This window comes from Streptomyces shaanxiensis (assembly GCF_039537145.1).
In the GTDB taxonomy this organism is placed as follows: Bacteria; Actinomycetota; Actinomycetes; order Streptomycetales; family Streptomycetaceae; genus Streptomyces; species Streptomyces shaanxiensis.
The window spans coordinates 129,181-186,851 of sequence record NZ_BAAAZY010000001.1 but is presented as its reverse complement, the minus strand read 5'-3'; the positions used below and the strand labels follow the sequence as shown (position 1 = coordinate 186,851).

The following is a 57,671-nucleotide window of genomic DNA, read 5'->3' as shown; positions in this document are numbered from 1 at the left end:
CAAGACCCAGGCGGACGCCGGGAATCTGAGCCTGGACAACTTCCGCAACGGCGTTCTGGCGAACGGTCAGGTCGACGGCAAGCAGATCGGCATACCCGTCGGCGCCAACACCATGGCGCTCGTCATCGACCTCAAGGCCTTCGAGAAGGCGGGCGTGGAGGCGAAATTCGGCTGGACCTGGGACGAGTACTTCGACGCGCTCCAGACGATCCAGGACAAGCTGAAGATCGCCGGTGACACCGGCTACTGCAGCATCATGTACCTCTACGACCTGTACCTGCGTCAGAACGGCAAGGCCTTCTTCACCGACTCCGATCTCGGTTTCACCGAGGACGATCTGACGCAGTGGTGGGAGGACGGCTACAAGCGCGTGAGATCCGGGCTCATCGCCGACCCGAAGAAGATCGAGCAGGTCAAGCCCAAGTCCGGTCTCTCGGCGGGCCTCGCCGCGTCCGAGTTCACCTGGGACAACTTCTCCATCCGCTACGAGGGCGAGGGCGAGTCGGATTACGGGCTCGCGCCGATCCCCACCATGGACGGCAAGAACACCGGGCAGTACCTCGGCTCGCTGATGCTCAGTGCCTTCTCCGGGACCAAGCACCCCAAGGAAGTCGCCCAGTTCATCGACTTCATGGTCCACGACCCCGAGGTCGGCAAGATCATGGGCTACGACCGCGGCATCCTCGCCACCACCGAGCAGTACGACGCGTTCAAGCCCACCGACGCCAACAACAAGGGCGTCGCGGCCTACGAGGACGAGGTGGCCAAGGCCGAGGTGCTCGGGAAGATCACCCCGCACCCGTCCGGCGCCGATGTCATCGAGGCCGCGTTCCTGCGCCTCGGCGGCGAGGTCACCCAGGGCAAGACCAAGCCGGCCGACGCCGCCAAGGCCCTGTTCAGCGAGGCCAAGGCCGCGTTCGCGGGCTGAGGGGACGTACCACCATGACGCTCGTCAAGGAAGCGCCCGTGCGCCCGGCCGGGAAGCGGTCCGCCGCTCCCGTCGCCGGGCGGCGCGGGCGGCGCCGCGAGAACCTCGCCGGCTATCTCTTCATGTCGCCGTGGATCGCGGGGTTCCTGCTGCTCACGGCGGGGCCGATGATCGCCTCGCTGTACTACGCGTTCACCAGCTACAACCTGTTCACGCCGCCCCAGTGGGTGGGCACGGACAACTTCACGACGATGTTCCAGGACCCGCGCTGGCAGAAGTCGGTCGATGTCACGCTGAAGTACGTCGTCGTGGCCACACCGCTGAAGCTGCTGCTCGCGCTCGGCGTCGCGCTGCTGCTCGCGCAGAAGCGGCGCGGACAGGGCCTGTACCGGGCCGCGTTCTACATGCCCTCGCTGATCGGCGCCAGCGTCTCCGTCGGCTTCGTGTGGCGGGCGCTGTTCTCGGACGACGCGATCGTGGACCGTACGCAGAAGATCTTCGGCCTCGACGTGGGCGGCTGGATCGGCAACCCGGACTACGTCATCTACGCCCTGGTGGCCCTGAGCATCTGGCAGTTCGGCGCGCCCATGGTCATCTTCCTGGCCGGCCTCAAGCAGGTCCCGCAGGAGCTGTACGAGGCCGCCGAGGTGGACGGGGCTGGACCGCTCAGGCGGTTCTGGAACATCACGCTGCCGATGATCTCCCCGGTGCTCTTCTTCAACGTGCTGCTGGAGTCCATCCACGCGTTCCAGGTGTTCGGCTCCGCCTACGTCGTCTCCGACACCCGATGCGGGCCCGCCGACGCCACGCTCGTCTACACCTGTTACCTCTACCAGAAGGGCTTCAAGGAGGCCCAGATGGGCTTCGCCTCCGCGATGGCCTGGACGCTGGTGGTCGCGGTGGCGCTCGTCACGGCGGTCCTGTTCTGGTCGCAGAAGAAGTGGGTGCACTACGAGGAGGCCGCCAAGTGACCAGTGCCACCAGCCCTGCCCTGCACACCGCGAACGAGCGGCGGCGCGTCGGCTCGATCGCCTGGCACGTGGGCGCGCTCGCCGTCCTGGCAGTCGTCCTCTATCCCGTGATCTGGGTGGTCGGCGCCTCGTTCAAGCCGAGCAAGGACATCATCGCCAGCCTCGACCTGCTGCCCACCAAGCCGGTCTGGGCGAACTTCTCCGGCCTCGCCGACGGCATCTCCGGCATCTCCATCAGCAGCTTCTTCTGGAACTCGCTGATGTACGCGGGCCTCGCCGTGGTCGGTGTCGTGCTGTCCAGCTCGCTGACCGCGTACGCCTTCGCCAAGATCCGGTTCGCCGGGCGGAACCTGCTCTTCACGCTGATGATCGGCACGCTGCTGCTGCCGTACCACGTCCTGCTCATCCCGCAGTACGTGCTCTTCCGCAACCTGGAGCTCACCGACACCCTGGTGCCGCTCGTCGCCGGAAAGTTCCTGGCCACGGAAGCCTTCTTCGTGTTCCTGATGGTGCAGTTCATGCGGGGACTGCCGCGCGAGCTGGACGAGGCCGCCAAGCTCGACGGCTGCGGGCACCTGCGCACCTACTGGTCGATCGTGCTGCCGCTGAGCCGGCCCGCGCTCATCACCAGCGCGATCTTCACCTTCATCAACGCCTGGAACGACTTCATGGGGCCGTTGATCTATCTCAACACCCCCGAGAAGTACACCGTCTCGCTCGGCCTGATGATGTTCCGCGACCAGGAGGGCATCTCCAACTACGGAAGCATGATCGCGATGTCGCTGGTGGCACTGGTGCCGGTCATCGCCTTCTTCATGGCCTTCCAGCGCTATCTCATCGACGGTATGGCGACCTCCGGACTGAAGGGCTGAGGCGGTCACCATGGCGCAAGCACGCGTGAAGGCCCGCGCTCCGCGCAAGGAGTCCCGGCGCAAGGAGTCCCTGTTCGGCGAGCGCTTCGCGGTCTTCGCCGAGTGCCTGCTCACCGGCGTGTGGATCGCCGTGGCCTGCCTCGGGGTCGTCACCTACCCGGCCGCCTTCGCCGCCGGCGCACGGCACCTTCGTCGGCGTACGACCCACGAGGGCGGTGGCTGGCGGGAGTTCGTCGCGGACTTCCGTACGGCTGTGCGCGGCGGGTGGGTCGTCGGGCTGGCCGGCTGGGCGGTGGCCGTCGCGGTCTGGGTGGACGTCCTGGCCGCGCGGGCCGGGCTGCCCGGCGGGCCGCTCGTCGGGGCCGTCGGCGTCTTCGCGCTGATCGGGGCCGCCGTGGCCCTGCTGCGGGCGGCCGCCGTCTGGACGCCGGGCGCGGCCTGGCGGGCGTTGCTCGCGGACGCCGGGCGGCGGACCGTGCTCGATCCCGCCGGGACCTTCCTGATCGTCTGCGGGCTGGCTGTCGTGGCCGTGTCCGCCTGGTTCGTCCCGCCGCTGGCGGTCCCCGTCCTGGGCGCCGTCGCGGCGGCGGCCGTCGCCGTGGAGGCGCGCTACCGGCACCGCTGACGGGCGGTGCCCCCGTACCAGGTCGGCGCCCCGGACGTCGTACCTCTCTCTGTCATGCCCCTGACTCCCTGCATTCCGCACGGAAAGGAAAGGCCATGTCCCCCATCCCCCGTAGGTCCATCCTCAAGGCGGCCGCCGTCGCCGGAGCCGCCGCGCAGTTCAGCTGGGCGCTAGGAGCCAAGGACGCGCAGGCCGCGCCAAGAGCCGCCGAAACCGATGCCGACCCCGTGACCCTCGACTGGCTGGAGGACGGCGGTCTCGGTGCCGCGCCCGGTTCCACCGTGGGTGTGCCGTGGCCGAAGGGCGCGTACCAGGAGGACCAGACCTTCGCGCTCACGGACGCCGACGGCAAGGCCGTGCCGGTGCAGTCCTGGCCGCTCGCGTACTGGCCGGACGGCTCCCTCAAGTGGACGGCGCACGCGGTCAGTTCGGGCAACGGCAAGCTCACCCTCACCGCCGGGGAGGCCGCCGCCCCGGCCGAGAAGGTCACCGTCGACCAGAGCGGCCGAGCGATCACCGTCTCGACCGGCGTCATCACGGCGAAGATCGGCAAGTCGGGCGCGACGCTCATCAAGTCGGTCACCCGCGGCTCCACCGAGATCGCCAAGAACGGCCGGCTCGTGCTCATCCGCCAGCCGGAGATCGAGGACGAGGACCAGGGCGCGGTCAGGACCGAGCGCTTCGAGGGAGCCATCTCCGAGGTCACCGTCGAGCAGGAAGGGCCGGTCCGTGCAGTAGTCCGTATCGACGGCAAGCATCGCAAGGGCAACAGGAGCTGGCTTCCGTTCTCGATCCGCCTCTACTTCTACGCCGGCGCCGACTCCTTCCGCATGGTGCACACCATCACGTACGACGGCACCCAGGAGCCGGGCAAGGCGAGCGGCGACTTCATCCGCGGCATCGGCGTGCGCTTCACCGTGCCGATGCGCGACGAGTCGTACGACCGCCACATCCGCATCGGCGGCGAGGGCACCGGCATGCTCCGTGAGGCCGTCAAGGGCATCACCGGACTGCGCCGCGACCCGGGGGCGGCCGTACAGGCGGCGCAGTTCGCGGGGGAGAAGCTGCCCGACCCGTCCACGTGGGACCAGCGGGTGACGTCCCGGCTGCAGTACATCCCCGAGTGGGGCGACTACACGCTCTCCCAGCTCTCGGCCGACGGCTTCACGCTGCGCAAGCGCACCAAGAAGGGCCACGGCTGGATCGGCGCCGGCGGTGGAAAGCGCGCCTCCGGGTTCGGTTACGTCGGTGGCGTCAGCGGCGGCCTCTCCTTCGGGCTGCGGGACTTCTGGGAGAAGTTCCCCGCCCAGCTCGACATCCGCGACGCCCACACCGACGAGGCCGAGGTCACCATGTGGCTCTGGTCGCCGGAGGCGCAGCCCATGGACCTGCGCTTCTATCACGACGGCATGGGCCAGGACACCTACCCCGAGCAGCTCGAAGGCCTCAACATCACCTACGAGGACTACGAGCCGGAGTTCGGCACGCCGTACGGCATCGCCCGCACCTCCGAACTCCTCTTCTGGGCCAACGAGTCCACGCCCTCGGCGCAGGCCCTGGCTCAACAGGTGGAGGCCGTACGGGTGCTGCCGCAGCTCGCCGCCCCGCCCAAGCAGCTCATCAAGGCCCAGGTCTTCGGCCCGGGGCTCTACTCCGAGCCGGACCGCTCCACGCCCGCCAAGGCGAAGATCGAGGACCACCTCGACTTCCTCTTCACCTACTACAAGGACCAGGTGGAGATGCGCCGTTGGTACGGCTTCTGGGACTACGGCGACATCATGCACACCTATGACACCGTCCGGCACCAGTGGCGGTACGACATCGGCGGTTACGCCTGGGACAACTCCGAGCTCTCGCCGGACCTGTGGCTGTGGTTCGCGTACCTGCGCAGCGGCCGCGCGGACATCTTCCGGTTCGCCGAGGCGATGACCCGGCACACGGGCGAGGTCGACGTCTATCACCTGGGGAAGTGGGCCGGGCTCGGCACCCGGCACGGCGTCCAGCACTACGCCGACAGCGCCAAGCAGCAACGCATCGCCAACACCACCTACCGCCGCTACTACTACTTCCTCACCGCCGACGAACGCGTCGGCGACCTCATGCACGCCAACGTCGACTCCGACGAGACATTCCTCGTTCTCGACCCGATCCGCAAGATCCGCACCGAGCCGTACACGCCCGACCGGCACGCGCTGTCGATCGGCTTCGGCACGGACTGGAGCGGGCTCGTCTCGGCGTGGCTGACGGAGTGGGAGCGCAAGGGGCCCAAGTGGGAGAAGGCACGCGCGCGCGTGCTGTCCACGATGGAGACGATCGCCGCCCAGCCCAACGGCTTCGTGCAGGGCAGTGGGCTCTACGACCTCGACACGGGCAAGTTCGCCATCGCCGACAAGCCGGTGGTCGGTGTCTCGCACCTCTCGGCCGTCTTCGGCCTCAACGAGCTGTGCGCCGAACTCATCGACCTCGTCGACATGCCGAAGTTCAACGAGGCGTACTTCGACTACTGCCGCTACTTCAACGCCACGAAGGCCGAGCAGGCGGCGCGCTACGGCTCCAACTTCGGCTCGCTGCTGCTCTTCCAGGGCCACTCGCGCCTCGACGCGTACGCCGCCGTCCAGACCGGTGACGCGAAGCTCGCCACACGCGCGTGGGAGAAGTTCTACAACTCCGACGGCTACAAGGAGTCCGCGCCCTGGAAGACGGAGGAGCTGAGCGGGCCGGCTTCGCTGGTGCCGGGCAGCGAAGCGGCTTGGGTGTCTACGAATGACACCTCGCTGTACGGGCTTGCCGCGATCGAGAACCTTGCGTTGCTGGGGGATCGAATGCCATAGGGATAGGCTCGTGGGGAACTGCGGGACCGTCGTGGCTGGTCGCGCCCCGCGGCGGAGCCGCACATCGATACAGCCCCGCACCCCTTACGGGGCGCTTCAGTGCATGTTCCCCAGGAAGTCCCGCATCTTTCGGGCGTCTCTCAGGCGTTGTTCGTAGGTTGCCCCGAGCGCGAGCAGCAGCAGGCCGGCGAGGGCCGGCGGCACCCAGCGGGGGAGCGCGTCGGTCACCTGCGCGATGTACGGGGCGAGTTCGTGCAGGGCGTCCAGGGCGAGCACCGTGCCGCCGAGCAGCAGGGGCGCCTGGAGGTGGTGCCCGGCGCCCAGCAGGGTGACCGACAGGGCGGCGAGGCCCAGCAGCAGCGGGCGTGTCCAGTCCGGGTCGCCCCAGGCCGTGAGGAGGCTCGGCACGAGGGTGGCGGCGAGTCCGGGGCCGTACGCCGTCCAGGAGGAGGCCTCGGGATCGCGGCGCCTGGCCAGGGCGCCGACGAGCAGGGCCGGGACGGTGACCGGCAGCGTGTACGCCTCGGGCGTCGAGATGTCCCAGGCCGCCAAGCGTACCCAGGTGGCCAGGACGAAGAGCGCGGCGGAGGCGTACGCGACAGGGCGGCGGTCGGGGCGGATCGCCGTACCGGCGGTGATCACACCGCAGAGCGCCAGGACCAGGGCGATCACCGGCAGGTCGGCCGAGACCGCGGCCAGTCCGACCGCGAGCAGTGCCGCGATCGCGCCCGCCACCTCGACCGGGACCGTCGCCCGAGCGTCACCGAGCCGTGCCGCGAGCAGGGCCGCCGCGACCGGGACCGCCAGGACCAGCAGGGCGGTGTACTGGGGCTGCCAGTCGGCCGCGGCACCTGTCGCGCAGGCGAGCATGGCGGCGTACGCGAGTGAGGCCGGCGCCGTGACCGGGGCGAGGTGCGGTTTCCAGGAGGCCGCCGCGAAGAGTGCCGTCAGCGTGGAGAGCACGGCGAGGGTCGCGGGCTCGGTGGTCAGGGAGAGGAAGGCGAGGCTGAGGGAGGTGAGGAGGGCGAGGACCATGGCGGTCGGGCCGGGAGCCGGGAATCCGACAGCGGTGGGTACCGCCGTGGCGGTTGCCGAGGGCTCCTCCGTCGCCGCCCGCGGGCGCTCGGACGGGCGGATCCACGCGGCTGCCGCCAGGGGTCCCGCGGTCGTGATCCCGAACGCCACCAGGCCTGCAGCGTAGGGGACTTCGAGCACCACCGGAAGAACCAGCGCCGTCGCCCACGCCAGCACCAGCACACCGGTCAGGGCCCGAGGCCGCCAGACCGTGTCGCGCACCGCGAGGAGCAGCACGACGGCGACGGCCGCCAGGACTACGGGCACCGCCTGGGCGTCGGGCGGCCACGGCGCATCCGCCGCCACCGCTTCACGCAGGTCGCCGGGCGCCCCGGACCACACCTGCTCCGCCCACGCGACCGGGCCCAGCAGCGCGATCGCGACCGAGGGCAACGTCCACAACAGGGCAAGCCCCTGTACGGCGGCGGAGGCCCGGGCGAGCCCGAGCCGTACCGTCTCCGGCTGCCGGTCCACCCGTACCGCCGCGAGCAGCGCGACCCCGCACGCCAGATACGCCAGAACCGTCCAGGCGTCCGGCAGCACGGACCGGGCCGTGCCGCCGAGCGCGGCGACCGTGAGGAGGCCGGCGGCGACGGTGAGGCCGACCGCCTGCTTCCCGGCGGCCTCCCGCCGGGCCGCCGTCAGGGCGACGCCCGCGGCGAAGAGGAGGAGCGCCGCCGCACGGGCGGCGGCGCTCGGGCCGGTGGCCGTCCAGGACAGCCAGCCGGCGGCCCACACACCCCAGGCGCCCAAGCCGTACGCACCGACCGCGGCGGTGATCCGTACGGACCTCGTGGGCACCCGGAGCGCCACACCCGTGTCGAACCCGGCCGTCACGAGCACGGCGGCCGTGAGCCCGTACAGGCCCGCGTCGGCCGCCACCGCCCACAGGGCGAGGGGGAGTTGGGCGGCGGCCAGTGCGGCGGGCAGGGGCAGACGCAGCCCGGGGGTACGCGGCAACAGGCCGTACGCCGTCCACAGGGCAGCCAGTACCGCCGAAGCGGCCGCGACATAGCCGGTGGCGTCCACATCGAGCGACGTGACCTGGCGCACCGCGTACGCGTCGAGCACGGTCAGCGCGAGCCCGATCCCCGCCACCGACTCGGCCGTCGACCGCAGCCCGCGCTTCAGCAGCGGCACCGGCGCGGCGAGCACCGTCACCGTGACCCCGCCGAGCACCAGGGCACGCCCGACGATCCCCAGGTGTCCCCAGCTGACCAGCGTGAACGCCATCGCGGCGATGGTGAGCAGGACAGCGCCGAGCACCAGCAGGACGTTCTGGACCCGGGGTGCCGAGGCCTCGGGGCGGGGCGGTGCGCCCGGCGCCGGGGCCGGCCGGGCAGCCGCTTGCAGCGCGGTGACCAGCCAGGCTCGGCGATGCAGCAACTGGGCGCGGCGGGCGTCCAGTTGGCGCAGCTCAAGGTCGAGGAGCCGCAACTCCTCGGCCGGTGGCGGAAAGTGCGTCATGCCTGGAGTGTGGGCCGCGTCACGTCGTACGGCATGAGTGCGCGTACTCAGAACGTACTCAGGTACCGCTCAAACCCGCCGATCGGGGGCAGACTCGGCCCATGGACTGGAGCCACTACCGCTTCCGCAGCCTGTGGGCACTGCCCGCGCCTCCCGCCGCCGTCTACGACCTGCTGGAACAGGCCGAGGACTACCCCCGCTGGTGGCCGCAGGTGCGCAAGGTGACCAAACTCAGTGACACCACCGGCGTGATCACGATCCGCTCCGTCCTGCCGTACGACATGGTCTTCACCGCACGCGAGGTGCGCCGGGACCGGGAAGGCGGGGTCCTGGAGATCGCCATGTCCGGTGACATCGACGGCTGGGCGCGTTGGACGCTCACTCCGCACGGCGGCGGCAGTCTGGCCCGCTACGACCAGGTCGTCGACGTGAACAAGCCGCTGCTGCGGCGGTTCGCCGTGCCGGGGCGGCCGGTCTTCCGGGCCAACCACTGGCTGATGATGCGCGCCGGGCGGCGCGGACTGATGGCGTACTTGGCCGGCGGTCAGCAAAGCGGCCATCAAGCGGATTGAAGGACGGCCATCAGCGGTTTGAAGGAAACGCGCGGGGACCTGTATTGTTCAGTCCGTTCCCGGGCGATTAGCTCAGTGGGAGAGCGCTTCGTTCACACCGAAGAGGTCACTGGTTCGAACCCAGTATCGCCCACCGGGAAAGGCCGGTCCGCAGTAGCGGACCGGTCTTTTTGTGTCGTGGCGGACCCTGTTCCTTCATGCCGCCGCCGGCAGGTCCGGACGCAGGGGCCACGCCGGGTCCACCGCCTCCTCGCTGCCGCTGCGGGCGAACCACGCCTGCAGGCCGCGGGCCTGTGCCGCGTGCCACACCGCCTGCAGGGTGTGGAGTTCGGCGGCCGACAGTCGCTCCAGGCGAGCGGCGAAACGGCGCCCCACCGCCCGGACGACCTCCAGCGAGGCCAGTGCGTCCGCCCCCGCGTCATGCGCGCCGTCCAGCGTGACGCCGTAGTGCGCGCACAGGTCGGTCAGGGTGCGGCGACCTTTGCGGTAGCGGTCCAGATGCTTGTCGAGGACGCGTGGGTCGAGCACCAGCATGGGTGTCGTCTCGAACCAGTGGTCCAGCGACGACGCCCTATGGCGGCGCAACTCGCGGTCCAGCAGCGTCAGATCGAACGGCGCGTTCATCACCACTATCGGCCGGCCCACCGCCGCCTGTGCGGCCAGCTCCTCGACTATCTCCTGCATCACCGGCGCAGGCCAGCGGCCGTTGCGCTGAAGATGTTCCTCCGTCAGTCCGTGCACCGCCGTCGCCGCCTCCGGCACCGGCACACCCGGGTTCACCAGCCACCGCGTCGCCCGCGGCCGGCTGCCCGGAGCGTCCTGGACGACGACGGCCGCCGAAACGATCCGGTCGGTCTCGACGTCCACGCCTGTCGTCTCCGTGTCGAATGCCGCCAGCGGGCCCTCATACCAGCACGCCATATCCACACAACCCCTCGTTCACCCACGGCAGCTGACGTACCGTCTTCTGCCCGTTTGGTGATACCCGGGCCGTTTGCGCCGTACGCCGGAAGGACACAACAGGAGTGCGGGTCTTTGCAGTTCAGCGGCCCGGTACGGGGATTCACCTGGCGTGGAAGGCTGTTCGTCATGGCGATAGCGCAGCCCGAGCGGGGCGGGCTGCTGCCCGAACGCACGGGCCCCCATCGCGGTTCACTCGCCACTACCGCCTGCATGGAGACACTGCAGGTGGGCTATCTGCACGCCGTCGCGGCGGCGTCCGGATGCTCGCTGTCCCAACCCTTTCCGGACAACGGCATCGACTGGCACGTCAGCCACAGCGCGCCCGGCCACACGGTCGACGACGAGGTCACCATCAAGGTCCAGCTCAAGGCGACGTACCAGCTCGCGCCGAACCCTCCCGGCCGCTTCTTCTCGTTCACGCTCGACAACGACCACCTGGCGAAGCTCGCCCGCACCCCGGTCTCGGTGCACAAGATCCTGGTCGTGATGATCGTTCCGCGCTCCCAGGAGCAGTGGCTGCGGGCCGGCCACGACCGGCTCGATCTGCGGCACTGCTGCTACTGGGTCAACCTGGCCGGACACCCGATCACCGGGCGGCGCCGCACCACCGTGCGGATACCGACCTCACGCATCTTCGACGACCGGGCGCTCTGCGAGATCATGACGCGGGTCGGGACGGGAGGAAAACCGTGACGCATCGCCCCCTGGAGGAGCCGGTACGTCCCGTGCGGCCGCACCCGGTCGACGCGTCCTGGGACCGTCCCCCCGAGCCCGGCGAGGTCGACCCCGCCGTGCTCAGCGCCCTGCTGCTCCGGCACGGCTGGCAGCGGCGCGGGGGAGCGGCGGGGCGCTACGGCCGCTGGACCCCGCCGGGGCCGGGCGGCGGCGGCACGAGTCTGCTCGTCCCCGAGTCGCGTGCCTTCCCCGACAGCGACGACCTGCTCGGCGAGGCGCTCGTCGCCCTGTCCCGCAGCGGTATGCCCTCCGCGCGCGAGGTGCTGGTCGGGCTCGCCGTGCCCAGCGACGAGGTCCGATGGTGGCGGGACGCCCCGAGCGGGCCGGTCGGGGCCGCGCCCTGGACCGTCGAGGAGGAACTGCGCACCGCCGCCCGCCAGATGCTCCTCGCCGCGGCGCTCGCCACGCGCGCGCGTGCCGGCTACTACGGCGCCCGGCACCGTCGCTCGGCCGCCGCGATGCTGGAGAGCGTGCTCGTCGGCGCCGCGTCGGGCGGCCGCGGCCTCACCGCCTTCGTGCCCGTCGGCACCGGGCGCCCGCTCGCCGTACGCCTCCACCAGGCGCTGTACGCCGCCCGCGAGGCCATCGACTACCAGCGGGCCACCGGCGGCATGGACGCCTTCGACGGCGCCGTCGAGGCGGGCGTCAGCCGCGAGCTCACCGAGGCCCTGATCGCCCTCGTGCGCGGTACGGAGGGCGCGCGCATCGCCGTCGAGTGGGCGCCCGCCGCCGGGGTGCCCGGGGACTGCGCGGCCGGCGTCGAGCCCGTCGAGTTCTCGCCGGGCGACCTGCCCGTGCTGCGCGAGGCCGGGGCCCGCTATTCGCGCGAGGAGCCGTCCGTGCCGGTCAGGATCACGGGCGCCGTCGTACGGATGCGCAGGTCGGGGCCGCGCGGGGAGGGCACCGTACGGCTACGCGTGATCGCGGGTGCCGAGGTGCCGTACGTCCGGCTGACGCTGGACGAGGAGGCGTACCGCATAGCCGGTCACGCCCACCTCGTCGGGCTGCCGGTGCGGGTGCACGGGCGCCTGGAGAGCCGGGGCGGCTTCCGCAAGCTCAGCGGGGCCTCCGGCGTCGTACCGGTACAGGTGGACGAGGCCGAGCGGGACCGGCTGATGAAGTCGCTCCAGGAGGACCTGGACTTTTTTGAGGAGGCTTGCGGCGGGGAGGACGGCGGGGACTGAAGGGCCGGTAGGAGGGACGGGCGAGGGACTCGGTGGCCTGAGCCGCCGGGGCGGCGAGAGCCAGGCGAGGCAGGATTGCAGGGCGAGGCCTTGCAGCTGGTGTGCCGAATATCTGGCTCGGTCGCCTACGGGGCGCCACATGCCGGTGTCGAGAGCACGACCGTGCTCGACCCTTCGGGCCTCCGCGCGCTCGTGCTCTCGACACCGGCGCGCCCCTCCGGCTCCCTCGCGGCCGGTGTCGTGGGGGCAGTGGCTGTTGGTGGGCCCTTGCTCGGCGTTGGTGTGGGCCGGCGGGCCCGGGGGAGCTCTGTGCAGGGGCAGTGGGCGGGGCGTCCTCGGTGACCGTTTCGCGGTCAGCCGTCCGGGGTCGGTACGATCGCGTAATGCGCGCGCTCCTGGTATGGCGCCGCGATCCACCTTCAGTCAGGAGAGACCGGTGTCAGACGTCCGTGTGATCATCCAACGCGATTCCGAGCGGGAAGAGCGCGTGGTGACGACGGGCACTACGGCCGCCGACCTCTTCGCCGGCGAGCGCTCGATCATCGCCGCGCGCGTGGGCGGCGAGCTCAGGGATCTGTCGTACGTGCTCGCAGAGGGCGAGGAGGTCGAGGGGGTCGAGATCTCCTCCGAGGACGGTCTCAACATCCTGCGCCACTCGACCGCGCACGTGATGGCGCAGGCCGTGCAGGAGCTCTTCCCCGAGGCCAAGCTGGGCATCGGCCCGCCGGTCAAGGACGGCTTCTACTACGACTTCGACGTCGAGAAGCCGTTCACGCCCGAGGATCTCAAAGCCATCGAGAAGAAGATGCAGGAGATCCAGAAGCGGGGGCAGAAGTTCGCCCGCCGTGTCGTCACCGACGAGGCCGCCCGCGAGGAGCTCGCCGCCGAGCCCTACAAGCTGGAGCTGATCGGCCTCAAGGGCTCCGCGTCCAGCGACGACGGCGCGGACGTCGAGGTCGGCGTCGGCGAGCTGACGATCTACGACAACCTGGACGCCAAGACCGGCGACCTGTGCTGGAAGGACCTCTGCCGCGGTCCCCACCTGCCGTCGACCCGCGCGATCCCGGCGTTCAAGCTGATGCGCAACGCGGCCGCCTACTGGCGCGGCAGCGAGAAGAACCCGATGCTCCAGCGCATCTACGGCACCGCCTGGCCGTCGAAGGACGAGCTCAAGGGCTACCTCGACTTCCTCGCCGAGGCCGAGAAGCGCGACCACCGCAAGCTGGGCAACGAGCTCGACCTGTTCTCCATCCCGGAGCAGATCGGCTCCGGCCTCGCGGTCTTCCACCCCAAGGGCGGCATCGTCCGCCGCGTGATGGAGGACTACTCGCGCCGCCGCCACGAGGAAGAGGGCTACGAGTTCGTCTACACCCCGCACGCGACGAAGGGGAAGCTCTTCGAGACGTCCGGGCACCTGGACTGGTACGCCGAGGGCATGTACCCGCCCATGCAGCTCGACGAGGGCGTGGACTACTACCTCAAGCCCATGAACTGCCCGATGCACAACCTGATCTTCGACGCGCGCGGGCGTTCCTACCGTGAACTGCCGCTGCGCCTCTTCGAGTTCGGGACCGTGTACCGGTACGAGAAGTCCGGCGTCGTGCACGGCCTCACGCGTGCGCGTGGCTTCACCCAGGACGACGCGCACATCTACTGCACGCGCGAGCAGATGTCGGAGGAGCTCGACAAGACGCTCACCTTCGTCCTCGGCCTGCTGCGCGACTACGGCCTGACCGACTTCTACCTGGAGCTGTCCACCAAGGACCCGGAGAAGTTCGTCGGCTCCGACGAGGTCTGGGAGGAGGCGACCGAGACGCTGCGCCAGGTCGCCGAGAAGCAGGGCCTGCCCCTGGTTCCGGACCCGGGTGGCGCCGCCTTCTACGGCCCGAAGATCTCCGTCCAGACCAAGGACGCCATCGGCCGCACCTGGCAGATGTCGACCATCCAGCTCGACTTCAACCTGCCGGAGCGCTTCGACCTGGAGTACACCTCCGCGGACGGCTCCAAGCAGCGTCCGGTCATGATCCACCGCGCGCTGTTCGGCTCCATCGAGCGGTTCTTCGCGGTGCTCCTGGAGCACTACGCGGGCGCCTTCCCGGCGTGGCTGGCCCCGGTCCAGGCGATCGGCATCCCGATCGGCGACGGGCACGTGGACTACCTGGAGAAGTTCGCCGCGGCCGCCAAGAAGAAGGGCCTGCGGGTCGAGGTCGACTCGTCTTCGGACCGTATGCAGAAGAAGATCCGCAACGCCCAGAAGCAGAAGGTGCCCTTCATGGTCATCGCGGGCGACGAGGACATGGCCAACAACGCCGTCTCCTTCCGCTACCGCGACGGCTCGCAGGAGAACGGCATCGCGTTCGACGAGGCCATCGCGAAGATCGCGAAGGTGGTCGAGGAGCGGACGCAGGTCTGAGCCGACGGCGCGTGCCTGTCGAAGGCCCTCGAGGAGCTCAGCTTCCCGGGGGCCCTTCGTCGTCCTCCACGGAGAACACCTGCAGCAGCCACGAGGCGAAGGTGCCGGTCACGGCGCCGAGCAGGCCCAGCCCCACGGCCATGATCCCGACGGCGACCACCCGCCCGCGCTCGGTGACGGGGGTGATGTCGCCGTATCCGACCGTGGCGAGGGTCGAGCAGGTGAACCACACGGCGTCCCCGAAGGTCCGCATGTTCGCGCCCGGCGCCCCGCGTTCCTGCTGGAAGACGGCGAGGGCACCGGTGAAGCCGAGCAGCAGGCTGGCCATCCCGGCGTAGACGATCACACGCGCGTGCAGGCTGAGGCGGGGCCGCCCGTGTCGGTGCTGGACGGCCTCGTACATCTTCACGATCCGCAGGGGCCGCAGCAGCGGCAGCACCAGCACCACGGTGTCCAGCGGATGCCGCCGTACGAAGCCCAGCCGCTGCCCGCTGAGCCGCCAGCACACGGCGTAGTCGACGCCGAACAAGGTCCAGGCGGTGAACGTCAGCGCGAGGCAGAGATCGAGCGCGGGCTCCGGCAGATGATCATGGCCCAGCACGCGCACCGCGTACGAAACGAGAAAGATCAACGACGCCAAGACGAGCGGAACCTCGGTGTGCTCCTGCCAGCGGGCCAAACGACTGTCATCGTCCACCGGCCCAGCTTGGCCCGGGCCGACCGGGTGCGAGCCCCGGCGACACGCCACGAACGGACGAAGCCATATGCTGCACGCATGACGAGTGAGCCGGAGCAGCAGTGGGGAGTGGGGATCCAGGACGCGTTCCAGCGCCTGTGGACGCCCCATCGGATGGCGTACATCCAGGGTGAGAACAAGCCGACCGGCCCCGGAGCCGACGACGGCTGCCCCTTCTGCTCGATCCCGGCCAAGTCCGACGAGGACGGGCTGATCGTCAAGCGCGGTGAGCAGGTGTACGCGGTTCTCAACCTCTACCCGTACAACGGCGGCCACCTCATGGTCGTGCCCTACCGCCACGTCGCCGACTACACCGACCTCACCGAGCCGGAGACCGTCGAGCTCGCCGCCCTGACCAAGCAGGCGATGACGGCCCTGCGCACTGCCTCCGGCGCCCACGGCTTCAACATCGGCATGAACCAGGGCACGGTCGCCGGCGCCGGCATCGCGGCCCACCTCCACCAGCACATCGTCCCGCGCTGGGGCGGCGACACGAACTTCATGCCCGTCGTGGGGCATACGCGGGTGCTGCCGCAGCTGCTGGCGGACACGCGGAAGATGCTGGCGGAGGTCTGGCCGACGGTCTGATCAACCAGCCCGTCCGGCGTTTGAGGACGAGGCCGTTCAGGCCGAGGGGGGGCTGGGGGCACAGCCCCCAGGGGCGATCACCCAGACCCACCACGCTGCTCAACCGCCGGAGGCCTACGCGTCCGCCGGAGGCCTACGCGTCGTAGACGTCTGCCTTCCGGGGCGACGGATCCTGCACCGCCGTACTCAGGAACGCCGACCGCGTACCGAACTTCTCGGTGTCCACGCCGTTCTCCTCCAGCACCTTGATCGCCGAGGCATGCACCACCCGCAGTACCGGCGTGGCCGCCCGCAACGCGTCGTCGGCCATGAACCGATGCCGCCACGGCTGATCCGCCCACGCATGCCGCAGCCCGAACGGCTCGGGAAGTCCTATCGTCCCGCCGAGCCAGTTGAGCAGCGGCGGATACCAGGAGATCGGGGCGCGGACCGCCAGCCGTACCACCTCGTCGCTGTTGACCAGCGGAAGCTTGACCTTGCGGGTCTCCCACGGCTTCAGCGACTTGGTGACCTCCTTGGTCGGCGCCTCGGGCTTCTCCTGGAAGAGGCCGTTCACCGGACCGAGGGCGTGCCCGGTCACCTCGATGCGCAACGTCTCGTGCAGCACGGTCACCGTGATCAGCATGGTGATGATCAACTGCCCGTCCCAGAGCGTCCACTGGACGCCCAGGTAGTGCCGGTCACCGCTGCCGAACTGCTGCTTGTTGCAGATGTCCTGTATCGCGTGCGACTTGACCTGGTACGCCTCGACGTCCGTGCCCTCCGGCCGGGACACCGCCTTCGCGCCCTCGGCGATCGGCGTGACGACCCAGTGCCGTATCGAAGGCTTGGGAAAACCACCCGTGTTGAGCGGACCGCGCTCCAGCATGCGCAACTGGTCGTGGATCGAGCGGATGACGTCCCAACTGCGGAAGGGGTGGATCTCTCGGGTCGCGTCGGCCGGCACCAGGTCCTCGGCCAGTTGCCAGCTTCCCCAGCGCGTGCCCATGCCGAGTATTCCCTTGGGCCCGGCGTAGAACACGGAGTTGGACTGCTGCTCGGCGCTCAACTTGGCGAGGGACTGGCGCAGTTGCTCGGCCTGCGTCTCGGTGGGGCTGGTCGGCACCGCCTCCGGGACCTTCGCGCCGACGCTGCTGCCGGCCAGCAGACTGTCCCACCGCTCCCGCAGGTCCCTGGCGGTGCGCTCGCAGACCTGCTTGGCCCAGAACCAGCCGACCACGGGCATGAGGACCGAGGCTCGCGCGTACCAGGCCCAGAAGCCGGTGAACGGCATGCGGAGCAGGAAGATCACGGCGAGCGCGCCCACCGCGACGAGCAGCGCCGAGGCGAGCGCCCCGCCCCGCTTCTCGTCCCGTTTGACGATGGTGGTGCGCAGTTGGAAGACCAGCAGCCACACCAGCAGGCCGGGCAGGAACAGCACGCCGCAGATCACCATGATGGCGCTGAGCATCCGGTCGCGGGCCTTGCGGATGTTGTTGGCGGCCAGGCAGTGCTCGACGACGACCTGCGGTTCGGTGCCGAAGGACTGGATCAAGGGCTTGCGGCCGCTGCCGAGCATGCGGTCGACCACGGCCCGTGAGAAGGCCTCACCCAGGTTGGGGCGGAAGAGCTTCGCCCAGCTGCGGCCCGCCTTGACGTCGGTCTTGTGCCATTCGTTGTCGGCCTTCTTGATGTCCTCGTACGGATTGTCCCGGTACGCCGCCGAGGCCAGCGCGTACGTCGCCGTCTGCCCCTCGCCGGCCGTGCGAGGCACCTGCGGACCGAAGATGTCCGCGTAACCGCTCTCAACGGTCATTCCCGCCCCCGATCGCCGCACTGTCGCTTCTGCGGCCTTTCCCGACTTCCGTACTGCGCACACCTGTTGATCAGTGATCAGCGTATCCCCAGCCACCGACAATCGTCGGCGGACGGCCCAAAGCCGCCCGCCGACGCGGAGGGGGAGCGTTCCGCAAAAGCTGTTCGTCGGCGTCGGAAAACGCCACTTTGTTGCGCCCGGCGCCAACTACGAGGCGTCGCGCGTCTCTTCACGAATCCTTTCCGCGACCTGCGGCGGCATCGGCTCGTGCCGCGCGTAGGAACGGCTGAAGCGTGCGGTGCCGTGCGACAGCGACCTGAGATCGACGGCGTACCGGCCGATCTCGATCTCGGGCACCTCGGCCTTGATGAGTGTGCGGCCACCGCTGGTCTGCTCGGTGCCGAGGACGCGGCCGCGCCGCCCGGACAGGTCGCTCATCACGGCGCCGACGTAGTCGTCACCGACGAGGACGGCCACCTCGGCCACCGGCTCCAGCAGATGGATCTTCACGTCGGCCGCCGCCTCCCGCAGCGCGAGCGCGCCGGCCGTCTGGAACGCGGCGTCGGAGGAGTCCACGGAGTGCGCCTTGCCGTCGAGCAGGGTGACCCGGATGTCGACGAGGGGGTAGCCGGCCGCGACTCCCTTGGCCGCCTGGGCCCGTACGCCCTTCTCCACCGACGGGATGAACTGCCGGGGCACCGCGCCGCCGACGACCTTGTCGACGAACTCGATGCCCGAGCCGCCCGGCAGCGGCTCCACCTCGATCTCGCAGATGGCGTACTGCCCGTGCCCACCGGACTGCTTCACATGCCGGCCGCGGCCCGCCGACCTGCTCGCGAACGTCTCCCGTAGGGAGACCCTGTGCGGCACGACGTCGACCTGCACGCCGTAGCGGCTGCGGAGCCGTTCGAGGGCGACGTCCGCGTGCGCCTCGCCCAGGGCCCACAGCACCACCTGGTGGGTGGCCTGGTTCTGTTCGAGCCGCATGGTCGGGTCCTCGGCGACCAGCCGGGACAGGCCCTGCGACAGCTTGTCCTCGTCCGCCTTGCTGTGCGCCTGGATGGCGAGCGGCAACAGCGGGTCCGGCATCTGCCAGGGCTCCATCAGGAGCGGGTCGTCCTTGGCCGACAGCGTGTCGCCGGTCTCCGCACGGCTCAGCTTCGCCACGCACGCGAGGTCACCGGCGATGCAGTGGCTGAGTGTGCGCTGCTGTTTGCCGAAGGGCGCGGACAGGGCGCCGATCCGCTCGTCGACGTCGTGGTCCTCGTGGCCGCGGTCCTCCAGCCCGTGGCCGGAGACGTGCACCGTCTCGTCGGGGCGCAGGGTGCCGGAGAAGACGCGCACCATCGACACCCGGCCGACGTAGGGGTCGGACGCCGTCTTGACGACCTCCGCGACCAGCGGCCCGTCCGGATCGCACAGCTTCAGCTCGCGCGGCTTTCCGTCCACGGTGGTGACCCGGGGCGCCTCGCGTTCCAGCGGAGTCGGGAAGCCCCGCGTGATCAGCTCCAGCACCTCGACCGTGCCGAGGCCCTGCCGGCCGCCGTCGAACGCGGGAGCGGCGGCCAGGACGGGGAAGAACGTGCCGCGCGCGACGGCCCGCTCCAGGTCCTCGATCAGCGTCTTGACGTCGACCTGCTCGCCGCCCAGATACCGGTCCATGAGGGTCTCGTCCTCGCTCTCCGCGATGATCCCCTCGATCAGCCGGTTGCGGGCCTCCTCGAGCTCCGGCAGCTGGTCCTCGCCCGGCTCGGACTCCTTGCGCTCACCGGAGGCGTAGTCGAACAGCTTCTGCGACAGCAGCCCGGTCAGACCGGTCACGGGCGCGTGCCCGTCCGGGCCCTGCGGGCCGTGCAGCGGCAGATACAGCGGGAGCACGGCATCGGGGTCGTCCCCGCCGAAGGCCTCCGCACAGATCCGCGTCATCTCCTCGTAGTCGGCCCGGGCGGCCTCCAGGTGCGTGACGACGATCGCGCGCGGCATGCCGACGGCCGCGCACTCCTCCCACACCATGCGGGTCGAGCCGTCCACGCCGTCCGAGGCGGAGACGACGAAAAGGGCCGCGTCCGCCGCTCGCAGACCGGCCCTGAGTTCCCCGACGAAGTCGGCGTATCCGGGGGTGTCCAGAAGGTTGACCTTGATGCCGTCCCATTCGACCGGCACCAGGGAGAGCTGCACCGAGCGTTGCTGCCGGTGCTCGATCTCGTCGTAGTCGGAGACGGTGCCGCCGTCCTCCACACGGCCCGCCCGGTTCACTGCCCCCGCGGTGAGCGCGAGAGCTTCCACCAGAGTCGTCTTGCCCGATCCGGAGTGGCCGACCAGCACCACATTCCGTACGGACGCGGGGTGGTCGGCCGCTGTAGCCCTGCCGGCGGCTCCGGGGTGTGCGTTCGCCTTGTCGCCCATGATCCTGCCTCCCGTGCACGGTGAGGTCACTGTGGGCGCGGACATGCGGATCCGCGTGCGATGGCGGCTCCGGTGACGCCCGCGGTCCTTCGAGCTTTCCACTCCCGTCACGGTGCGTCCATACGGCAGACGTGATCGCGCCGTCCGACCGTGGTGGACCGAGCCGCCCGAGCCCTGTACGAGTGCCCGGCGGTCGCACTCACGCGCGCGTGGCTACGATGGGCCAGCCGGTGGCCAGCAGGGGCCGCACGGCGCCACACCGACCCTCGGGAAGGCCATGCTGAACAAGTACGCGCGTGCATTCTTCACGCGTGTCCTCACACCGTTCGCCGCGTTTCTGATCCGGCGGGGCGTCAGCCCCGACACGGTCACGCTCATCGGTACCGCCGGTGTGGTCGCGGGCGCGCTGGTCTTCTACCCCATGGGCGAGTTCTTCTGGGGCACGGTCGTGATCACGCTGTTCGTGTTCTCCGACCTCGTCGACGGAAACATGGCCCGCCAGCTCGGCCGCTCCAGCCGCTGGGGCGCCTTCCTGGACTCCACGCTCGACCGGGTCGCCGACGGCGCGATCTTCGGTGGATTCATCCTCTGGTACGCGGGCGGGGGCGACGACCTCGTCCTGTGCGCCGTCTCGATCTTCTGCCTGGCCAGCGGCCAGGTGGTGTCGTACACCAAGGCCCGTGGCGAATCGATCGGCCTGCCGGTCGCGGTCAACGGTCTCGTCGAGCGCGCCGAGCGCCTGGTGATCTCCCTCGTCGCGGCCGGGTTCGCGGGCCTGCACAAGTTCGGGGTACCCGGCATCCAGTACCTGCTGCCCGTCGCCCTGTGGATCGTCGCCGTCGGCAGCCTCGTCACGCTGATCCAGCGGGTCGTCACGGTCCGTCGCGAGTCGGCGGAGGCGGAGGCGGCGGCCGCGCAGGAGAAGGCGCAGAACGCCTCTCAAGGGAGCGAGGCAGCCAAGTGAGTGCCCAGGAGCGGCTCACGGACGCGCTGTACGGCCTCGGCTGGAGCACGGTCAAGAGGCTCCCCGAGCCGGTCGCCGTACGGCTCGGCCGCACCATCGCCGACCTCGCCTGGAAGCAGCGGGGCAAGGGCGTCCAGCGGCTGGAGAGCAACTACGCGCGCGTGGTGCCCGACGCGAGCCCGGAGCGGCTCGCCGAGCTCTCGCGCGCGGGCATGCGCTCGTACCTGCGCTACTGGATGGAGTCCTTCCGGCTGCCCGCTTGGAGCGCCGAGCGCGTCAAGGACGGCTTCGAAGTCAAGGACGTCCATTACCTGACCGACGGCCTGGCCGCCGGCAACGGCGTCGTACTCGCCCTGCCACACCTGGCCAACTGGGATCTCGCGGGCGCGTGGGTCACCACCGAGCTGGAGACGCCGTTCACCACGGTCGCCGAACGCCTCAAGCCCGAGACGCTCTACGACCGCTTCGTCGCCTACCGCGAGGGCCTCGGCATGGAGGTCCTGCCGCACAGCGGCGGCACCGCCTTCGGCACGCTGGCCCGCAGGCTGCGCGACGGCGGCCTGGTCTGCCTGGTCTCCGACCGCGACCTGTCCGCCTCGGGCGTGGAGGTGGACTTCTTCGGCGCCACGGCCCGGATGCCGGCGGGACCTGCGCTGCTGGCCCAGCAGACGGGGGCGCTCCTGCTCCCGGTCACGCTCTGGTACGAAGACTCTCCGGTCATGCAGGGCCGAATCCATCCCCCGATCGAGGTACCCGAGTCAGGTACCCGGGCCGAGAAGACGTCTGTCATGACACAGGCGCTGGCCGATGCCTTCGCCTCGGGGATCGCAGAACATCCGGAGGACTGGCACATGCTCCAGCGCTTGTGGCTCGCCGACCTGGAACCACGACCGGCCGACGGCCCCTCAGGGGAGCGCCCGTGAAGATCGGGATCGTCTGCCCGTACTCCTGGGACGTGCCGGGCGGCGTCCAGTTCCACATCCGCGACCTCGCCGAGTACTTCATCCGGCTCGGCCACGAGGTGTCCGTCCTGGCCCCCGCCGACGACGACACCCCGCTCCCGCCGTACGTGGTCTCGGCGGGCCGTGCCGTTCCGGTCCCGTACAACGGCTCGGTCGCCCGCCTGAACTTCGGCTTCCTCTCGGCGGCCCGGGTACGGCGCTGGCTGCACGACGGCCGGTTCGACGTCATCCACATCCACGAGCCGACGTCGCCGTCCCTCGGCCTGCTGACCTGCTGGGCGGCCCAGGGCCCCATCGTCGCCACCTTCCACACCTCCAACCCGCGCTCGCGGGCGATGATCGCCGCGTACTCGATCCTCCAGGCGGCCCTGGAGAAGATCAGTGCCCGGATCGCGGTGAGCGAGTACGCCCGCCGCACGCTGGTGGAACACCTGGGCGGCGACGCGGTGGTCATCCCCAACGGCGTCGACGTCGACTTCTTCGCCAAGGCCGAGCCCAACCCCGAGTGGCAGGGCGACACGATCGGCTTCATCGGCCGCATCGACGAGCCCCGCAAGGGCCTGCCGGTGCTGATGAGGGCGCTGCCGAAGATCCTCGCCGCGCGCCCGCAGACGAGGCTCCTGGTGGCGGGCCGGGGCGATGAGGAGGAGGCGGTGGAGTCCCTCCCCGCCGAGCTCCGCTCCCGAGTCGAGTTCCTCGGCATGGTCAGCGACGAGGACAAGGCCCGCTTCCTGCGCAGCATCGACCTGTACGTCGCCCCCAACACCGGCGGCGAGAGCTTCGGCATCATCCTGGTCGAGGCGATGTCGGCCGGCGCCCCGGTCCTCGCCTCGGACCTGGACGCCTTCGCCCAGGTCCTCGACCAGGGCGCGGCCGGCGAACTCTTCACCAACGAGGACGCCGACTCGCTGGCCGAGGCCGCGGTACGCCTCCTGGAGGACCCTGCCCGCCGCGAGGAACTGCGGGAGCGGGGCAGCCTGCATGTGCGTCGCTTCGACTGGTCGACGGTCGGCGCGGACATCCTGTCGGTGTACGAGACGGTGACGGCGGGCGCGGCCGCGGTGGCGGCGGATGAACGGGCGGCCGGGGGCGGAGTGAGCGGTTTGCGGGCGAGGCTGGGGCTGGCGCGGGACTGACGGGAGCCGGGGGCTCTCGGTGCCGGTCAGCGAAATATCGGCCCGTCCGGCGTTTGAGGACGACGCCCCTTCAGGGCCTAAGCGGGGATCTGAGCGGGGATCTGGGGGCGGCAGGCCCCGGCGACGGCTACGACAACGCCTGAACGAACACCGGCGCCCCGAACGAAACCCGGCTGACCCGGCGGAGCTAGTCTGCCGCCCGTGACCGCAACTCTCATCTGGATCCTCGTAGCCCTCGTCGCCATCGGCCTCTACCTGAGCTGGACCGCAGGCCGCCTCGACCGGCTGCACGCCAGGATCGACGCGGCACGCGCCGCGCTCGACGCACAGCTGCTGCGCCGCGCCTCCGTGGCCCAGGAGCTGGCCACCTCCGGGGTCCTGGATCCGGCAGCGTCGATCGTGCTGTACGAGGCCGCCCACGCCGCCCGGCAGGCCGAGGAGGAGCAGCGGGAGGTCGCCGAGAGCGAGCTGAGCCAGGCGCTGCGGGCCGTGTTCGAAGAGGCCCAGCAGGTGGAGGCGGTACGGGAGGCGCCCGGGGGAGAGGAGGCGGCCCGCGAACTGACCGAGGCCGTCCGCCGGGTCCCGATGGCCCGCCGCTTCCACAACGACGCCGTACGCGCCGCCCGCGCCCTGCGCCGCCACCGCAAGGTCCGCTGGTTCCGCCTGGCCGGGCACGCGCCGTTCCCGATGGCGTTCGAGATGGACGACGAGGCGCCCGTGGCACTGGTCGACAGGGCCGCCTGACCAGCGCGTTCACGCCAACGGGCCGGAAAAGGATCCACCGAATCCTCATTGGCCCTTGCAGTGGCCTGGTCCACTCCCGTTTCCTCGGTGCTTGCAGTAACCCCTTTTTCACCGAGCGAGGTCACCCGTGTCCATCTCCGAAAACCAGGCCCCCGAGACCGGCACCGCGCGCGTGAAGCGCGGCATGGCCGAGCAGCTCAAGGGCGGCGTGATCATGGACGTCGTCACGCCGGAGCAGGCGAAGATCGCCGAGGACGCGGGCGCCGTCGCCGTCATGGCCCTGGAGCGGGTCCCCGCCGACATCCGCAAGGACGGCGGCGTGGCCCGGATGTCCGACCCGGACATGATCGAGGGCATCATCGACGCCGTCTCCATCCCGGTCATGGCCAAGTCCCGTATCGGCCACTTCGTCGAGGCCCAGGTCCTGCAGTCCCTCGGCGTCGACTACATCGACGAGTCCGAGGTCCTCACCCCGGCCGACGAGGTCAACCACTCCGACAAGTGGGCCTTCACCACCCCCTTCGTCTGTGGCGCCACCAACCTGGGCGAGGCCCTGCGCCGTATCGCCGAGGGCGCGGCCATGATCCGTTCCAAGGGCGAGGCCGGCACCGGCAACGTCGTCGAGGCCGTCCGTCACCTGCGCCAGATCAAGAACGAGATCGCCCGCCTGCGCGGCTACGACAACAACGAGCTGTACGCCGCCGCCAAGGAGCTGCGCGCCCCGTACGAGCTGGTCAAGGAGGTCTCCGAGCTGGGCAAGCTCCCGGTGGTCCTCTTCTCCGCCGGTGGCGTGGCCACTCCGGCCGACGCCGCGCTCATGCGCCAGCTCGGCGCCGAGGGCGTCTTCGTCGGCTCCGGCATCTTCAAGTCCGGCGACCCGGCCAAGCGCGCCGCCGCCATCGTGAAGGCCACCACCTTCTACGACGACCCGAAGATCATCGCGGACGCGTCCCGCAACCTCGGCGAGGCCATGGTCGGCATCAACTGCGACACCCTCCCCGAGGCCGAGCGCTACGCCAACCGCGGCTGGTAAGGCACTGCAACCATGAGCAACACCCCCGTCATAGGCGTCCTGGCCCTCCAGGGCGACGTACGGGAGCACCTCATCGCCCTGGCCGCGGCCGACGCCGTGGCCAGGCCGGTGCGGCGCCCCGAAGAGCTCGCCGAGGTCGATGGCCTGGTCATCCCCGGCGGCGAGTCCACGACCATCTCCAAGCTGGCCATCCTGTTCGGCGTGATGGAGCCGCTACGCGCGCGCGTGCGGGCCGGTATGCCCGTCTACGGCACCTGCGCCGGCATGATCATGCTCGCCGACAAGATCCTCGACCCGCGTTCGGGGCAGGAGACGATCGGTGGCATCGACATGATCGTGCGCCGCAACGCCTTCGGACGTCAGAACGAGTCCTTCGAGGCGGCGGTCGACATCAACGGCATAGACGGCGATCCTGTGGAGGGGGTCTTCATCCGCGCCCCCTGGGTCGAGTCCGTCGGCGCCGAGGCCGAGGTCCTCGCCGAGCACGGAGGCCACATCGTCGCGGTCCGTCAGGGCAACGCGCTGGCCACGTCGTTCCACCCGGAACTGACCGGCGACCACCGCGTGCACGGCCTGTTCGTCGACATGGTGCGCGCGAACCGGACAGCGGAGTCCTTGTAGGATCTCTGGCGTTCGTTCATAGATGGGTTACGCGAAGGAGACAGGCAGATGTCCGGCCACTCTAAATGGGCCACGACGAAGCACAAGAAGGCCGTGATCGACGCCAAGCGCGGCAAGCTCTTCGCGAAGCTGATCAAGAACATCGAGGTCGCGGCGCGCATGGGCGGCGTCGACCTGGAGGGCAACCCGACGCTCTACGACGCCGTCCAGAAGGCGAAGAAGCAGTCGGTCCCGAACAAGAACATCGACTCCGCGATCAAGCGCGGCGGCGGTCTCGAGGCCGGTGGCGCCGACTACGAGACGATCATGTACGAGGGCTACGGTCCCAACGGCGTCGCGGTGCTCATCGAGTGCCTCACCGACAACCGCAACCGCGCCGCCTCCGACGTCCGCGTCGCCATGACCCGCAACGGCGGCAACATGGCCGACCCGGGCTCGGTGTCGTACATGTTCAGCCGCAAGGGCGTCGTCATCGTCCCCAAGGGCGAGCTGACCGAGGACGACGTCCTGGGTGCCGTCCTGGACGCGGGTGCCGAAGAGGTCAACGACCTCGGCGAGTCCTTCGAGGTCATCAGCGAGGCCACCGACCTGGTCGCGGTCCGCACCGCCCTCCAGGAGGCCGGCATCGACTACGACTCCGCCGACTCCAGCTTCGTGCCGTCCGTCCAGGTCGAGCTCGACGAGGAGGGCGCGAAGAAGATCTTCAAGCTGATCGACGCTCTCGAGGACAGCGACGACGTCCAGAACGTCTTCGCGAACTTCGATGTCAGCGACGAGATCATGGAGAAGGTCGACGCGTAACGCTGTCGCGAGCTGAACGGGCTCAACGGGCCGACGGGACATACCCGTCGGCCCGTCGCTTTGCCGGGCGTTGGTGAGCGGCGTTGTCGGTGGCACCCGATAGCCTGCACAAACTGGGGGTACCGCCCAGCGAAGCTGGGGAGATCGAACGGAGGGGCGCGGCGTGCGCGTACTGGGGGTGGACCCGGGGCTGACCCGATGCGGTGTCGGCGTGGTCGAAGGCGTCGCCGGACGCCCGCTCACCATGCTCGGCGTCGGCGTCGTCCGTACGCCCGCGGACGCCGAGTTGGGCCACCGCCTCGTCGCCATCGAGCAGGGCATCGAGCAGTGGCTGGACGAGCACCGGCCCGAATTCGTCGCCGTGGAGCGGGTGTTCAGCCAGCACAACGTCCGTACGGTGATGGGCACCGCCCAGGCCAGCGCGGTCGCCATGCTCTGCGCCGCCCGCCGCGGCATCCCCGTCGCCCTGCACACGCCCAGCGAGGTGAAGGCCGCCGTCACCGGCTCCGGCCGCGCCGACAAGGCCCAGGTCGGCGCCATGGTCACCCGCCTGCTGCGGCTCAGCGCCCCGCCCAAGCCGGCCGACGCCGCCGACGCCCTCGCGCTCGCCATCTGCCACATCTGGCGCGCCCCCGCGCAGAACCGACTCCAGCAGGCCGTCGCCCTGCACACAGCCAAAGCACCGAAAGGCCGTACGGCATGATCGCCTTCGTCAGCGGCACAGTGGCCGCACTCGCTCCGGACGCCGCGGTCGTCGAGGTGGGCGGGGTCGGCATGGCCGTCCAGTGCACCCCGAACACCCTGTCCACCCTGCGCCTCGGCCGGCCCGCCAAGCTGCACACCTCGCTGGTGGTCCGTGAGGACTCCCTGACGCTGTACGGCTTCGCGGACGACGACGAACGCCAGACCTTCGAACTGCTCCAGACCGCGAGCGGGGTCGGCCCCCGCCTGGCCCAGGCGATGCTGGCGGTGCACTCGCCCGACGCCCTGCGCAGAGCCGTGGCGACCGCCGACGAGAAGTCGCTCACCGCTGTCCCCGGCATCGGCAAGAAGGGCGCCCAGAAGCTGCTCCTGGAGCTGAAGGACCGCCTGGGCGAACCGATCGGCGCGCCCGCCGTCGGCGCCCCGGTCACCCAGGGCTGGCGCGACCAACTGCACGCCGCCCTGATCGGCCTCGGGTACGCGACGCGTGAGGCGGACGAGGCTGTCGCCGCCGTGGCCCCGCAGGCCGAAGCGGCCGAGGGCACACCACAGGTGGGCCAGTTGCTGAAGGCGGCCCTGCAGACCCTCAACAGAGCGCGCTGACCGAGCGGCGCCCCGGAAGGGCCACCAGGCCCCGCTCCCGGGGACGCCTCGATCCTCGTACGACCACCCGACCGCGACCCGCGAGGCACACTCCATGAACTGGGACGACACGACCGACGCGACCGCCGCCGAGCGGCTCGTCGGCCCGTCCGCCGACCGTGAGGACCAGGCCGTCGAGGCCGCGCTGCGCCCGAAGGACCTGGGCGAGTTCATCGGCCAGGAGAAGGTCCGCGAACAGCTCGACCTCGTCCTGCGCGCCGCACGCGCACGTGGCGCCACCGCCGACCATGTGCTGCTCTCCGGCGCCCCCGGCCTCGGCAAGACGACCCTCTCGATGATCATCGCGGCCGAGATGGGCGCCCCCATCCGCATCACCAGCGGCCCCGCCATCCAGCACGCCGGCGATCTCGCCGCGATCCTCTCCTCCCTGCAGGAGGGCGAGGTCCTCTTCCTCGACGAGATCCACCGCATGTCCCGGCCCGCCGAGGAGATGCTGTACATGGCGATGGAGGACTTCCGTGTCGACGTGATCGTCGGCAAGGGGCCGGGCGCCACCGCCATCCCGCTCGAACTGCCCCCGTTCACCCTGGTCGGCGCCACCACGCGCGCGGGCCTGCTGCCGCCCCCGCTGCGCGACCGCTTCGGCTTCACCGCGCACATGGAGTTCTACGAGCCCGCCGAGCTGGAGCGCGTCATCCACCGCTCCGCGAACCTCCTCGACGTCGAGATCGAGGCCGACGGCGCCGCCGAGATCGCCGGCCGCTCGCGCGGCACGCCCCGTATCGCCAACCGCCTGCTGCGCCGCGTCCGCGACTACGCCCAGGTCAAGGCGGACGGGATCATCAACAGGGACATCGCCGAGGCGGCCCTCGCCGTTTACGAGGTCGACGCCCGCGGTCTCGACCGCCTCGACCGCGGCGTCCTGGAGGCCCTGCTGAAGCTGTTCGGCGGCGGACCGGTCGGCCTGTCCACGCTCGCCGTCGCGGTGGGGGAGGAGCGCGAGACCGTCGAGGAGGTCGCCGAACCCTTCCTCGTACGGGAGGGCCTGCTCGCCCGTACTCCGCGCGGCCGAGTCGCCACTCCCGCCGCATGGGCGCATCTCGGCCTCACCCCGCCGCGCTCGTCAGCTGCGGGAAACGGACAACAGGACCTGTTCGGGGCGTGACGACAACGTGACGGCGAGCTCTGTGGCCCGAGGGGGAACCCCGGTGCCATGCTGAGCGTTGTTCCATGCGCGGAGACTCGCTTAGACTCCGCCGATGCCGCCGTTGTCGGCGGCACACATACCCCCAACCATCAGGCCGCTCACCATCGCGGTCGTGTGAAGGAAGTTCCGACCCGTGAGTCTCGTGACCCTCCTCCCGTTCATCGTGCTCATCGGGGCCATGTTCCTGATGACCCGGTCGGCCAAGAAGAAGCAGCAGCAGGCCGCCGACATGCGGAACCAGATGCAGCCCGGATCCGGTGTCCGCACCATCGGGGGCATGTACGCCACGGTCAAGGAGGTCAGCGACGACACCGTCCTCGTTGACGCCGGCCCGGGCGTGGAGCTCCTCTTCGCCAAGAACGCGATCGGTGCCGTCCTCTCCGACGACGAGTACAACCGCATCGTGCACGGCATCGAGCACGACCTGAAGTCCGACGTCGTCCCGGACGACGCCTCCTCCCTCACCGAGACCGACGAGCCGGCCGCTGCCGCCGCCTCCGACGACGAGCCCGTCGACTTCGCCAAGAAGGACGAGAAGGACGAGGCCGAGGAGTCCTCCGACGACGCCGTGGCCGCCGAGGCCAAGGCGGACGAGCCGAAGAAGACCGACGGCGACTCCGAGGCGAAGTAGCCATGTGCCGGGGCGCGCGGGCCATGCCTGCGCGCCCCCGGGCATGCCGATCTCGCACGGGGATCCCTACACCATGTCATGGCCGTCCGTCCGCTGATCCGGAGCGAGGCGGCCCGAGAGGGAGTACGAGAAGGTGGCAGCACCTAAGAAGGGCCGGAACGCGAGCGCCCAGAGCAAGCCGGGGCGCTCGCTGGCCCTCATCCTGATCGCCATCGCGGCGCTCACCGGAGGGATGTTCGCCGCGGGGCACACCACTCCGCGTCTTGGCATCGACCTCGCCGGAGGCACGAGCATCACGCTCCGTGCGGAAGCGGAGCCCGGCCAGGAATCCGCGATCAACAAGACCAACATGAACACCGCCGTCCAGATCATGGAGCGGCGTGTCAACGGTCTGGGCGTCTCCGAGGCCGAGGTACAGACCCAGGGCGATCGCAACATCATCGTCAACATCCCCAAGGGCACGAACTCCAAGCAGGCCCGGGACCAGGTCGGCACCACCGCCAAGCTCTACTTCCGCCCGGTCATCGCCACGGAGGTCTCCGGCGGCGACGCCGCGGCCACCCCCTCGCCGAGCGCCTCCAGCAGCGCGTCGGGCGACTCCACCGACAAGGCGACGGACAAGGCGACCCCCTCCGGCTCGACCAGCCCCTCGGCGACCTCCACCACGCAGGGCCGCGCGGTCACCGACGCACTGAAGGCCGACTCCACGCCGTCCACGAGCGCCTCCTCCAGTGCCTCCCCGGCGGCGAGCAGCAGCCCCACCGGTGACACGGGCAGCGGCGCGCTCGAAGCGCAGTACGCCGCGCTGAACTGCACCAACGAGCAGGCCCGCGCCAAGGCCGGTGACGGCGCCAAGCCCACCGACTCCACCGTCGCCTGCGGTCAGAACTCGCAGGGCCAGTGGCAGAAGTACATCCTCGGCCCCGCCGAGGTCGACGGCACCGACGTCGACGAGGCCAAGGCCGTCTTCAACACGCAGAGCGGCGCCGGCTGGACCGTGACCATGGACTTCACGTCCGACGGCCGCAAGAAGTTCGCCGCCATCACCGGCAAGCTGGCCCAGAAGCAGCAGCCGCAGAACCAGTTCGCCATCGTCCTGGACAACGACGTCGTCTCCGACCCGTTCGTCCGCGAGGCCCTGACCGGCGGCAACGCGGAGATCTCCGGCAACTTCACCCAGGAGTCGGCCGAGAGCCTCGCCAACATGCTGTCGTACGGCGCACTGCCGCTCTCCTTCAGCGAGGACAGCGTCACCACGGTGACCGCCGCGCTCGGCGGTGAGCAGCTCAAGGCCGGTCTGATCGCGGGTGCGATCGGTCTCGCCCTGGTCGTCATCTACCTGCTGGTCTACTACCGCGGTCTGTCGATCATCGCGATCCTCTCGCTGCTGGTCTCCGCGGCCCTGACCTACACGATCATGTCGCTGCTCGGCCCGACCATCGGCTTCGCGCTGAACCTGCCGGCCGTCTGTGGTGCCATCGTCGCCATCGGTATCACCGCGGACTCGTTCATCGTGTACTTCGAACGCGTCCGCGACGAGATCCGCGAGGGCCGCTCCCTGCGCCCCGCCGTCGAGCGGGCCTGGCCGCGCGCCCGGCGCACCATCCTGGTCTCCGACTTCGTCTCGTTCCTCGCCGCCGCCGTGCTGTTCATCGTCACCGTCGGCAAGGTCCAGGGCTTCGCGTTCACGCTCGGCCTGACCACCCTGCTCGACGTGGTCGTCGTGTTCCTGTTCACCAAGCCGCTGCTCACGATCCTGGCCCGCACCAAGTTCTTCGGTGGCGGCCACCCCTGGTCCGGCCTCGATCCGAAGCGACTGGGTGCCAGGCCGCCGCTGCGCCGCACCCGCCGTCCCTCCGCCCCCATCGAGACGAAGGAGGCGTGAGATGTCGAAGCTCGGCAACCTCGGCGCCCGACTGCACCGTGGCGAGGTCGGCTACGACTTCGTCGGCAACCGCAAGATCTGGTACGGCGTCTCCATCCTGATCACCATCACGGCGATCGTCGGCCTGGCGGTGCTCGGCCTGAACAGGGGCATCGAGTTCCAGGGCGGAGCGGTCTTCAACACCCCGAAGACCAACGTCTCGGTGTCCCAGGCCCAGGAGTACGCGGAAGAGGCCTCCGGCCACGACGCGATCGTCCAGAAGCTCGGCAGCGGCGATGACGCCAAGCTGCGCATCCAGGTCGCGGGCATCGACACCGCCCAGGCCGACAAGGTCTCGGCGGAGCTGGCCGAGAAGCTCGGCGTCGCGGAGAAGGACGTCACCGGCGAACTGGTCGGTCCCAGCTGGGGTGAGCAGATCGCCACCAAGGCCTGGCAGGGCCTCGGCATCTTCCTGGTCCTCGTGGTGATCTATCTGGCGATCGCCTTCGAGTGGCGCATGGCGCTCGCCGCGTTCGTCGCCCTGATCCACGACATCACCATCACGGTCGGTATCTACGCCCTCGTCGGCTTCGAGGTCACGCCGGGCACCGTGATCGGTCTGCTGACCATCCTCGGTTACTCGCTCTACGACACGGTCGTCGTCTTCGACAGCCTCAAGGAGCAGACGAAGGACATCACCAAGCAGACCCGCTGGACCTACAGCGACGTCGCCAACCGCTCGATCAACAGCACCCTGGTCCGCTCCATCAACACCACGGTGGTCGCGCTGCTGCCGGTGGCGGGCCTGCTGTTCATCGGTGGCGGCTTCCTCGGCGCCGGCATGCTCAACGACATCTCGCTGTCGCTGTTCGTCGGCCTCGCGGCCGGTGCGTACTCCTCGATCTTCATCGCCACGCCGCTCGTCGCCGACCTCAAGGAGCGCGAGCCGCAGATGAAGGCCCTGAGGAAGCGCGTGCTCGCCAAGCGCGCCCAGTCCGCCACGCAGGGCGAGTCCCAGGACGCCCCGGTCGACGACGAGCAGTTCGTCGACGAGCCGGAGGACGCCGCTCCCGCGGTCGTCGGCCCCCGCAACCAGCCCGCGTCCCGTGGCCGGGGCCGTGGCCGACCCTCCGGGAAGCGCCGATGACCGAGATCAGGGAACTCCTGCTGAGCCGTATCCGCGACGTCGCGGACTACCCGGAGCCGGGCGTGATGTTCAAGGACATCACCCCGCTCCTGGCGGACCCGGCGGCGTTCACGGCGCTCACCGACGCGCTGGCCGAGATCGCCGGGAACGCCGGTGCCACGAAGATCGTCGGTCTGGAGGCCCGGGGCTTCATCCTCGGAGCGCCGGTCGCGGTCCGCGCGGGCGTCGGCTTCATCCCCGTACGCAAGGCGGGCAAGCTCCCCGGGGCGACGCTCAGCCAGGCGTACGACCTGGAGTACGGCTCCGCCGAGATCGAGGTGCACGCCGAGGACCTGACCGGCGGTGACCGCGTCCTGGTCATCGACGACGTCCTGGCTACGGGCGGCACCGCCGAGGCCTCGATCCAGCTGATCCGCCGGGCCGGCGCCGAGGTGGCCGGCCTGGCGGTCCTGATGGAGCTGGGCTTCCTGGGCGGCCGAGCCCGCCTGGAACCGGCTCTGGACGGAGCCCCGCTGGAGTCGCTGCTCACGGTCTGAGCCCGGCAGCCCCACGCGAGGCTTCGACCCCCGCGCAGGGTGTCCCCGCCGCAGCACCCGATGCCGCGCGCCTGCTACGTCAGGTGCGCGGCATCTGTGCGTCAGGGGGGCCGTATCTGTGCGTCAGGGGCGTATCTGCGCCTCAGGGAGCGCCAAGGCGGTGCGTGCACGGTGGCGCTCCGCGCACTCGCGTACCCACCTGCCCGCGTACATGCGCCAGGCGCGCCCCGCCCTCGCACACATGCCTCGAGCGCTCCCCAGAACGCCCCAGTCACCCCACCCACCCAGCTCACCCATCCCGCCTCCCGCATCACACTCTTCCCGCAAAGCGACGGCATCCCGATGGCGCGAAACCGACGGTTCACCGCACACGGTCCGCACATCCCGCAGGCTGTACCGGACGGCCGCAGGCAAGCCTCTGGACAGTCCCCGGAAGCGCTCACGCCGCCCCCAGGACACGGCCAGCACGACACCGTGGAATCCATCCGTAGCCCCTCGTGTTTCACCGGTAGACGTCCCTCACATCGGACTGAAGGCGATCCTCGGGCGCAGGATCGCTACCATGGGGTCTCCGGAGCCTGACCGGGGGACCCGGATCGCGCACGAGGAGCCCTCTTGCCAGACGAGGCCCAGCACCTGACCGCCGCCAAGCCCGAGTCCGCCTCGGCGCCCGCGGCGAAGCCCGCGCCGAACGCGCCGCACGCGAAGAACGACTCGCGCGGGACGGTCGAGCATGCCCAGTCCGCGCCCGTCGACAAGCCGGCCGAGCAGACGCGACCCAAGCCCGCCCCGGCCGAGCGCCCCGTCAACCCGCCCGCGGCCCGCCCGTCCGCCGGCCAGCCGGCCCGCTCCGGATCCTCCAACCGCGTCCGGGCCCGGCTCGCCCGTCTCGGCGTCCAGCGCTCCAACCCGTACAACCCGGTGCTGGAGCCGTTGCTGCGCATAGTCCGCAGCAACGACCCGAAGATCGAGACCGCCACGCTCCGCCAGATCGAGAAGGCCTACCAGGTCGCCGAGCGCTGGCACCGCGGCCAGAAGCGCAAGAGCGGCGACCCGTACATCACCCACCCGCTCGCGGTGACCACGATCCTCGCCGAGCTGGGTATGGATCCGGCCACCCTGATGGCCGGCCTGCTGCACGACACCGTCGAGGACACCGAGTACGGCCTCGACCAGCTCCGTCGCGACTTCGGCGACTCCGTCGCCTTGCTCGTCGACGGCGTCACCAAGCTGGACAAGGTCAAGTTCGGCGAGGCCGCGCAGGCCGAGACCGTGCGCAAGATGGTCGTAGCCATGGCCAAGGACCCGCGTGTCCTGGTCATCAAGCTCGCCGACCGCCTGCACAACATGCGCACCATGCGTTACCTCAAGCGCGAGAAGCAGGAGAAGAAGGCGCGCGAGACCCTCGAGATCTACGCGCCGCTCGCCCATCGCCTCGGCATGAACACCATCAAGTGGGAGCTGGAGGACCTCGCCTTCGCGATCCTCTACCCCAAGATGTACGACGAGATCGTACGGCTGGTGGCCGAGCGGGCACCGAAGCGTGACGAGTATCTGGCCATAGTGACCGACGAGGTCCAGCAGGACCTGCGCGCCGCCCGCATCAAGGCGACCGTCACCGGCCGTCCGAAGCACTACTACAGCGTCTACCAGAAGATGATCGTCCGCGGTCGCGACTTCGCGGAGATCTACGACCTGGTGGGCATCCGCGTCCTTGTGGACACCGTCCGCGACTGCTACGCCGCCCTCGGCACCGTGCACGCGCGATGGAACCCGGTCCCCGGCCGGTTCAAGGACTACATCGCGATGCCCAAGTTCAACATGTACCAGTCGCTGCACACGACGGTCATCGGCCCCAACGGCAAGCCGGTCGAACTCCAGATCCGCACGTTCGACATGCACCGCCGCGCCGAGTACGGCATCGCCGCGCACTGGAAGTACAAGCAGGAGGCCGTCGCCGGTGCCTCCAAGGTCCGCACCGACGTGCCCAAGGCCGGCAAGGACAAGGACGCCATCAATGACATGGCGTGGCTGCGGCAGCTCCTCGACTGGCAGAAGGAGACCGAGGACCCCAGCGAGTTCCTGGAGTCCCTGCGCTTCGACCTCTCCCGCAACGAGGTCTTCGTCTTCACCCCCAAGGGCGACGTCATAGCGCTCCCGGCGGGCGCCACCCCGGTGGACTTCGCGTACGCCGTCCACACCGAGGTCGGCCACCGCACGATAGGCGCGAGGGTCAACGGACGCCTGGTCCCGCTCGAATCCACCCTGGACAACGGCGACCTGGTCGAGGTGTTCACCTCGAAGGCGGCCGGCGCGGGCCCCTCCCGCGACTGGCTCGGCTTCGTGAAGTCGCCGCGCGCCCGCAACAAAATCCGGGCGTGGTTCTCCAAGGAGCGCCGCGACGAGGCGATCGAGCAGGGCAAGGACGCCATCGTCCGCGCGATGCGCAAGCAGAACCTGCCGATCCAGCGCATCCTGACCGGCGACTCGCTGGTCACGCTCGCGCACGAGATGCGGTACCCGGACATCTCCGCGCTGTACGCGGCGATCGGCGAGGGCCATGTCTCCGCCCAGAGCGTCGTACAGAAGCTCGTCTCCGCGCTCGGCGGCGAGGAGGCCGCCACCGAGGAGATCGACGAGGCGGTCCCACCGACCCGCACCCGCGGGCGCAAGCGTCGCTCCAGCGCCGACCCGGGCGTCATCGTCAAGGGCGTCGAGGACGTGTGGGTCAAGCTGGCCCGCTGTTGTACGCCCGTACCCGGCGACCCGATCATCGGCTTCGTCACGCGCGGTAGTGGCGTATCGGTTCACCGCAGCGACTGCGTGAACGTGGAGTCACTGTCCCGTGAGCCCGAGCGCATCCTCGAGGTCGAGTGGGCGCCCACCCAGTCCTCGGTCTTCCTGGTCGCCATCCAGGTCGAGGCCCTGGACCGCTCCCGGCTCCTGTCGGACGTCACCCGCGTCCTGTCCGACCAGCACGTCAACATCCTCTCCGCGGCCGTCCAGACCTCCCGCGACCGCGTCGCCACCTCCCGCTTCACCTTCGAGATGGGCGACCCGAAGCACCTCGGGCACGTCCTGAAGGCGGTCAGGGGCGTGGAGGGCGTCTACGACGTGTACCGGGTGACGTCGGCGCGCAGCCGGTCGTAGAACTCGGCCGTGCGGCCGGTCGTGGCACAGCCGCACGGCATACGAGAAGGGCCCCGTACCTCGCGGTACGGGGCCCTTCTCGCAGTAGGGGTCAGCCGCCGAACTCCTGCAGGCCCTTCAGCGCCTGGTCCAGCAGTGCCTGGCGGCCCTCCAGCTCCTTCTCGAGCTTGTCGGCCCTGGCGTTGTTGCCCTGGGTGCGAGCCTGCTCGATCTGGCCCCTCAGCTTGTCCACGGCGGCCTGGAGCTGACCGGTCAGCCCCTCGGCACGCGCGCGTGCCTCCGGGTTGGTCCGGCGCCACTCGGTCTCCTCGGCCTCCTGGATCGCGCGCTCGACGGCGTGCATCCGGCCCTCGACCTTCGGGCGGGCGTCGCGCGGCACGTGGCCGATGGCCTCCCAGCGCTCGTTGATCGAGCGGAAGGCGGCACGCGTGGCCTTCAGGTCGCCGATCGGCAGGAGCTTCTCGGCCTCCTCGGCCAGCTCCTCCTTCAGCTTCAGGTTCTCGCCCTGCTCGGCGTCCCGCTCGGCGAAGACCGAGCTGCGGGCGGCGAAGAAGATGTCCTGGGCGCCGCGGAAGCGGTTCCACAGGTCGTCCTCGTGCTCGCGCTGGGCGCGGCCGGCCGCCTTCCACTCCGCCATCAGCTCGCGGTAGCGGGCCGCTGTCGGGCCCCAGTCGGTCGAACCGGACAGCGACTCGGCGTCGGCGACCAGCCGCTCCTTGGTCTTGCGGGCCTCCTCGCGCTGCGCGTCCAGCTGCGCGAAGTGCGCCTTGCGGCGCTTGGAGAACGCCGACCGCGCGTGTGAGAAGCGGTGCCACAGCTCGTCGTCCGACTTGCGGTCGAGCCGCGGCAGGCCCTTCCACGTGTCAACCAGGGCCCGCAGCCGCTCACCCGCGGCCCGCCACTGGTCGGACCGGGCCAGCTCCTCCGCCTCGGTGACCAGCGCCTCCTTGGCGTGCCGGGCCTCGTCCGACTGCTTCGCCCGCTGCTGCTTGCGCTCCTCGCGGCGCTTGTCGACGGTCTCGACCAGCTTGTCCAGGCGGGTCCGCAGGGCGTCCAGGTCACCGACCGCGTGGTGGGCGTCGACCTGCTCACGGATGTGATCGATCGCGGTCTGAGCGTCCTTCGCCGACAGGTCGGTGGTCTTGACTCGCTTCTCGAGGAGGCCGATTTCGACGACCAGGCCCTCGTACTTGCGCTCGAAGTAGGCCAACGCCTCCTCAGGGGAGCCGGCCTGCCAGGAACCGACGACCTGCTCGCCGTCGGCCGTACGCACGTACACGGTCCCCGTCTCGTCGACGCGGCCCCACGGGTCGCTGCTCACAGCGCCTCCTCCACATGATGCCTGCGTAGGGCTTGTGTTCCCCCGGGCATCGTCCACAGTTTCGTCACGGCCAACATAGGCGACCGGCGGGTTGCCTGTCCGCATCCCGCGCGACCGAAATTTCGCAGTTGGGGGTCAGGATTTGGTGACTGTCGCCTTGTTGATGACGACCGTCGCATTGGGGGCGGTGTTCCCGGTCGTGGGGTCGGCGGCCTGGGCTCCTGCCTCGGCGATCTTCTTCAGGACCTTCATGCCGGCCTCGGACACAGTGCCGAACGGTGTGTAGTCGGCCGGCAGCTGACTGTCCTGGTAGACGAGGAAGAACTGACTGCCCCCGGTGTTGCGGCCTTCCTTCGTCTGCGCGTTGTACTGGTTGGCCATCGCGACCGTACCGGCCGGGTAGACACCGCCCTTGAGGCTCGTGTCCTTGAGGTTCTCGTCGGGAATCGTGTACCCGGGGCCGCCCATGCCGGTGCCCTGCGGGTCACCGCACTGCAGCACGTAGATGCCGCTGGGGACGAGCCGGTGGCACTTGCTGTGGTCGAAGTAGCCCTTGCCGGCAAGGAAGGCGAACGAGTTCACGGTGTGCGGTGCGGCCGACGCCTTGAGCGCGATGTCTATGTCACCGCACGTCGTCGCGAGCTTCATCGTGTACTTCGCCGACTTGTCGATGGTCAGCTCCGGCTCCTTCTTCCAGGTCGCCGTCTTGACCTTGCCCGCGGCGGGCTTCTCGCACGGGTCCGGGGCCGGGCTGGTCGCGCTCGGCGTGACCTCCGCGTTCGCGTTGCTCTTGGCCTCGTCGTCGCCCTTGAGTACCCCGGTCGTGTACAGCGCGAGGCTGCCGATGATGATCACCGCGAGGGCTGACGCTATCGCCGCGTTGCGCGTGCGTGTCTTGCGCCGGGCGACCGTGCGCCGCTGCTGCTGTCGCAAGAACTTCTCCCGGGCGAGCTGACGCCGCCGCTGTTCCTGGCTGACCACCGGGTTCTCTCCTCATGCGTCGTGTGTGTCGACCGGTACGCGTGCGTCCATTGAGCCGATCGCCTGCGTGTGCCCCGTACCGTATATGGGTTCGCTGAGGAATCGGCAGCGCCGGTAGGCTCTGACGACGGGCGGAGCCCGCCGACAAACCACCTGTGTCGACACAAACGAAGGACGATCGTGCTCATTGCCGGGTTCCCCGCCGGGGCCTGGGGGACGAACTGTTATCTCGTCGCCCCCGCCGCCGGTGAGGAGTGCGTGATCATCGACCCGGGCCACGAAGCGGCCCCCGGAGTCGAGGAAGCGCTGAAGAAGCATCGGCTCAAGCCCGTCGCCGTCGTCCTCACCCACGGCCACCTCGACCACGTCGCCTCGGTCGTCCCGGTGTGCGGCGCGCACGACGTACCGGCCTGGATCCACCCCGAGGACCGGTACATGATGAGCGACCCCGAGAAGGCGCTCGGCCGGTCCATCGGGATGCAGCTGATGGGCGAGCTGACCATCGGGGAGCCGGACGACGTCAAGGAGCTGACCGACGGCGCCAAGCTGGAGCTGGCCGGCCTGGAGCTGACCGTCGCGCACGCGCCGGGCCATACCAAGGGGTCGGTGACCTTCGGCCTGCCCGAGGCGGCGGACATCCCGCCGATCTTCTTCTCGGGCGACCTGCTGTTCGCCGGCTCCATCGGACGCACCGACCTGCCCGGCGGCGACATGGCCGAGATGCTCGACTCGCTGGCCCGCGTGTGCCTGCCGCTCGACGACTCGACCGTGGTGCTGTCCGGCCACGGCCCCCAGACGACCATCGGCCAGGAGCGTGCCACCAACCCCTACTTGCGGCAGGTGGCCGCCGGCCTGGGAGCGCAAGCCGACGCTCCCCGACGAGGAATGTGACGAGACCTTCCGTGAGCACCTTCAAGGCCCCCAAGGGCACGTACGACCTGATCCCGCCGGACTCCGCCACCTACCTGGCCGTCCGTGAGGCGATCGCCGCCCCCCTGCGCAACTCCGGCTACGGCTACATCGAGACGCCCGGCTTCGAGAGCGTCGAGCTGTTCGCACGCGGCGTGGGCGAGTCCACCGACATCGTGACCAAGGAGATGTACGCCTTCGAGACCAAGGGCGGCGACAAGCTCGCCCTTCGCCCCGAGGGCACGGCCTCGGTCCTGCGCGCGGCGCTGGAGGCCAACCTGCACAAGGCGGGCAACCTCCCGGTCAAGCTCTGGTACTCGGGCTCCTACTACCGCTACGAGCGCCCCCAGAAGGGCCGTTACAGGCACTTCTCCCAGGTCGGCGCCGAGGCGATCGGCGCCGAGGACCCGGCGCTGGACGCCGAGTTGATCATCCTGGCCGACCAGGCCTACCGCTCGCTCGGCCTGAGCAACTTCCGGATCCTGCTCAACAGCCTGGGCGACAAGGAGTGCCGTCCGGTCTACCGAGCGGCCCTGCAGGACTTCCTGCGCGCCCTGGACCTGGACGAGGACACGCGCCGCCGCGTCGACATCAACCCGCTGCGGGTGCTGGACGACAAGCGTGAGTCGGTCCAGAAGCAGCTCACCGGCGCTCCGCTCCTGCGTGACTACCTCTGCGACGCCTGCAAGGCGTATCACGAGGAGGTCCGCGAACTGATCACGGCGGCGGGCGTCTCCTTCGAGGACGACCCGAAGCTGGTGCGCGGCCTGGACTACTACACGCGCACGACCTTCGAGTTCGTCCACGACGGCCTGGGCTCCCAGTCCGCGGTGGGCGGCGGCGGCCGTTACGACGGGCTGTCCGAGATGATCGGCGGCCCCGCGCTGCCGTCCGTCGGCTGGGCCCTGGGCGTCGACCGTACGGTGCTGGCCCTGGAGGCGGAGGGCGTGGAGCTCCAACTCCCGTCGTCCACCAGCGTGTTCGTGGTGCCGCTCGGCGAGGAGGCGCGCCGGGTGCTGTTCGCCAAGGTCACCGAGCTGCGCAAGGTCGGTATCGCTGCGGACTTCTCCTACGGCGCCAAGGGCCTCAAGGGCGCCATGAAGAACGCCAACCGCAGCGGCGCCCGCTACACGATCGTCGCCGGCGAACGTGACCTCGCCGAAGGCGTCGTCCAGCTCAAGGACATGGAGTCCGGCGAGCAGGCGGCCGTCGGCGTCAACGAGATCGTGGCGGAACTGGAAGCCCGTCTGGGTTGATCGTGCCGGGCGGGGACCGCGTGGTCCCCGCCCTCGTCAGCCGTCCCGCCGGTGTCCTGAACCGAACGCCTTCACTCGCTCGTGCGCCTTTCCTTATCCGCAGCGAACGGTGGGCAAGGGCGTGTGTACGGCACAATGTGCCGTGTCCGGAGAAGGTCCAACTCTCAAGTGACGGAATCGGCGTGATGAGCAAGACGACAGTCAAAGACGTCTCCACCGAACCCGAGCCGGAGCGCGCCGAGGTGCCGCCGCAACTGCTGGGCGGCAGTCGTGCGTTCGCCTTGCTGCTGGTGATCACCGGCGCCGCCGGTCTGCTCGCCGCGTGGGTCATCACGATCGACAAGTTCAAGATCCTCGAGGCCAAGGTCGAGGGGAAGACCTTCACGCCCGGCTGCAGCCTCAACCCGATCGTCTCCTGCGGCAGCATCATGGAGAGCAAGCAGGCGGCCGTCTTCGGGTTCCCGAACCCCATGCTCGGCCTGGTCTGCTACGGCATGGTCGTCTGCGTCGGCATGAGCCTGCTCGCCCGCGCCCGCTTCCCGCGCTGGTACTGGCTGACCTTCAACTTCGGCACCCTCTTCGGTGTCGTCTTCTGCACCTGGCTGATGTTCCAGTCGCTCTACCGCATCAACGCGCTGTGCCTGTGGTGCTCGCTGGCCTGGGCCGCGACGATCACCATGTTCTGGTACGTGACCTCCTTCAACGTGCGCAACGGCTTCCTGCCCGCCCCGCGCCCGCTGAAGAACTTCCTCGCCGAGTTCACCTGGGTGCTTCCGGTGACGCACTGCGGCGTCATCGTCATGCTGATCCTGACCCGCTGGGGCAGCCAGCTCTGGGCCTGACCCGCTCCGGCCTCGATGTCAGTGCGGTGATTTAGGGTTTCCAACGTGGAGCCCGACCTGTTCACCGCCGCCGCAGAAGAACGCCAGGAGAAGGACCCCGCCGGCAGTCCCCTGGCCGTGCGCATGCGCCCGCGCACCTTGGACGAGGTGGTGGGCCAGCAGCACCTGCTCAAGCCGGGCTCGCCCCTGCGCAGACTCGTCGGCGAATCCGGCGGCGGCCCCGCCGGGCCCTCCTCGGTGATCCTGTGGGGCCCGCCCGGAACCGGCAAGACCACCCTGGCCTACGTCGTCTCCAAGGCCACCAACAAGCGCTTCGTCGAGCTGTCCGCCATCACCGCCGGGGTGAAGGAGGTCCGCGCGGTCATCGACGGCGCCCGCCGCGCCACCGGCGGCTTCGGCAAGGAGACCGTCCTCTTCCTCGACGAGATCCACCGCTTCAGCAAGGCCCAGCAGGACTCCCTCCTCCCGGCCGTCGAGAACCGCTGGGTGACCCTGATCGCGGCGACCACCGAGAACCCGTACTTCTCGGTCATCTCCCCCCTGCTGTCCCGCTCCCTCCTCCTCACCCTCGAACCCCTCACCGACGACGACCTGCGCGGCCTCCTCAAGCGCGCGCTCACCGACGAGCGAGGCCTCAAGAGCGCCGTCACCCTCCCCGAGGACACCGAGGCCCACCTGCTGCGCATCGCCGGCGGCGACGCCCGCCGCGCCCTGACCGCCCTGGAGGCGGCCGCCGGGGCAGCGCTCGACAAGGGCGAGACGGAGATCGGTCTCCAGACGCTGGAGGAGACCGTCGACCGGGCGGCCGTGAAGTACGACCGCGACGGCGACCAGCACTACGACGTGGCCAGCGCCCTCATCAAGTCGATCCGCGGCTCCGACGTCGACGCCGCCCTGCACTACCTGGCCCGCATGATCGAGGCCGGCGAGGACCCCCGCTTCATCGCCCGCCGCCTGATGATCTCCGCCAGTGAGGACATCGGGCTCGCCGATCCGAACGCCCTGCCGATCGCGGTCGCCGCCGCCCAGGCCGTCGCCATGATCGGCTTCCCCGAAGCCGCCCTCACCCTCAGCCACGCCACCATCGCCCTGGCCCTCGCCCCCAAGTCCAACGCCGCGACGACCGCGATCGGAGCCGCCCTGGAGGACGTACGCAAGGGGTTGGCCGGTCCTGTTCCTCCGCACCTGCGCGACGGGCACTACAAGGGCGCCGCCAAGCTCGGCCACGCGCAGGGGTATGTGTATCCGCACGACCTGGCCGAGGGCATCGCCGAGCAGCAGTACGCCCCGGACGCGATCAAGGACCGCGAGTACTACGAGCCCACCCGCCACGGCGCCGAGGCGCGGTACGCGGACGCCGTCGAGTGGACCAGGAAACACCTCGGTCGCAGACGGTCCTGAGCAGCCTGTAGAATCGCCCGCAGTGCTGAGTCCCGTGTCCGACTCCGGTCGGCGCCTCAGGCGGGACAACCAGCCGGATCTGTTGATCCAGGAGCGTCGCGCACCGTCGTAGGTGTCGCGGGCAGCCCACCACCACCCGAGGTTCCGGGACCGGTCGGTGGGCCGTTCGTGTGCTGCACGTATGTGCCCAGACCAGGGGAGCGGCTGCCTGGCAAGTCCCTCGTGGACCTGTCGGGAATTCCCCGGCTGCGGATTGCGACCTCCCGTAACTCTGAGGCAGCCGAAACAGGAAAAGGAAAAGAAGTGGCGAACCAGTCCCGCCCCAAGGTCAAGAAGTCGCGTGCCCTGGGCATCGCGCTGACCCCGAAGGCCGTCAAGTACTTCGAGGCCCGTCCCTACCCGCCGGGTGAGCACGGCCGTGGCCGCAAGCAGAACTCGGACTACAAGGTCCGTCTGCTCGAGAAGCAGCGTCTGCGTGCGCAGTACGACGTGTCCGAGCGTCAGCTCGTCCGCGCCTACGAGCGTGCCTCCAAGGTTCAGGGCAAGACCGGTGAGGCCCTGATCATCGAGCTCGAGCGTCGTCTCGACGCCCTGGTCCTGCGTTCGGGCATCGCCCGCACCATCTACCAGGCCCGTCAGATGGTCGTTCACGGCCACATCGAGGTCAACGGCCAGAAGGTCGACAAGCCGTCGTTCCGTGTCCGTCCCGACGACGTCGTGATGGTCCGCGAGCGCAGCCGCGAGAAGACCCTCTTCTCCATCGCCCGCGAGGGTGGCTTCGCCCCCGAGGGTGAGACCCCGCGCTACCTCCAGGTGAACCTCAAGGCCCTGGCGTTCCGCCTGGACCGTGAGCCGAACCGCAAGGAGATCCCGGTGATCTGCGACGAGCAGCTCGTCGTCGAGTACTACGCCCGTTGATCCTTCAGCGGTCGTAGGACTTCTGCGCCTGAGCCCGCCGTCTCCCCCGCCCTTCCGGGTGGGGGAGACGGCGGGCTTTCGCTTGGCCGCGACAACTCGGCTCCGTGCGCGCGGTAATCCGGTGCGGAGCGGCATCCCGGGCGCGATAGGCTCGGTGCACGACTTTTTCGATGTAGACCGATGTTGAGGCACGTTTCAGGGAGCGGGTGCACACAGTGTCCGGTGGAGAGGTTGCCGGGATCCTGGTGGCCGTCTTCTGGGCGATCCTGGTCTCCTTCCTCGCCGTCGCGCTGGCGAGGCTGGCCCAGACGCTCAAGGCGACGACCAAGCTCGTCGCGGATGTGACCGACCAGGCCGTCCCGCTCCTGGCAGAGGCCTCCACGGCGGTGCGCTCCGCACAGACCCAGATCGACCGGGTCGACGCGATCGCCTCCGACGTCCAGGAGGTCACCTCCAACGCCTCCGCCCTGTCGACCACCGTCGCGTCCACCTTCGGCGGCCCCCTGGTCAAGGTCGCGGCCTTCGGCTACGGCGTACGCCGGGCCCTCGGCGGCGGCCGCAAGGACGACGCGCCCGCCAAGGAGTCCCGGCGTACCGTGATCGTGGGCCGCACGGTTCCGGCCGCGCGACGGGACAAGCGAAACCTCCGCGGAAAGAGGGACTGAGACCCAGCATGTTCCGCCGTACGTTCTGGTTCACCACGGGCGTCGCCGCCGGTGTGTGGGCCACCACCAAGGTCAACCGGAAGCTGAAGCAGCTGACCCCCGAGAGCCTCGCCGCGACCGCGGCGAACAAGGCGCTCGAGGCCGGTCACCGGCTCAAGGACCGCGCGGTGGGCTTCGCGCTCGACGTCCGCGACAACATGGCCCAGCGAGAGGAGGAACTGGGCGACGCGCTCGGGCTCAACGCCCCCGTCGACCACGAACTCCCCTCACCCCGGCGGTACGCCGCCATCGAGAACCGCAACAACCCGAAGTACGTCGACAGGACGACGTACTCGTACAACCGAAACGAGGACCACTGATGGAGTCGGCCGAGATTCGCCGCCGCTGGCTGAGCTTCTTCGAGGAGCGCGGGCACACCGTCGTCCCTTCGGCGTCGCTCATCGCGGACGACCCGACTCTGCTCCTCGTCCCGGCCGGCATGGTGCCCTTCAAGCCCTACTTCCTGGGCGAGGTCAAGCCGCCCTACCCCCGCGCCACGAGCGTCCAGAAGTGCGTGCGCACACCGGACATCGAAGAGGTCGGCAAGACCACGCGGCACGGCACGTTCTTCCAGATGTGCGGCAACTTCTCCTTCGGCGACTACTTCAAGGAAGGCGCCATCAAGCACGCCTGGGAGCTGCTCACCAGCCCCCAGGACAAGGGTGGTTACGGCCTGGAGCCGGAGAAGCTCTGGATCACCGTCTACAAGGACGACGACGAGGCCGAGCGCATCTGGCACGAGGTCGTCGGTGTGCCGAAGGAGCGCATCCAGCGTCTCGGCATGAAGGACAACTACTGGTCCATGGGCGTCCCGGGTCCGTGTGGCCCCTGTTCCGAGATCAACTACGACCGCGGCCCCGAGTTCGGCGTCGAGGGCGGTCCCGCCGTCAACGACGAGCGGTACGTGGAGATCTGGAACCTCGTCTTCATGCAGTACGAGCGCGGCCAGGGCACCGGCAAGGACAACTTCGAGATCCTCGGCGAACTGCCCAGCAAGAACATCGACACCGGCCTCGGCCTGGAGCGACTCGCCATGATTCTGCAGGGCGTGCAGAACATGTACGAGATCGACACTTCCATGGCCGTCATCAAGAAGGCCACCGAGCTGACGGGTGTCGCGTACGGCGACGCCCACGCCTCTGATGTCTCCCTGCGCGTGGTCACCGACCACATGCGTACGGCCACCATGCTCATCGGCGACGGCGTCACCCCCGGCAACGAGGGCCGCGGCTACGTGCTGCGCCGCATCATGCGCCGCGCCATCCGCAACATGCGTCTGCTGGGCGCCACCGGTCCGGTCGTCAAGGACCTGATCGACGTCGTCATCGGCATGATGGGCCAGCAGTACCCCGAGCTCGTCACCGACCGCGAGCGCATCGAGAAGGTCGCCCTCGCCGAGGAGAACGCCTTCCTCAAGACGCTGAAGGCCGGCACCAACATCCTCGACACGGCCGTCACCGACACCAAGGCCGCGGGCTCCACCGTCCTGGCCGGCGACAAGGCCTTCCTGCTCCACGACACCTGGGGCTTCCCGATCGACCTCACCCTCGAGATGGCCGCCGAGCAGGGGCTCTCCGTGGACGAGGACGGCTTCCGCCGCCTGATGAAGGAGCAGCGGGAGCGCGCCAAGGCCGACGCCCAGGCCAAGAAGACCGGCCACGCCGGCGCCGGCGCCTACCGGGAGATCGCCGACAAGGTCGGCGAGACCGACTTCATCGGTTACTCGGACACCGAGGGCGAGTCCACCATCGTCGGCATCCTCGTCGACGGCGCCTCCTCCCCGGCGGCCACCGAGGGCGACGAGGTCGAGATCGTCCTCGACCGCACCCCGTTCTACGCCGAGGGCGGCGGTCAGATCGGCGACACCGGCCGCATCAAGGTCGACACCGGTGCCGTCATCGAGATCCGCGACTGCCAGAAGCCGGTCCCGGGCGTGTACGTCCACAAGGGCGTCGTCCAGGTCGGCGAGGTCACCGTCGGCGCCAAGGCCCACGCCTCGATCGACGCCCGCCGCCGCACGGCCATCGCCCGCGCCCACTCGGCGACGCACCTCACCCACCAGGCGCTGCGTGACGCCCTCGGCCCGACGGCCGCCCAGGCCGGCTCCGAGAACCAGCCGGGCCGCTTCCGCTTCGACTTCGGTTCGCCGTCCGCCGTGCCGACGGCCGTGATGACCGACGTCGAGCAGAAGATCAACGAGGTCCTCGCCCGCGATCTCGATGTCCGCGCGGACGTCATGGGCATCGACGAGGCCAAGAAGCAGGGCGCCATCGCCGAGTTCGGCGAGAAGTACGGCGAGCGCGTGCGCGTCGTGACGATCGGCGACTTCTCCAAGGAGCTGTGCGGCGGCACGCACGTGCACAACACCTCCCAGCTCGGCCTGGTGAAGCTGCTCGGCGAGTCGTCGATCGGCTCCGGTGTGCGCCGTATCGAGGCTCTCGTCGGCGTGGACGCCTACAACTTCCTCGCCCGCGAGCACACGGTCGTCGCCCAGCTCCAGGAGCTGATCAAGGGCCGCCCGGAGGAACTGCCGGAGAAGGTCTCCGCGATGCTCGGCAAGCTGAAGGACGCCGAGAAGGAGATCGAGAAGTTCCGCGCCGAGAAGGTGCTCCAGGCCGCCGCCGGTCTCGCCGAGTCGGCCAAGGACGTCCACGGCATCGCCGTCGTCACCGGTCAGGTCCCGGACGGCACCACGGCGGACGACCTGCGCAAGCTGGTCCTCGACGTGCGCGGTCGCATCCAGGGCGGACGGGCCGCCGTGGTGGCCCTGTTCACCGTCAACAACGGCAAGCCGCTGACGGTCATCGCCACCAACGAGGCCGCCCGCGAGCGCGGTCTCAAGGCCGGTGACCTGGTGCGTACGGCAGCCAAGACCCTCGGTGGCGGCGGTGGCGGCAAGCCGGACGTCGCCCAGGGCGGCGGCCAGAACCCGGCCGCCGTCGGCGAGGCCGTCGACGCGGTCGAGCGGCTCGTGGCGGAAACGGCCAAGTGAGCGACGACACACTCGCGAGTGGCGACGGCCGGGGCATGCGCCGCGGCCGTCGTCTGGCGATCGACGTAGGCGACGCCCGGATCGGCGTCGCCTCGTGCGACCCCGACGGGATCCTCGCCACACCGGTGGAGACGGTCCCGGGCCGGGACATCCCCGCAGCTCACCGTCGCCTCAAGCAGCTCGTCGAGGAGTACGAGCCGATCGAGGTCGTCGTCGGGCTGCCTCGCTCCCTCAAGGGGGGCGAGGGTCCGGCCGCGGTCAAGGTCAGGGGCTTCGCCCAGGAACTGGCACGCATGATCGCGCCCGTACCGGTCAGGCTCGTGGACGAGCGGATGACTACCGTGACGGCCAGTCAGGGACTGCGCGCCTCGGGCGTGAAGTCGAAGAAGGGCCGGTCGGTGATCGACCAGGCAGCCGCTGTGATCATCTTGCAGCAGGCGCTCGAATCCGAACGGGTGTCAGGTAAAGCTCCGGGCGAGAGCGTCGAAGTGGTTATCTGATCGCGATACGGTAACGTTCCGCGCGATGCGCCGGTGTTCGAACAGCTGGCGCACCAAGAGAGGCGGGACGGGAGCCGGATCTTCAACAGCCGCGTGACCGCCGCCTCGCGGCTCTAGGGGATCGATGACTGAGTATGGCCGGGGCCCCGGCTCCGAACCGTGGCATCCCGAGGACCCGTTGTTCGGGGACGGCGGATGGGAAGGGCAGCAGGCCCACACGGGCCAGCAAGCTGCCTACGGCGGCCAGCCGCAGCACTATCCGGAGCAGCAGCCGCAGCAGCCCCAGCACTACGGGGACTGGGGCAACGGCCAGCAGGCCGCATACGGTCAGGCGCAGCAGCAGTACCCGCAGCAGGGTCAGGGACAGCAGCAGTACCAGCAGCAGGGCCAGGGGCAGCAGCCGTACCAGCAGCAGGGCCAGGATCAGCAGTACCAGCAGCAGTACGACCAGCAGCACTACGCGGGCCAGGGGCAGCAGCCGTACGACAACAACGGCTGGGCGACCGGCACTCACCACCAGGTCCAGTACCCCGACCCGGCGGACCCCTACGGGCAGCAGGCCGCTGCCTACGGCGGTCAGCAGCCCGACTACTACGGGACCCCCGAGGCATACCCTCCGCCGGAGCCGCCGAGTCGGCGGCAGGCCGAACCCGAGCCGCCCCAGACCGACTGGGATCCGGGACCTGACCAGGGCGAACACGCCTTCTTCGCCGGTGGCGGCGACGATGACGACGACTCCGACGACGAGTCGGGGGACGGCCGAGGGCGCGGCGACCGGCGGGGCCGGGGCGGTAAACCCAAGAAGCGCCGCAGCGGGTTCGCCTGCCTGGTGGTCGTACTGATCTTCGGCGGAGGCGTGGCCGGAGTCGGATATTTCGGGTACCAGTTCTACCAGGATCGTTTCGGCTCCGCTCCGGACTACGCGGGTGAGGGCACGAGCGCGACGGTGACTGTCGAGATCCCCAAGGGCGCGTTGGGATCCGAGATCGGTCAGCTGCTGAAGGCCGCCGATGTGGTGAAGAGCGTGGACGCCTTCGTCGTCGCGCAGCAGGAGAACCCCGACGGAGGCAAGATCCAGGCGGGCGCCTATCTGCTGAAGAAGCAGATGTCCGCCGCGAGTGCCGTCGAGATGATGCTCGACCCCAAGAGCCAGAACAACGTTCTGGTCAGGCCGGGCGAGCGGAATCTGACCGTCTACAAGGCGATCGACAAACAGCTCGAATTGCCGTCCGGCAGCACCGAGAAGGCCGCCGAGGAGAAATACAAGACCCTCGGACTTCCGAGCTGGGCGAACGACAACAGCGAAATCAAGGACCCGCTGGAGGGCTTCCTCTACCCGGGCACCTATCCCGCCGCAAAGGGTATGAAGCCCGAAGCGGTGCTGAAGGAGATGGTGACCCAGGCCGCGAGCAAGTACGACGCGCTCAACCTGGAGTCCAAGGCCAAGGCGCTCAAGCTGGACAACCCGCTGCAGGTCATCACGGTCGCCAGCCTCGTCCAGGCGGAGGGCAAGACCAACGACGACTACCGCAAGATGGCGGAGGTGGTCTACAACCGCCTCGATCTCGCGAACCCCGAGACCTACGGTGCCCTTCAGTTCGACTCGACCTTCAATTACCTGAAGGGTCAGAGCAACATCGACATCAGCGAGTCGGAGATCAAGAGCAACCAGGACCCGTACAACACGTACACGCAGAAGGGTCTGCCGCCCGGTCCGATCGGCAACCCGGGCGAGGGTGCGATGAAGGGGACGCTGAATCCGACCGACGAGGGTTGGTACTACTTCGTGGCGACCGACGGCGTGAACAAGACAGAATTCGCCAAGACCCACGACGATTTCCTGAAGCTCAAGGACAAGTTCAATGAGAGCAGGGGCAACTGACGCCCGCCGGGCGGCCGTCCTCGGTTCGCCCATCGCCCACTCCCTCTCCCCGGTGCTGCACCGCGCCGCGTACGAGGAACTGAGGCTCACTGGCTGGTCGTACGACCGGTTCGAGATCGACGAGTCCGCTCTGCCCGGGTTCTTCGCGGACCTCGGACCGGAGTGGGCCGGGTTGTCGCTGACCATGCCGCTCAAGCGGGCCGTCATCCCGCTGCTCGACGAGATCAGCGAGACGGCGGCCTCGGTCGAGACGGTCAACACGGTTGTCTTCACCGAGGACGGCCGCCGCGTCGGCGACAACACCGACATCCCCGGGATGGTCGCCGCGCTGCGGGAGCGCGGCATCGAACAGGTCGACTCGGCGGCCGTCCTGGGCGCGGGCGCCACGGCGTCCTCCGCGCTGGCCGCGCTCGCGCGGATCTGCACCGGTGAGGTCGTGGCGTACGTACGCAGCGAGGCACGCGCCGCCGAGATGCGGCAGTGGGGCGAGCGACTCGACATCGAGGTGCGCACGGCCGACTGGGCGGACGCCGACCGGGCGCTGCGCGCGCCACTGGTGATCGCGACCACCCCGGCCGGTACGACGGACGCCCTCGCCGCCGCCGTACCGGAACGCCCCGCCACCCTGTTCGACGTGCTCTACGACCCCTGGCCCACCGCTCTCGCCGCCCGCTGGTCCATGTACGGCGGAGCCGTCGTCAGCGGGCTCGACCTGCTGGTGCACCAGGCGGTGCTGCAGGTGGAGCAGATGACCGGCCGTGTTCCGGCACCCCTGGACGCCATGCGAAAGGCGGGAGAGCGCGCTCTCGCGGCCCGCTAGGATCCGCTGGGTTCCGCAGGGGCGGAGCACAACAGAGGGGGAGCACGCGCGTGTCCACAGGTGCGCCGCTGGCGTCCGGCAAGGGCGAGATATTCGAGGTCATCCTGCAGTTCCTGCCGGACTGGGTGCAGATCGCCGTCCTCATCCTGGTCGTACTGGCCGTCCTCGCCTCATGGACGGTCAAGCTGAAGCGCAAGATCGCCCGGCGGCGTGCGGTGCGCGAGGGGCAGGTCGTTCATACGGCGGCGCAGCACGGGCAGCGGAGGGGCGCCGACTATCTGGGACCGTACGCTCCCCAGCCGCAGACGCAGCAGCCGAGCGGTGCCGATTTCCTCGGCGCCTACGCCCCGCAGCAGGCGCAGGCCGCGCAGCCGGGCCCGCAGGGCAGCGGCGCCGACCATCTCGGCTCGTACGCCCCGCAGCAGCGGTCGGGCAGCGGCCCCGCGTGATCCCTTCCGCCGCCCCGTGCCGTCCCTCCGCCGTCCGTCTGGTGGACCGGCGGCCGGGCACCGGTCCCGGACGTGGGAGGATCGGAGGTGGCGGGCCGGGGCCGCGCACCTGGTCGCGCCGTCGACGTACGCGAGGACGCGCGTACGCAGGGCAGTACCAGGGCGCGAGCATCGAGGAGCACCGTTGAGCAGGTTGCGCTGGCTGACCGCGGGGGAGTCCCATGGCCCCGCACTCGTCGCGACGCTGGAGGGCCTTCCCGCCGGCGTGCCGATCACCACGGAGATGGTGGCGGACCACCTGGCCCGGCGCCGCCTCGGCTATGGACGCGGTGCGCGCATGAAGTTCGAGCGCGACGAGGTCACCTTCATCGGCGGCGTCCGGCACGGCCTCACGCTCGGTTCCCCGGTCGCGATCATGGTGGGCAACACCGAGTGGCCCAAGTGGGAGCAGGTCATGGCGGCCGACCCCATCGACCCGGAGATCCTCGCCGGCCTCGCCCGCAACGCGCCGCTGACCCGCCCGCGCCCCGGCCACGCCGACCTGGCCGGCATGCAGAAGTACGGCTTCGACGAGGCCCGGCCGATCCTGGAGCGCGCCTCCGCCCGTGAGACGGCGGCCCGTGTGGCGCTGGGCGCGGTGGCCCGGTCGTACATCAAGGAGACGGCCGGCATCGAGATCGTCAGCCACGTCGTGGAGCTGGCCGCCGCGAAGGCGCCGCAGGGCGTGTACCCGACCCCGGCCGACGTCGAGAAGCTGGACGCGGACCCCGTGCGCTGCCTGGACGCCGACGCGTCGAAGGCGATGGTCGCCGAGATCGACCAGGCCCACAAGGACGGCGACACCCTCGGTGGCGTGGTCGAGATCCTCGCGTACGGCGTCCCCGTCGGCCTGGGCTCGCACGTGCACTGGGACCGCAAGCTGGACGCCCGGCTCGCCGGTGCCCTCATGGGTATCCAGGCGATCAAGGGCGTCGAGATCGGCGACGGCTTCGAGCTGGCGCGGGTGCCCGGCTCCAAGGCGCACGACGAGATCGTGAACACGCCCGAGGGCATCCGCCGCGTCTCCGGCCGTTCCGGCGGCACCGAGGGCGGCCTGACCACCGGTGAGCTGCTGCGGGTCCGCGCCGCGATGAAGCCGATCGCGACCGTGCCTCGCGCCCTGCAGACGGTGGACGTGACGACCGGTGAGGCGACGCAGGCCCACCACCAGCGCTCCGACGTCTCCGCCGTCCCGGCCGCCGGCATCGTCGCCGAGGCCATGGTGGCGCTCGTCCTCGCGGACGCGGTGGCCGAGAAGTTCGGCGGCGACAGCGTGCCCGAGACCCGCCGCAACGTGCAGTCGTACCTCGACAACCTGGCCATCCGATGAGCGCAGCGCCTGTGGTGGTGCTGGTCGGGCCGATGGGCGTGGGCAAGTCCACGGTCGGTCAGCTGCTGGCCGAGCGGCTCGGCGTCGGCTACCGGGACACCGACGACGACATCGTGGCCGAGCAGGGCCGGACCATCGCGGAGATCTTCGTCGACGAGGGCGAGCCCGCGTTCAGGGCGATCGAGAAGCAGGCCGTGCACCGGGCACTCGCCACGTACGACGGTGTCCTTGCGCTGGGCGGCGGTTCGATCCTGGACGCGGACACGCGCGCGCTCCTCGCCGGACAGCGGGTTGTCTATCTCTCGATGGACGTCGAGGAGGCCGTCAAGCGCACCGGCCTGAACGCCGCCCGCCCCCTGCTCGCGATCAACCCGCGCAAGCAGTGGCGCGAGCTGATGGAGGCCCGCCGGCATCTGTACGAGGAGGTCGCTACGGCGGTCGTGGCCACCGACGGCCGTACCCCGGAAGAAGTGACCCAAGCCGCCCTGGACGCACTGGAGTTGAAGGACGCATGACTGAGGCAGTGACGCGCATCCAGGTCGGCGGCACCGCGGGAAGCGACCCGTACGAGGTTCTGGTGGGCCGTCAGCTCCTGAGCGAGCTGGGCGGGTTGATCGGTGCCAAGGCCCAGCGGGTCGCCGTCGTCCACCCGGAGGCGCTGGCCGAGACCGGCGAGGCGCTCCGTGCCGACCTGGCCGAGCAGGGCTACGAGGCGGTCGCCATCCAGGTGCCGAACGCCGAGGAGGCCAAGACCGCCGAGGTGGCCGCCTACTGCTGGAAGGCGCTCGGCCAGTCCGGTTTCACCCGCAGCGACGTCATCGTCGGCGTCGGCGGCGGCGCGACCACCGACCTGGCCGGGTTCGTGGCCGCGACCTGGCTGCGCGGGGTGCGCTGGATCGCGATCCCGACCACCGTGCTCGCCATGGTGGACGCGGCGGTCGGCGGCAAGACCGGCATCAACACCGCCGAGGGCAAGAACCTCGTCGGGTCCTTCCACCCGCCGGCCGGCGTGCTGTGCGACCTGGCCGCGCTGGACTCCCTCCCGGTCAACGACTACGTGTCCGGCCTCGCCGAGATCATCAAGGCCGGTTTCATCGCCGACCCGGCGATCCTGGAGCTGATCGAGGCCGACCCGCAGGCGGCGCGGACCCCGGCCGGCCCGCACACCGCCGAGCTGATCGAGCGGTCGATCCGGGTCAAGGCCGAGGTCGTCTCGTCGGACCTGAAGGAGTCGGGTCTGCGGGAGATCCTCAACTACGGCCACACCCTCGGCCACGCCATCGAGAAGAACGAGCGGTACAAGTGGCGGCACGGCGCGGCGGTCTCCGTCGGCATGCACTTCGCCGCCGAACTCGGCCGTCTCGCCGGGCGGTTGGACGACGCGACGGCGGACCGCCACCGCACGATCCTCGAATCGGTGGGCCTGCCGCTGCACTACCGCTACGACCAGTGGCCCAAGCTGCTGGAGACCATGAAGGTCGACAAGAAGTCCCGCGGCAATCTGCTGCGCTTCATCGTCCTGGACGGCCTGGCCAAGCCGACCGTTCTGGAGGGCCCGGACCCGGCCGTCCTCCTCGCCGCGTACGGCGAAGTCGGCCAGTAAGTCCGGCGAACCACCCTTCCGTCCGATTCACCTGTGGCGATGGGCACTTCAGACCGCCTCCGGCCGTTCACCAATCGGCGGCCGGGGGCGGTACCGTTCGGTACCGAGCGGGGTTCGTGCCCTGCTGCCAGCGCCAATGGCCATGGAAGACGAGACGGAGTGGCACCGGATGCAGCACGCAGTGGGTTCTCCGCTGCCGCCGCCCCACCAGTCGGGGCACGGCTGGTCACCGGCCGCACAACACCCGGGTCCGCACCACCCGGGCGCGCATCAGGGACCCGCACCGCATCAGGGACCCGCCCCGCACCTGGGCTCCGCTCCCATGCCTCCGCCACCTCCGGCACCGGGCTTGACTCCCCCCGGCCCGGTCCCGCCCGCGCCACACCACGCCCCGGCCCCTGCCCCGCCGGGCCCGCCGCCCCCCGAGACCACCGGCCACGTCCAGCTGCCGCCGGGCGGCCCCGTCACCATGCCGAGCACCCCGCCCGCCGCGGCGTCCCCGGATCCGACGACCACGACCCTCGCGGTGCTGCTCATCGGGCCCGCGGGGGCCGGTAAGACGAGCGTCGCCAAATACTGGGCGGACCACCGCCGGGTGCCCACGGCCCACATCAGCCTCGACGACGTACGCGAATGGGTCCGCTCGGGCTTCGCCGACCCCCAGTCCGGGTGGAACGACAATTCCGAGGCCCAGTACCGCCTGGCCCGCCGCACCTGCGGCTTCGCCGCGCGCAACTTCCTGGCCAACGGCATCTCGTGCATCCTCGACGACGCGGTCTTCCCCGACCGCCCGGTGGTCGGCCTCGGCGGCTGGAAGCGGCACGTGGGCCCGGGACTGCTCCCGGTCGTCCTGCTCCCGGGCCTGGAGATCGTCCTGGAGCGCAACGCCGAACGCTCGGGCAACCGCCGCCTCACCGACGAGGAGGTCGCCCGCATCCACGGCCGCATGGCCGGCTGGTACGGCTCGGGCCTCCCGATCATCGACAACTCGCAACTCGACGTCCCACAGACGGCCCAGGTCCTGAACGACGTACTCTCAAGATCAATCGCAAGCCCCCCGAACTGGTAACGCAGGGGGGCGCGCCAACCCAGGGGCGCGGGGAACTGCGCGATCAACCCCCACCGGCCCGCAGACGGCACACAACACCCGGTGGCACCCCGTCCTCCGAGCGGCACCTTCCCAACCCGCACATTTCAGACACCGCCCACTCAGACGCCCCCAACCGGCGCCAACCCAGCGGAGCTCTTACGCTCGGGTCATGTCAGAGGTGTACGCCACCCGCCGATCCCGGCTGAGGGACCGCTGCCAAGCCAGCGGCAGCGCCACCGCGCTGATCTCCCGCCCCGCCAACGTCCGCTACCTCGCGGGCGCCGCCCCGCAGGGCTCCGCGCTGCTCCTCGGCAAGACCGAAGACCTGCTCGTATGCGTCGGCCCGCCCGACGACCGCTCCACCGAAGGCCGTCCCGACGAGACCCTGCGGATCCACAACCTCCCCGGCGCCGAGGGCGACCCCGCCGTCGCCGCGGCCGACCTCGCGGCGGCGCAGGGCGGGGAGTCCCTGGCCGTGGAGGAACACCACCTCACCGTGGCCCGCCACAGAGCCATCCGCTCGGTCGTCCCGCGCCTGCGCCTCACCGACCTCGGCGGAGCCGTGGAACAGCTCCGGGTGGTCAAGGACGAGGAGGAGATCTCCTGTCTCAGGATCGGGGCCGAGATCGCCGACCAGGCACTCGGGGAGCTCCTCGAATCCATCCTCGTCGGCCGTACCGAACGCCACCTCGCCCTGGAACTCGAACGGCGCCTGGTCGATCACGGCGCCGACGGCCCGGCCTTCCGCACCTCCGTCGCCACCGGCCCGAACGCCGGCCGACGTGCCCACCGGCCCACCGACCGCCGGGTCGAGGAGGGCGACTTCCTCTCCGTCTGTCTGGGGGCCACGTACCGCGGCTACCGGTGCGAGATCGGCCGTACCTTCGTCATCGGTACGTCTCCCGCCGACTGGCAGATCGAGTTGTACGACGTCGTCTTTGCCGCTCAGCGTGCCGGACGGGAGTCGCTGACACCCGGCGCCGCCTACCGTGACGTGGACCGCGCCGCACGTCAGGTGCTGGATTCCGCCGGGTACCACGAGGGCCTGCCGGCCCTCACCGGCCACGGTGTCGGGCTCGAAATCGACGAGGACCCGCAGTTGGCTCCCGCGGCCATGGGTAAACTGGACGCTTGCGTGCCGGTCACCGTCGAACCGGGGGTCCACCTCCCGGGCCGGGGCGGTGTCCGGATCGATGACACGCTCGTCGTTCGCCCCGAGGCGGACGGCGGACCCGAGCTACTCACCATCACGACCAAGGAGCTGCTCGCCCTCTAGGCAGGTGCGTGCCCCGGGGTCGTCCACGTCAGTCCAGGAGATTCCGCAACCGTGGCTTCCACGAACGACCTCAAGAACGGCATGGTGCTCAAGCTCGAAGGCGGCCAGCTCTGGTCCGTCGTCGAGTTCCAGCACGTCAAGCCCGGCAAGGGCCCGGCCTTCGTGCGCACCAAGCTCAAGAACGTGCTGTCCGGGAAGGTCGTCGACAAGACCTTCAACGCCGGCGTGAAGGTCGAGACGGCCACCGTCGACAAGCGCGACATGCAGTTCTCCTACATGGACGGCGACTACTTCGTCTTCATGGACATGGAGACCTACGACCAGCTCATGGTCGACCGCAAGGCCGTCGGCGACGCCGCCAACTTCCTGATCGAGGGCTTCACCGCGACCGTGGCGCAGCACGAGGGCGAGGTGCTCTTCGTCGAGCTGCCGGCCGCCGTCGAGCTCGTCATCCAGGAGACCGAGCCGGGCGTCCAGGGCGACCGCTCCACCGGCGGCACCAAGCCCGCCACGCTGGAGACCGGTCACCAGATCCAGGTCCCGCTCTTCATCACCACCGGTGAGAAGATCAAGGTCGACACCCGCACCAGCGACTACCTCGGCCGGGTGAACAGCTAACCGTGGCTGCCCGCAACACGGCCCGCAAGCGCGCCTTCCAGATCCTCTTCGAGGGCGACCAGCGCGGCGCCGACGTCCTGACGGTCCTCGCGGACTGGATCCGGCTCTCCCGGGCCGACACCCGGCAGCCGCCGGTGAGCGAGTACACGATGCAGCTGGTCGAGGGCTACGCGCAGTATGCGAAGCGCATCGACGAGCTGATCGCGCAGTACTCGGTCGGCTGGACGCTCGACCGGATGCCGGTCGTGGACCGCAACATCCTGCGTCTCGGCGCGTACGAGCTGATCTGGGTCGACGAGACCCCGGACGCGGTCGTGCTCGACGAGATGGTGCAGCTGGCGAAGGAGTTCTCCACGGACGAGTCGCCCTCGTTCGTCAACGGTCTCCTCGGTCGGCTCAAGGACCTGAAGCCCTCGCTGCGCCGAGAGGAAGCGTAGAGGTCTTCGAAGACGCCGGAGGGCCCGCAGCATCGCCGCTGC

General features: G+C 70.0%; 51 protein-coding genes and 1 tRNA gene (1 of these 52 running past the window's edge). 45 read left to right on the top strand and 7 right to left on the bottom strand.

Annotated elements, in window-relative coordinates; translation table 11 throughout:
- The 5 genes from ABD932_RS00805 to ABD932_RS00785 all read left to right on the top strand — a co-directional run.
- Positions 1-928: the 3' portion of an extracellular solute-binding protein gene (locus tag ABD932_RS00805; protein ID WP_345008019.1), read on the top strand. Its footprint begins 359 nt before the window's first position; 928 of the gene's 1,287 nt are visible here — the last part of the coding sequence; its start codon lies off the left edge, out of view; the stop codon is at positions 926-928.
- Between the two features lie 14 nt (positions 929-942).
- Positions 943-1,899, top strand: coding sequence for a carbohydrate ABC transporter permease (locus ABD932_RS00800; RefSeq protein ID WP_345008017.1), 957 nt, complete (start codon positions 943-945; stop codon positions 1,897-1,899).
- Complete coding sequence (locus tag ABD932_RS00795; protein WP_345008015.1) at positions 1,896-2,771, top strand: carbohydrate ABC transporter permease; 876 nt, start codon at positions 1,896-1,898, stop codon at positions 2,769-2,771. The genes ABD932_RS00800 and ABD932_RS00795 overlap by 4 nt, the downstream gene beginning before the upstream one ends.
- A 10-nt stretch (positions 2,772-2,781) precedes the next feature.
- Positions 2,782-3,396 carry a hypothetical protein gene (locus ABD932_RS00790; protein WP_345008013.1) on the top strand — a complete coding sequence of 205 codons (615 nt, stop codon included), beginning with the start codon at positions 2,782-2,784 and terminating at the stop codon, positions 3,394-3,396.
- Positions 3,397-3,491: 95 nt separating this feature from the next.
- The gene (locus tag ABD932_RS00785; RefSeq protein ID WP_345008011.1) at positions 3,492-6,227 is read left to right on the top strand and encodes an exo-rhamnogalacturonan lyase family protein; all 2,736 of its coding nucleotides are present in this window, start codon (positions 3,492-3,494) and stop codon (positions 6,225-6,227) included.
- A gap of 96 nt (positions 6,228-6,323) precedes the next feature.
- On the opposite strand, the gene ABD932_RS00780 is transcribed toward ABD932_RS00785, so the two are convergent.
- Positions 6,324-8,768 carry an SCO7613 C-terminal domain-containing membrane protein gene (locus ABD932_RS00780; protein ID WP_345008009.1) on the bottom strand — a complete coding sequence of 815 codons (2,445 nt, stop codon included), beginning with the start codon at positions 8,766-8,768 and terminating at the stop codon, positions 6,324-6,326.
- A 101-nt stretch (positions 8,769-8,869) separates the two neighbouring features.
- On the opposite strand from ABD932_RS00780, the gene ABD932_RS00775 reads away from it, so the two are divergent.
- Positions 8,870-9,340 carry an SRPBCC family protein gene (locus ABD932_RS00775; RefSeq protein ID WP_345008007.1) on the top strand — a complete coding sequence of 157 codons (471 nt, stop codon included), beginning with the start codon at positions 8,870-8,872 and terminating at the stop codon, positions 9,338-9,340.
- Between the two features lie 61 nt (positions 9,341-9,401).
- Positions 9,402-9,473, top strand: a tRNA-Val gene (locus tag ABD932_RS00770).
- 62 nt (positions 9,474-9,535) lie between these two features.
- Here the strand turns inward: ABD932_RS00770 and ABD932_RS00765 are convergent.
- Positions 9,536-10,261 carry a 3'-5' exonuclease gene (locus tag ABD932_RS00765; protein WP_345008005.1) on the bottom strand — a complete coding sequence of 242 codons (726 nt, stop codon included), beginning with the start codon at positions 10,259-10,261 and terminating at the stop codon, positions 9,536-9,538.
- Between the two features lie 168 nt (positions 10,262-10,429).
- On the opposite strand from ABD932_RS00765, the gene ABD932_RS00760 reads away from it, so the two are divergent.
- From ABD932_RS00760 to thrS, 3 genes are all read left to right on the top strand, one after another.
- Positions 10,430-10,996, top strand: a complete 567-nt coding sequence (locus tag ABD932_RS00760; RefSeq protein WP_126390191.1) for a DUF4365 domain-containing protein — start codon at positions 10,430-10,432, stop codon at positions 10,994-10,996.
- Positions 10,993-12,222, top strand: a complete 1,230-nt coding sequence (locus tag ABD932_RS00755) for a hypothetical protein (protein ID WP_345008003.1) — start codon at positions 10,993-10,995, stop codon at positions 12,220-12,222. Before ABD932_RS00760 ends, ABD932_RS00755 begins: the two co-directional genes overlap by 4 nt.
- 436 nt (positions 12,223-12,658) lie before the next feature.
- Positions 12,659-14,635, top strand: a complete 1,977-nt coding sequence (gene thrS / locus ABD932_RS00750) for a threonine--tRNA ligase (RefSeq protein ID WP_345008002.1) — start codon at positions 12,659-12,661, stop codon at positions 14,633-14,635.
- A gap of 37 nt (positions 14,636-14,672) precedes the next feature.
- On the opposite strand, the gene ABD932_RS00745 is transcribed toward thrS, so the two are convergent.
- Positions 14,673-15,332, bottom strand: coding sequence for a potassium channel family protein (locus tag ABD932_RS00745; RefSeq protein ID WP_345008001.1), 660 nt, complete (start codon positions 15,330-15,332; stop codon positions 14,673-14,675).
- A gap of 78 nt (positions 15,333-15,410) precedes the next feature.
- Between ABD932_RS00745 and ABD932_RS00740 the strand changes: the two genes are divergently transcribed.
- Positions 15,411-15,959, top strand: coding sequence for an HIT family protein (locus ABD932_RS00740; RefSeq protein ID WP_250085518.1), 549 nt, complete (start codon positions 15,411-15,413; stop codon positions 15,957-15,959).
- Positions 15,960-16,092: 133 nt separating this feature from the next.
- Here ABD932_RS00740 and ABD932_RS00735 read toward each other — a convergent pair whose 3' ends face one another.
- Together ABD932_RS00735 and ABD932_RS00730 are read right to left on the bottom strand one after the other, a co-directional pair.
- The gene (locus ABD932_RS00735) at positions 16,093-17,754 is read right to left on the bottom strand and encodes a hypothetical protein (RefSeq protein ID WP_345008000.1); all 1,662 of its coding nucleotides are present in this window, start codon (positions 17,752-17,754) and stop codon (positions 16,093-16,095) included.
- Positions 17,755-17,961: 207 nt separating this feature from the next.
- Entirely contained in the window at positions 17,962-20,160 is a 2,199-nt protein-coding gene (locus ABD932_RS00730; protein ID WP_345007999.1) for an elongation factor G-like protein EF-G2, read from the bottom strand.
- Positions 20,161-20,437: 277 nt separating this feature from the next.
- Here ABD932_RS00730 and pgsA point away from each other — a divergent pair, with 277 nt between their 5' ends.
- The 15 genes from pgsA (at position 20,438) to ABD932_RS00655 (ending at position 36,261) form a co-directional block, all read left to right on the top strand.
- Complete coding sequence (gene pgsA, locus ABD932_RS00725; protein ID WP_126390178.1) at positions 20,438-21,124, top strand: phosphatidylinositol phosphate synthase; 687 nt, start codon at positions 20,438-20,440, stop codon at positions 21,122-21,124.
- Positions 21,121-22,047 (top strand): phosphatidylinositol mannoside acyltransferase, encoded by a 927-nt coding sequence (locus ABD932_RS00720; RefSeq protein ID WP_345007997.1) that lies wholly within the window; start codon positions 21,121-21,123, stop codon positions 22,045-22,047. The genes pgsA and ABD932_RS00720 overlap by 4 nt, the downstream gene beginning before the upstream one ends.
- The gene (locus ABD932_RS00715; protein ID WP_345007995.1) at positions 22,044-23,222 is read left to right on the top strand and encodes a glycosyltransferase family 4 protein; all 1,179 of its coding nucleotides are present in this window, start codon (positions 22,044-22,046) and stop codon (positions 23,220-23,222) included. Before ABD932_RS00720 ends, ABD932_RS00715 begins: the two co-directional genes overlap by 4 nt.
- Before the next feature lie 201 nt (positions 23,223-23,423).
- Positions 23,424-23,966 carry a LemA family protein gene (locus ABD932_RS00710; RefSeq protein WP_345007993.1) on the top strand — a complete coding sequence of 181 codons (543 nt, stop codon included), beginning with the start codon at positions 23,424-23,426 and terminating at the stop codon, positions 23,964-23,966.
- 127 nt (positions 23,967-24,093) lie between these two features.
- The gene (pdxS, locus tag ABD932_RS00705; protein WP_126390171.1) at positions 24,094-24,999 is read left to right on the top strand and encodes a pyridoxal 5'-phosphate synthase lyase subunit PdxS; all 906 of its coding nucleotides are present in this window, start codon (positions 24,094-24,096) and stop codon (positions 24,997-24,999) included.
- A 12-nt stretch (positions 25,000-25,011) separates the two neighbouring features.
- Positions 25,012-25,620: a pyridoxal 5'-phosphate synthase glutaminase subunit PdxT gene (gene pdxT / locus ABD932_RS00700; RefSeq protein WP_345007991.1), complete on the top strand. Its 609-nt coding sequence runs from the start codon at positions 25,012-25,014 to the stop codon at positions 25,618-25,620.
- A 48-nt stretch (positions 25,621-25,668) separates the two neighbouring features.
- Positions 25,669-26,421: a YebC/PmpR family DNA-binding transcriptional regulator gene (locus ABD932_RS00695; RefSeq protein WP_048581096.1), complete on the top strand. Its 753-nt coding sequence runs from the start codon at positions 25,669-25,671 to the stop codon at positions 26,419-26,421.
- A gap of 163 nt (positions 26,422-26,584) precedes the next feature.
- A complete protein-coding gene (gene ruvC / locus ABD932_RS00690; protein ID WP_093908929.1) occupies positions 26,585-27,124 on the top strand; it encodes a crossover junction endodeoxyribonuclease RuvC in 540 nt (179 codons plus the stop codon).
- Entirely contained in the window at positions 27,121-27,726 is a 606-nt protein-coding gene (ruvA, locus tag ABD932_RS00685; RefSeq protein WP_345007987.1) for a Holliday junction branch migration protein RuvA, read from the top strand. Before ruvC ends, ruvA begins: the two co-directional genes overlap by 4 nt.
- A gap of 94 nt (positions 27,727-27,820) precedes the next feature.
- The gene (gene ruvB / locus ABD932_RS00680; protein ID WP_126390164.1) at positions 27,821-28,891 is read left to right on the top strand and encodes a Holliday junction branch migration DNA helicase RuvB; all 1,071 of its coding nucleotides are present in this window, start codon (positions 27,821-27,823) and stop codon (positions 28,889-28,891) included.
- Between the two features lie 175 nt (positions 28,892-29,066).
- Positions 29,067-29,564, top strand: coding sequence for a preprotein translocase subunit YajC (gene yajC / locus ABD932_RS00675; RefSeq protein ID WP_345007984.1), 498 nt, complete (start codon positions 29,067-29,069; stop codon positions 29,562-29,564).
- Positions 29,565-29,697: 133 nt separating this feature from the next.
- Positions 29,698-31,449 carry a protein translocase subunit SecD gene (gene secD, locus ABD932_RS00670; protein ID WP_345007982.1) on the top strand — a complete coding sequence of 584 codons (1,752 nt, stop codon included), beginning with the start codon at positions 29,698-29,700 and terminating at the stop codon, positions 31,447-31,449.
- Position 31,450: 1 nt separating this feature from the next.
- Entirely contained in the window at positions 31,451-32,575 is a 1,125-nt protein-coding gene (gene secF / locus ABD932_RS00665; RefSeq protein WP_345007980.1) for a protein translocase subunit SecF, read from the top strand.
- On the top strand, positions 32,572-33,111 hold the full coding sequence (locus ABD932_RS00660; RefSeq protein ID WP_250085508.1) for an adenine phosphoribosyltransferase: 540 nt from the start codon (positions 32,572-32,574) through the stop codon (positions 33,109-33,111). Before secF ends, ABD932_RS00660 begins: the two co-directional genes overlap by 4 nt.
- Before the next feature lie 615 nt (positions 33,112-33,726).
- A complete protein-coding gene (locus tag ABD932_RS00655) occupies positions 33,727-36,261 on the top strand; it encodes a RelA/SpoT family protein (RefSeq protein WP_126390152.1) in 2,535 nt (844 codons plus the stop codon).
- Positions 36,262-36,352: 91 nt separating this feature from the next.
- Here the strand turns inward: ABD932_RS00655 and ABD932_RS00650 are convergent, their stop codons facing one another.
- Positions 36,353-37,582 (bottom strand): DUF349 domain-containing protein, encoded by a 1,230-nt coding sequence (locus ABD932_RS00650; protein ID WP_345007978.1) that lies wholly within the window; start codon positions 37,580-37,582, stop codon positions 36,353-36,355.
- Positions 37,583-37,717: 135 nt separating this feature from the next.
- Positions 37,718-38,563 carry a peptidylprolyl isomerase gene (locus ABD932_RS00645; protein ID WP_345007976.1) on the bottom strand — a complete coding sequence of 282 codons (846 nt, stop codon included), beginning with the start codon at positions 38,561-38,563 and terminating at the stop codon, positions 37,718-37,720.
- A gap of 180 nt (positions 38,564-38,743) precedes the next feature.
- Between ABD932_RS00645 and ABD932_RS00640 the strand changes: the two genes are divergently transcribed.
- The 19 genes from ABD932_RS00640 (at position 38,744) to nusB (ending at position 57,629) form a co-directional block, all read left to right on the top strand.
- Complete coding sequence (locus ABD932_RS00640; protein WP_345007974.1) at positions 38,744-39,454, top strand: MBL fold metallo-hydrolase; 711 nt, start codon at positions 38,744-38,746, stop codon at positions 39,452-39,454.
- An 11-nt stretch (positions 39,455-39,465) separates the two neighbouring features.
- Positions 39,466-40,728: a histidine--tRNA ligase gene (gene hisS / locus ABD932_RS00635; RefSeq protein WP_345007972.1), complete on the top strand. Its 1,263-nt coding sequence runs from the start codon at positions 39,466-39,468 to the stop codon at positions 40,726-40,728.
- A 185-nt stretch (positions 40,729-40,913) separates the two neighbouring features.
- Positions 40,914-41,570 (top strand): vitamin K epoxide reductase family protein, encoded by a 657-nt coding sequence (locus tag ABD932_RS00630; protein WP_345007970.1) that lies wholly within the window; start codon positions 40,914-40,916, stop codon positions 41,568-41,570.
- Positions 41,571-41,615: 45 nt separating this feature from the next.
- On the top strand, positions 41,616-42,971 hold the full coding sequence (locus tag ABD932_RS00625) for a replication-associated recombination protein A (protein WP_345007968.1): 1,356 nt from the start codon (positions 41,616-41,618) through the stop codon (positions 42,969-42,971).
- Between the two features lie 303 nt (positions 42,972-43,274).
- Positions 43,275-43,889, top strand: a complete 615-nt coding sequence (rpsD, locus tag ABD932_RS00620; RefSeq protein WP_015661793.1) for a 30S ribosomal protein S4 — start codon at positions 43,275-43,277, stop codon at positions 43,887-43,889.
- Between the two features lie 206 nt (positions 43,890-44,095).
- Positions 44,096-44,554: a DUF948 domain-containing protein gene (locus ABD932_RS00615; protein WP_345007965.1), complete on the top strand. Its 459-nt coding sequence runs from the start codon at positions 44,096-44,098 to the stop codon at positions 44,552-44,554.
- Positions 44,555-44,562: 8 nt separating this feature from the next.
- Complete coding sequence (locus tag ABD932_RS00610; RefSeq protein ID WP_345007963.1) at positions 44,563-44,913, top strand: hypothetical protein; 351 nt, start codon at positions 44,563-44,565, stop codon at positions 44,911-44,913.
- Positions 44,913-47,585: an alanine--tRNA ligase gene (alaS, locus tag ABD932_RS00605; protein ID WP_345007962.1), complete on the top strand. Its 2,673-nt coding sequence runs from the start codon at positions 44,913-44,915 to the stop codon at positions 47,583-47,585. Before ABD932_RS00610 ends, alaS begins: the two co-directional genes overlap by 1 nt.
- Before the next feature lie 35 nt (positions 47,586-47,620).
- Positions 47,621-48,085, top strand: a complete 465-nt coding sequence (gene ruvX / locus ABD932_RS00600) for a Holliday junction resolvase RuvX (RefSeq protein WP_126399301.1) — start codon at positions 47,621-47,623, stop codon at positions 48,083-48,085.
- A gap of 124 nt (positions 48,086-48,209) precedes the next feature.
- Positions 48,210-49,967, top strand: coding sequence for an endolytic transglycosylase MltG (mltG, locus tag ABD932_RS00595; protein WP_345007960.1), 1,758 nt, complete (start codon positions 48,210-48,212; stop codon positions 49,965-49,967).
- Entirely contained in the window at positions 49,948-50,787 is an 840-nt protein-coding gene (locus tag ABD932_RS00590) for a shikimate dehydrogenase (RefSeq protein ID WP_345007958.1), read from the top strand. Before mltG ends, ABD932_RS00590 begins: the two co-directional genes overlap by 20 nt.
- 50 nt (positions 50,788-50,837) lie before the next feature.
- A complete protein-coding gene (locus ABD932_RS00585; protein ID WP_345007956.1) occupies positions 50,838-51,236 on the top strand; it encodes a hypothetical protein in 399 nt (132 codons plus the stop codon).
- A 184-nt stretch (positions 51,237-51,420) separates the two neighbouring features.
- Positions 51,421-52,605, top strand: coding sequence for a chorismate synthase (aroC, locus tag ABD932_RS00580; RefSeq protein WP_345007954.1), 1,185 nt, complete (start codon positions 51,421-51,423; stop codon positions 52,603-52,605).
- Positions 52,602-53,120: a shikimate kinase gene (locus ABD932_RS00575; RefSeq protein WP_250085498.1), complete on the top strand. Its 519-nt coding sequence runs from the start codon at positions 52,602-52,604 to the stop codon at positions 53,118-53,120. Before aroC ends, ABD932_RS00575 begins: the two co-directional genes overlap by 4 nt.
- A complete protein-coding gene (aroB, locus tag ABD932_RS00570) occupies positions 53,117-54,208 on the top strand; it encodes a 3-dehydroquinate synthase (protein ID WP_345007951.1) in 1,092 nt (363 codons plus the stop codon). Before ABD932_RS00575 ends, aroB begins: the two co-directional genes overlap by 4 nt.
- A gap of 169 nt (positions 54,209-54,377) precedes the next feature.
- Positions 54,378-55,277 carry a Pro-rich N-terminal domain-containing protein gene (locus ABD932_RS00565; RefSeq protein ID WP_345007949.1) on the top strand — a complete coding sequence of 300 codons (900 nt, stop codon included), beginning with the start codon at positions 54,378-54,380 and terminating at the stop codon, positions 55,275-55,277.
- A 190-nt stretch (positions 55,278-55,467) separates the two neighbouring features.
- Positions 55,468-56,574, top strand: coding sequence for an aminopeptidase P family protein (locus tag ABD932_RS00560; RefSeq protein WP_345007947.1), 1,107 nt, complete (start codon positions 55,468-55,470; stop codon positions 56,572-56,574).
- A gap of 51 nt (positions 56,575-56,625) precedes the next feature.
- Complete coding sequence (efp, locus tag ABD932_RS00555) at positions 56,626-57,192, top strand: elongation factor P (protein WP_030048852.1); 567 nt, start codon at positions 56,626-56,628, stop codon at positions 57,190-57,192.
- A gap of 2 nt (positions 57,193-57,194) precedes the next feature.
- Entirely contained in the window at positions 57,195-57,629 is a 435-nt protein-coding gene (gene nusB / locus ABD932_RS00550; RefSeq protein ID WP_345007944.1) for a transcription antitermination factor NusB, read from the top strand.
- Positions 57,630-57,671: the final 42 nt, after the last annotated feature.

Coding starts and splice junctions, on each gene's coding strand:
- ABD932_RS00800 (WP_345008017.1), top strand. CDS start 943: ATGACGCTCGTCAAGGAAGCGCCCGTGCGCCCGGCCGGGAAGCGGTCC.
- ABD932_RS00790 (WP_345008013.1), top strand. CDS start 2,782: ATGGCGCAAGCACGCGTGAAGGCCCGCGCTCCGCGCAAGGAGTCCCGG.
- ABD932_RS00785 (WP_345008011.1), top strand. CDS start 3,492: ATGTCCCCCATCCCCCGTAGGTCCATCCTCAAGGCGGCCGCCGTCGCC.
- ABD932_RS00780 (WP_345008009.1), bottom strand. CDS start 8,768: ATGACGCACTTTCCGCCACCGGCCGAGGAGTTGCGGCTCCTCGACCTT.
- ABD932_RS00775 (WP_345008007.1), top strand. CDS start 8,870: ATGGACTGGAGCCACTACCGCTTCCGCAGCCTGTGGGCACTGCCCGCG.
- ABD932_RS00765 (WP_345008005.1), bottom strand. CDS start 10,261: ATGGCGTGCTGGTATGAGGGCCCGCTGGCGGCATTCGACACGGAGACG.
- ABD932_RS00760 (WP_126390191.1), top strand. CDS start 10,430: ATGGCGATAGCGCAGCCCGAGCGGGGCGGGCTGCTGCCCGAACGCACG.
- ABD932_RS00740 (WP_250085518.1), top strand. CDS start 15,411: ATGACGAGTGAGCCGGAGCAGCAGTGGGGAGTGGGGATCCAGGACGCG.
- ABD932_RS00735 (WP_345008000.1), bottom strand. CDS start 17,754: ATGACCGTTGAGAGCGGTTACGCGGACATCTTCGGTCCGCAGGTGCCT.
- ABD932_RS00730 (WP_345007999.1), bottom strand. CDS start 20,160: ATGGGCGACAAGGCGAACGCACACCCCGGAGCCGCCGGCAGGGCTACA.
- pgsA (WP_126390178.1), top strand. CDS start 20,438: ATGCTGAACAAGTACGCGCGTGCATTCTTCACGCGTGTCCTCACACCG.
- pdxT (WP_345007991.1), top strand. CDS start 25,012: ATGAGCAACACCCCCGTCATAGGCGTCCTGGCCCTCCAGGGCGACGTA.
- ABD932_RS00695 (WP_048581096.1), top strand. CDS start 25,669: ATGTCCGGCCACTCTAAATGGGCCACGACGAAGCACAAGAAGGCCGTG.
- ruvA (WP_345007987.1), top strand. CDS start 27,121: ATGATCGCCTTCGTCAGCGGCACAGTGGCCGCACTCGCTCCGGACGCC.
- ruvB (WP_126390164.1), top strand. CDS start 27,821: ATGAACTGGGACGACACGACCGACGCGACCGCCGCCGAGCGGCTCGTC.
- secF (WP_345007980.1), top strand. CDS start 31,451: ATGTCGAAGCTCGGCAACCTCGGCGCCCGACTGCACCGTGGCGAGGTC.
- ABD932_RS00660 (WP_250085508.1), top strand. CDS start 32,572: ATGACCGAGATCAGGGAACTCCTGCTGAGCCGTATCCGCGACGTCGCG.
- ABD932_RS00630 (WP_345007970.1), top strand. CDS start 40,914: ATGAGCAAGACGACAGTCAAAGACGTCTCCACCGAACCCGAGCCGGAG.
- ABD932_RS00610 (WP_345007963.1), top strand. CDS start 44,563: ATGTTCCGCCGTACGTTCTGGTTCACCACGGGCGTCGCCGCCGGTGTG.
- alaS (WP_345007962.1), top strand. CDS start 44,913: ATGGAGTCGGCCGAGATTCGCCGCCGCTGGCTGAGCTTCTTCGAGGAG.
- ruvX (WP_126399301.1), top strand. CDS start 47,621: ATGCGCCGCGGCCGTCGTCTGGCGATCGACGTAGGCGACGCCCGGATC.
- mltG (WP_345007960.1), top strand. CDS start 48,210: ATGACTGAGTATGGCCGGGGCCCCGGCTCCGAACCGTGGCATCCCGAG.
- ABD932_RS00590 (WP_345007958.1), top strand. CDS start 49,948: ATGAGAGCAGGGGCAACTGACGCCCGCCGGGCGGCCGTCCTCGGTTCG.
- ABD932_RS00575 (WP_250085498.1), top strand. CDS start 52,602: ATGAGCGCAGCGCCTGTGGTGGTGCTGGTCGGGCCGATGGGCGTGGGC.
- aroB (WP_345007951.1), top strand. CDS start 53,117: ATGACTGAGGCAGTGACGCGCATCCAGGTCGGCGGCACCGCGGGAAGC.
- ABD932_RS00565 (WP_345007949.1), top strand. CDS start 54,378: ATGCAGCACGCAGTGGGTTCTCCGCTGCCGCCGCCCCACCAGTCGGGG.
- ABD932_RS00560 (WP_345007947.1), top strand. CDS start 55,468: ATGTCAGAGGTGTACGCCACCCGCCGATCCCGGCTGAGGGACCGCTGC.